Below are 57,671 nucleotides of genomic sequence, written 5' to 3'. Positions count from 1 at the left end.
AGCGGGAAAAGTGCCTCCCTGTATACTGGCTTAAAAATTCTCAATACCCCCCAGATTAATATCTCCACAGCAGAAGACCCGGTAGAGATCAACCTAACGGGTATTAACCAAGTTCAGATTCAACCGCATATCGGTCTCGACTTTTCTAAAACTCTTAGAGCATTTCTGCGCCAAGACCCAGATATTATTATGGTGGGTGAAATACGAGATCGTGAGACAGCAGAAATTGCCGTTAAGGCCGCTCAAACGGGCCATCTGGTATTAACCACGCTTCATACCAATTCCGCTTCCGAAGCCGTTTCTCGATTAAAAAATATGGGGATTGAATCTTATAATCTTTCTTCATCGCTGAGTCTGGTGATTGCACAACGCCTCGCTCGCCGTCTATGCCCTCACTGCAAACAACACCTCAATCCGTCAGCGTCTATAAGAAAACAGTTTGAACTACCAGACGACGCCACTCTCTACCAAGCTCACGAGCAGGGATGCAGTGAATGCACTAACGGTTATTCTGGCAGAGTAGGACTCTATGAGTTGATGGCATTCAACGAGACTTTACTTAATGCGGTCGGTGCTGAGAGAAGCAGTCAAGAAATTGAAAACCTTGCCAGAGAACAAGGCATGATGACTCTGAAACAAGCGGGTGTGGAAAAGCTGCTCTGCGGAATCACAAGCTACCAAGAACTTCAACGTGTGCTCTATTTATAACGTGGAGAAATGATGACGCTTAAACACCGACCTCAAATAAAAGCCTTTATCTGGAAAGGCATCAACCACTCTGGGTCAAGAGTTACGGGACGTAGTTTTGCCTATAGTGACTTCGAGGTAAGACGTGAACTCAAGCTGAATCATATAAACGAGATTCAAATAACCGTACGTCCATTATCCATGGTCGAACGCTTCACTCAGCAAGTAAAAGCGAAAGATATTACGATTGTGACCCGTCAAATCGCGACTATGCTCTCCACTGGCATGCCGATTATCTCAGTCCTTAAATTGGTCGCAACGAACCAGAACAAAGGAGAAATGAAATCGATACTCATGAAACTTTCCGCAACAATTGAAGTCGGCGTTCCTCTGTCTCAGGCACTGGGGATGACCAGCGTTCATTTTGATCCTATGTATCGCGATTTAGTGGTAACTGGAGAGCAGACCGGCAAACTCACTGACGTATTTGAGCGATTGGCCAGCCATAGAGAAAAATCCGATCAACTCAAATCCAATGTGGTTAAAGCATTAATATACCCAAGCATGGTAGTACTAACCGCTCTAATCGTCTGTTACTTAATGCTGACACTGGTTATCCCTCAGTTTGAATCTATATATGCTGGCTTCGGAGCCGACCTTCCTTGGTTAACTAAGCAGGTACTGCACATATCTTCGCTCAGCCAAGATTATCTCTGGGTGATCTTGCTACTCTTCTTTCTAATCTGTCTGGCTTTCAAGTCTGTTAATAAGCGCTCTACGCGCTTCACCTTACTATGGAATCAATGGCTACTCGCTACACCTATCCTTGGCAAAGTACTAGGACAAGCCGCCATCGCTAGATTTAGCCGCACAATGGCGACAAGCTTTAGCGCTGGCCTACCTATTCTTTTATGTTTGGAAACGGCGGCGCGAACAGCGGGAAATCTCTACTATCAAAAAGCACTGGAGCGTGTCACGACAAACACTGCATCGGGTATGCCGATGTATGTCGCGATGAGACAGTGTGAAGCATTTCCAGAAATGGTTTTACAAATGGTCATGATTGGTGAAGAAGCAGGAAAATTGGATGATATGCTCAACAAAATAGCGGATATATACGAGGCAAGCGTAGAAAGTAGTATTGACACCCTTGGCAAAACGCTAGAGCCACTTATCATCATTTTCCTTGGCTCGACAGTCGGAGGGCTAGTTGTGGCAATGTACCTACCAATCTTTAACTTAATGAATGTCTTAGGGTAGTATACTCAGGATATATGTGTGAAATTGGACAGTTGACTCCTATATGGACATTTTTGACTTCAATCCTTGGCTTTTCCCTACTTTGGCGACAGTGTTTGGTCTGATCATTGGTAGCTTTCTCAACGTGGTTATTCATCGCCTGCCGCTCATTATGGAACGGGAATGGCGTCATGAATGTGCTGAAAGCTTTCCTGAGTACAATATCGAGCCACCACAGGGGACTTACAATCTGAGCGTACCACGCTCGAGCTGCCCAAAGTGTCAAACGCCGATTCGTTTCGTTGATAATATTCCTATCGTCAGTTGGCTGATACTCAAAGGTCAATGTCATCAATGTCATGCGAAAATTAGTGCACGTTATCCATTGGTGGAGCTGCTCAGTGCTGCGCTCTCATTCTTGGTTGCCTATCAACTTGGCTTCAGCTATTTCACGATTGCCCTAATTTTCTTCACCTTTGTTCTGATTGCAGCCACATTCATTGATCTCGATACCATGCTGCTTCCCGATCAACTCACCCTACCTTTGACTTGGGCCGGTATCCTACTCTCTCTGCTCCACATTAGCCCTGTATCACTGCAAGATTCAATTATAGGCGCGATAGCTGGTTACCTATCTTTATGGTCTGTTTATTGGTTATTCAAATTGATAACTGGCAAAGAAGGCATGGGGTATGGTGACTTCAAACTTCTTGCGGCGCTGGGGGCTTGGCTGGGATGGCAATATCTGCCAATGGTTATACTGCTATCTTCTGGCGTAGGACTCATTTTTGGTTTAATCCAACTCCGACTGAAGCAACAAGGTATCGACAAAGCATTTCCATTTGGCCCGTACCTAGCTATCGCAGGCTGGATTTGTATGATGTGGGGAAATAACATTTTGGATTGGTATCTGAGCAATTTTCTAGGAATTTAATATGACACTCGTCATCGGGCTCACTGGCGGCATCGCGAGTGGAAAAACAACCGTCGCAAATATTTTCCACCAAGAATTTGGAATTGAAATTGTTGATGCAGATATCGTCGCTCGTCAGGTCGTAGAGCCAGGTAGTGATGGATTACAGCAGATTGCGCAACATTTTGGACCTGAAGTTATTCAATCAGATGGTGCGTTAAATCGTGCTAAGCTGAGAGAAATTATCTTTGCCGATCCCACTCACAAGGAGTGGCTTAACAACCTACTCCATCCAATGATCAGACATAAGATGCTAAACGATCTTGCAAATGTCCGCTCTGAATACGCACTGCTTGTCATTCCATTGATGGTAGAAAATAACCTGCAAACCTTAGCTGATAAGGTGATTGTGGTGGATGTCGACCCAGAAACTCAAATTCAGCGTACGGTTAAACGTGATCACGTAGACATCGAGCAAGCCAAAGCAATTCTTGCCTCTCAAGCGACACGCGAACAGCGACTCGCTATCGCCGATTACGTGATTAAAAATAATACAAAAAACCAAAAACTTTTGTATCAAATCACAGAATTACATAAAAAGTTTCTAGAAATATGTAGGGTAAATCTGTGAGAATAAAGGATGAAGAATCCAGAGCTGCCGATTAATGACAACGCATTATTTTGAACATCCACTGAACGAGAAAACCCGTATATATTTGAGGGTTGAGGCTTTACTCAACCAACTAAATATTGCCGCTCAGTTCAGCGATAATATGCAGCATCTGATCTTCTACCGTTCACTGTTTGACTTACTGGAAATCTTTGAACAGATTCAGTTGAAAAGTGAGTTGGCTAAAGACATCGAAAAGCAGCGCCTCGCTTACCGTTCTTGGTTAAATGTCGAAGGCGTCGATCAAGAGATGCTGCGAGAAGTTCTGAACGAAGTTGATAGCGTTCACAGTGAACTGATGGCCGCCGAGCGTTTTGGACAAAGTCTCAAAGAAGATCGCTTTCTTAGCGCCATACGCCAAAGGTTTAATCTTCCTGGCGGCTCATGCTGCTTTGATCTTCCGGCTCTCCATCATTGGCTACACCTACCACTTGAGCAGAAAAAAACTGATGCTCATCAGTGGTTGAGTACCCTTCAACCCCTAGCAAAAGCACTGAATCAGTGGCTAAAACTAACCCGAGAAGCTGGCCATTTTAGAACCATACATGCTAACTCTGGTTTCTACCAAAGTGACGCTGACGAAGCCAATATCTTACGCCTTGAAATACCAATGCATTTCGGCGTCTATCCTATGATTTCGGGCCATAAGAACCGTTTTGCGATTAAATTTATTGAATTCAAAACAGGCCAAGCTTCCATCGCGAACGTTGAATTTCAACTTGCCGTTTGTTGCTAAACACAATCACTAGTTAACGCGTTATACTACTTCAATACTATTTTTGGGTATTTAGAGAACCATCATGTCAAAAATTACTACCGTACCCTGCCCTCAATGTGGCACCGACGTTATTTGGGGAGAGCAAAGCCCTTACCGTCCATTTTGCAGTAAACAGTGCCAAATGATTGATTTTGGCGAGTGGGCTGACGAAGAAAATACGATTCCCGGCGCACCGGATATGTCAGATGCTGACGGTTGGTCGGAAGACCAATATTAAGTAGCGAGTAGCGAGTAGCGAGTAGCGAGTAGCGAGTAGCGAGTAGCGAAAATACTAAACATTGAAGAGCTGATGTGAAAACATCGGCTTTTTTCTTGCCTATCTTTCTATATTTTATAGCGATATGCGCAGGAGAATTTTACGAGAGCAAGAAGGAGGAACGGAGTTTACGCCAGTAAATGAGTACCGACGCCGACGCTATCGTGAAATGCCACCAGCATAGTGCCTAAAATAAAAAAACGGAGCCATATGGGCTCCGTTTAATATGAGAACGCTAGTTATAGCATTACTTCTTAGCAAGTTTCTCTTTGATACGAGCTGACTTACCAGAACGCTCACGTAGGTAGTACAGTTTGGCACGACGTACTGCACCGCGGCGTTTAACTTCAATGCTATCAACCATTGGAGAGTGTGTTTGGAACGTACGCTCTACACCTTCACCGTTAGAAATCTTACGTACTGTGAATGCAGAGTGTAGACCACGGTTACGGATTGCGATTACAACGCCTTCGAAAGCCTGTAGACGCTCACGCTCACCTTCTTTTACCTTAACTTGAACAACAACTGTGTCACCAGGTGCGTAGTTAGGTAGGTCTTTTTTCATTTGCTCTTCTTCAAGAGCTTTGATGATGTTACTCATTTTCAATATTCCTAGAATAAACTGATACTAAATTTAATAGGTTACTAAGTTCGAGATTCAGAAATGAACTCGGCTAGTAATTGTTCCTGTTCGTCAGTCAGAGCTAGGTTTTCCAGGAGCTCTGGTCTTCTTAACCAAGTGCGGCCTAACGACTGTTTTAGTCGCCAGCGACGAATATCCCTATGGTTTCCAGATTTGAGTACCGCTGGCACTTCTTTACCATCTAGAACCTCAGGCCGCGTATAGTGAGGGCAATCTAACAAACCATTTGCGAAAGAGTCTTCTTCCGCTGACGCAAAATCTCCAAGCACACCCGGAACAAACCGAGAGACTGAATCAATTAGCGTCATGGCTGGTATTTCACCACCCGTCATCACAAAATCACCAATCGACCATTCTTCGTCGACTTCAGATTGAATGACACGCTCATCTACCCCTTCGTAGCGACCACAAATCAGAAGCAAGTTCTCGTTTGTTGCCAGCTCTTCGACACCTTTTTGGTCAAGTTTTCGACCTTGAGGTGACAGGTAGATTACCTTCGTCTTACCTGGTGATGCCTGTTTGGCTGCGTGGATAGCATCGCGCAAAGGCTGAACCATCATAAGCATACCAGGACCACCACCATAAGGTCTGTCATCGACAGTGCGATGTTTGTCGTGCGTGAAATCACGAGGATTCCATGTCTCAATCGACAAAAGACCTTTTTTAACCGCTTGACCTGTTACTCCGTAATCAGTAACGCTGCGGAACATCTCAGGAAATAGGCTAATTACGCCAACCCACATTGTTCAATCGCTCCGTTACTTGGAGTTAGAATCCAGGATCCCAGTCAACTTCGATCCGTTGAGCTTCGCGATCAATATGTTTGATCACTTGCTCTTCAAGGAACGGAATTAGTCGTTCCTTTTGCCCAAAAGCATCTTTTAGATTTGCTTTAATCACCAAAACATCGTTGGAGCCAGTTTCTAGCATGTCAGAGACAATGCCTAGATCGTAACCTTTATCGGTTACTACTTGCATACCAATCAAATCACGCCAATAGAACTCGTCTGATGGCAATTCTGGTAATACAGCAGGGTCAATAGAGATTTCAAAGTTAGTCATCAGTTGCGCGTCTTCACGTACATCAAGACCTTCCAGCTTTACCACCAAACCTTTGTTATGGCGCTTCCAGCTTTCTACTTTGTACTCGACCCACTTTTCACCTTGCTTGATAAACCAAGGAGTGTAATCAAATATGCTTTCGGTATTGTCTGTGTAGGAAAAAACCTTGAGCCAACCACGAATGCCGTAAGTAGCACCAAACTTGCCTACAACAATCTTTTCGTCACTCATTGTTTCTTTACCTTTCATCGACATAAGCTAATTTCTACTTCTAAAAAGAATTAAGCCGCTTTTTGAGCGTCTTTAACTAGCTTAGCTACGCGGTCAGATAGAGATGCGCCTTGACCAACCCAGTGGTTAACGCGATCTAGGTCTAGACGTAGACCTTCTTCTTGACCTTGAGCTGTTGGGTTGAAGAAACCAACTTTCTCGATGAAACGGCCAGTTGCTGCATTGCGGCTGTCCGCTACTACGATTTGATAAAATGGACGCTTTTTAGCGCCGTGACGTGCCAAACGAATGGTTACCATGTCGTCCTCTTTGCTTTCTCAAAAATAAAATTAACCCCAGAAACCATTTATCTCTAAATAGTTTGGGGCTCGTGCCAAAATAAAGCTCCGGAATTTTACTCTTATTCCGGAGCAATGCAAGGTCTTTAGCTACTTTTTCACCAACATAAAACGAGTTCTAAGTTTGTGACACAGCTAACACCTTGAAATATTGTTGCTGACTAAGTTTAGCGACCAAATGGGTTGAAGCCACCGCCCCCCATTCCGCCCATGCCACCCATCATGCCTTGCATGTTACGCATCATGCCCTTCATGCCACCTTTTTGCATTTTCTTCATCATCTTCTGCATCTGGGTGAACTGTTTCAGCAAGCGGTTAACGTCTTGTACCTGAGTACCTGAACCCGCTGCGATGCGCTTTTTACGTGAGCCTTTAATCAATTCTGGGCGTTGACGCTCTTTCATCGTCATAGAGTTGATGATCGCTTCCATCTGTTTGAACATCTTGTCATCAACTTTATCTTTGATGTTGTCTGGTAAGTTGCTCATACCTGGCAACTTATCCATCATTCCCATCATACCGCCCATGTTTTGCATTTGACCTAACTGTTCACGGAAGTCTTCGAGATCAAAACCTTTTTTCTCTTTAAACTTCTTAGCGAGCTTTTCGGCCTTTTCTGTATCTACGTTGCGCTGCAGGTCTTCAATCAAAGACAGTACATCGCCCATACCCAAAATACGAGAAGCAACACGATCAGGATGGAACGGTTCTAGTGCATCGGTTTTTTCACCGACACCTAAGAATTTGATTGGCTTACCTGTAATATGACGAACAGAGAGGGCCGCACCGCCACGCGCATCACCATCAACTTTTGTCAGGATGACACCCGTCAGAGGCAATGCATCACCAAATGCTTTGGCCGTATTCGCCGCGTCTTGACCCGTCATGGCATCAACAACGAATAGGGTTTCTACAGGATTAATCGCAGAGTGGAGGTCTTTAATCTCCGCCATCATTAGCTCATCTACTGCCAATCGACCCGCAGTATCGACAACAAGAACGTCGTAGAACTTTTTCTTTGCGTGATCAATTGCAGCATTGGCAATGTCAATCGGCTTCTGGTCAGCAGAAGATGGGAAGAAATCAACACCAACATCAGCAGCAAGGGTTTCTAGCTGCTTAATTGCCGCTGGACGGTATACGTCGGCAGAAACAACCAAGACTTTCTTCTTGTCTCTTTCTGTCAGTAGCTTAGAAAGTTTACCTACCGATGTGGTTTTACCCGCACCCTGCAAACCTGCCATTAAGATAACAGCAGGTGGTTGAGCCGCTAAGTTTAGCGCTTCATTTGACTCACCCATGACACCTTCAAGTTCATTTTGAACAATCTTAATGAACTCTTGGCCAGGAGTGAGCGATTTCGACACTTCTACACCAACGGCTGCTTCTTTAACGCGTTTAATAAAATCACGTACAACAGGCAATGCAACGTCCGCTTCAAGAAGTGCCATTCGCACTTCGCGCAACGTATCTTTAATATTATCTTCGGTCAGGCGACCTTTACCGCTGATATTTTTCAGCGTTTTGGATAAGCGATCCGTTAAATTATCAAACATCTTAGTCTCTTTACCTAGACGGTTTGCAAGGAGCTTCGCCCTTTAAAATGGCGACAAATTACTATGAGTATACCTTAGCCAACCCATGCTTGACACTGCCTAGATGAGTTTTGACCTCTCAAGTCACGCAAATGAACGAGATAAGTCATAGCTCAAGCCGTTGATGCAGGGTATAATTTGTTAAAAATCCACCAGCTTATAGAGAATAATGGACAACCTAATCGCCGTTGTTGCTGCAATACTCTATCTATTAGCGATTGCAACTATAGTCCCGGGCCTTGTTCACCAAACAGGCATCCGTGTCAAAACTGTCTTTGTCAGTGCATTTGTTGCGTTGGCATTTCATGCTTGGCTGCTTAGCGATCTCATTTTAGGTAGTTCGGGGCAGAATCTTAGTATTCTAAATGTCGCCTCACTAATCAGTTTTATCGTATCGCTGGTGATGAGCGGAGCGATGCTCAAAACTCGCCTGTGGTTTTTATTGCCAGTCGTCTACAGCTTTGCTGCGATTAATCTTATTGCTGCCGCTTATCTACCAAGCACCTTCATTACTCATCTTGAACAAGATCCAAAGCTGCTGATACATATCTCGTTCGCTTTGTTCTCCTATTCAACCTTGACCATTGGTGCACTGTACGCTCTGCAATTAGCTTGGCTTGATCATAAATTAAAAGCGAAGAAAGCGTTGGCGATTAATCCAAATCTGCCACCTTTACTTATGGTGGAGAGACAGCTCTTTAATATCATTTTGATCGGAAACCTGTTACTCACCGGAACACTTCTAACCGGTTTTGTCTTCGTGCAGGATATGTTCGCACAAGGTAAAGCACACAAGGGCATTCTTTCCTTCATTGCTTGGATTGTTTACTCAGTGCTTCTATGGGGCCACTATCGTAAAGGTTGGCGTGGTCGTAAAGTTACATGGTTTGCCGTCGCTGGCGCAACCTTACTGACCCTTGCCTATTTTGGCAGTCGCTTTGTTCGCGAGATAATCTTGAACTAGTTGATTAAGAAAGGTGCATCTGATGCACCTTTCTTTTACAATGTTCAGTTCTTTTTTTGAAATTGACTTCACTGACAAATTAGGTCATAAATTAACCAAACATAACAAGGAAAAGATAAGCTTTGGACGACATATCAACGGGTATCTTATTTGCGCTACTCGCGTGTCTTATTGTTATTTCAGGATATTTTTCAGGTTCAGAGACAGGGATGATGTCTCTAAACCGCTACCGACTCAAACACCTTGCCAACCATGGTCATAAAGGTGCTAAACGCGTAGAAAAACTGCTTGATCGCCCTGATCGACTGATTGGTTTAATCTTAATCGGCAATAACCTAGTAAATATTCTTGCCTCAGCGATTGCCACTATTCTCGGTATGCGTTTATTTGGGGATTTAGGCGTCGCTATTGCGACCGGTGCCCTCACCCTAGTCATACTCGTCTTCGCAGAAGTGACCCCGAAAACCCTTGCTGCTCTGTATCCTGAAAAGGTTTCTTACGCTAGTAGTATCTTGCTCACGATTCTAATGAAGGTGCTGTCACCTCTTGTTTTACTGGTCAATTTTATCACCAATGGTTTTATCCGCTTACTTGGCATAAAGGCAAACCACGGTGCCGAAGACCCGCTGAGCTCTGAAGAATTAAGAACCGTTGTAAATGAAGCCGGCAGTTTAATCCCTCGCCGCCACCAAGACATGCTGATATCGATTCTCGACCTAGAGCATGTCACCGTTAACGACATTATGGTACCTCGCAATGAGATTACCGGTATTGATATCAACGATGACTGGAAATCTATCGTACGTCAGTTAACCCACTCTCCGCATGGTCGAGTTGTTCTATATCGCGATAAGATAGATGAAGTGGTGGGTATGTTACGTTTACGTGAGTCTTACCGCCTGATGTTGGAAAAAAATGAGTCGACGAAAGAGACACTTTTGCGTGCGGCGGATGAAGTCTACTTTATTCCAGAAAGTACGCCTCTCAATGTCCAATTACTCAAGTTCCAACGCAATAAAGAGCGCATCGGTTTAATTGTCGACGAATATGGCGATATTATCGGCTTGATTACCTTAGAAGACATTCTTGAAGAGATCGTAGGGGAATTTACCACCTCTATTGCACCAAGTCTGTCTGATGAGATCAGCCCACAAGGTGATGGTAGCTTCCTGATTGAGGGCAGCGCCAATATCCGAGATATCAATAAAGGACTGAAGTGGTCTCTACCAACTGATGGACCTAGAACCTTGAACGGCCTAATCCTTGAGCATTTAGAAGATATCCCAGAAAGTCACCTCAGCGTGCAAGTATCTGGACACCCGATGGAGATCGTCGAGTTGGAAGAGAACCGCATCAAGCAGGTAAAAGTCTTTCCAAAACTGAAGTCGAAATAAATCGATTTCATTGAACCACATTCAAGATCAAAAAAGCCTTGGACTGACCAAGGCTTTTTAATACTCAGAGGAAAACGTTAGTCTTCAGTAACACTGAATAAGTTTTCCATATTCAGACCTTGCTTGATAAGAATTTCTCTTAATCGACGTAGGCCTTCTACCTGAATTTGGCGCACTCGCTCGCGAGTTAGATTGATCTCACGTCCTACTTCTTCGAGCGTTGAAGGCTCATAGCCAAGTAGGCCAAAGCGACGGGCTAACACTTCTTTCTGCTTAGGGTTAAGTTCGTCTAACCAATGAATCAGAGAATCTCTAATATCGTCATCCTGCGTGGAGACCTCTGGATCTGAGTTATTGACATCCGGAATGATATCCAGCAAGGCTTTTTCGCCATCCCCACCGATCGGTGTATCAACCGAGCTTATACGCTCATTCAAACGCAGCATCTTACTGACATCATCAACTGGCTTATCGAGTTGTGTTGCAATCTCTTCAGCGGTTGGTTCGTGATCGAGTTTCTGTGATAGTTCACGCGCTGTGCGCAGATAGATGTTTAGCTCTTTAACAACATGGATAGGTAAACGGATAGTGCGAGTTTGATTCATCAAAGCACGTTCAATGGTTTGGCGGATCCACCAAGTCGCATAAGTAGAGAATCTAAATCCACGTTCTGGATCAAATTTCTCAACCGCTCGGATCAAACCAAGATTGCCCTCTTCGATAAGATCTAATAGAGCAAGGCCACGATTGCTGTAACGTCGGGAAATTTTTACAACTAGACGCAGATTACTTTCTATCATGCGTTTACGTGCGGCCTCATCGCCACGAAGAGCGCGCCTCGCGTATAGAACTTCTTCTTCTGCTGTGAGTAGTGGAGAAAAGCCAATTTCGCCTAAGTAAAGCTGTGTCGCATCCAAACTTTTGCTTGATGCATCAAACTCTTCTTTGACGTCCTCAGTTAAATCTAATTTGGTGGATTCGGTAGTTTGAAACGTATCCATCGTTTCGTCACTAACTTCGAATGGTTCGACTTTCGTTGCTGCATTGCTGATACTCATAGCGCCTCCCCCTGGCGAGCTAGCAAGACATTACTACGTCTAATGTCGCTATTTTACTCTAAACAGTAAATTTTATGGTAAGTAGCGTTTTGGATTGACTGACTTACCTTGATAGCGAATTTCAAAGTGCAAACGAACACTACTGGCTCCGGAGCTGCCCATTGTTGCAATCTTTTGGCCTGCTTTTACACTCTGTCCTTCGTGTACTAGCAACCGATCATTATGTGCATATGCACTGAGGTAATTGTCGTTATGTTTAATAATCACGAGATTACCGTAACCGCGTAGCGCATTGCCTGAATAAACGACGGTGCCACCTGCTGTTGATACGATAGATTGACCACGCTGTCCTGCGATATCAATACCTTTGTTCCCTTGATCTCCAGCAGAGAAGTTTTTGATTACTCTCCCTTTTGTTGGCCATAACCACTTGGAAATTTTGTTGTTGTTTGAAGTTGATTTACTGGCTGTATTGGTCACTTTTTGTTTGTCGTTAGAACCAACATACTCCTTTGATTTCGATTGATCAACCTTCTTAGGAGGATCTTTTTTAACCTGTGCTTGATTGTTTTTTGTACTACTTGGAGTAACCTTTTGATTCGAGTTTTTACTCGACACTGTACTCGTTTGTGGTTTCGACGGTACTGCTGCAACCGCGATTGCAGCTCCAGCACCTGTGCCACCATAGGCTGGAGCATTGTATGCAGGTTGCCATAGCTTAAGCTTCTGACCGGGGTAAATCGTGTAAGGCGCTTTTAATGAGTTGTAGCTAATTATCTCATTAACATCCTTATCAGTAACATAAGCAATGAAATATAGCGTGTCGCCTTTTTCTACCTGATAGTAACTGCCTCGATAACTGCCACGAGAAACAGAGCCATAGTCTTTTTGAAGACCAGATACTGGTGCAGGCGAATGAGCAGCACATCCAAATAACATACTGCTTAATCCAAGAATGAGAAGTAAGACGATACAACACTTCATTACTATGCAAGGTCACCCGCGACTAGAGGAACAAAACGCACCATCTCAATGATCTCTGAACTGAATTGATCATCTTGGCGAGTGATCTTTAACAGTTGCTGCTCTTCTGTTCCAACCGGGATAACCATAATACCTTTATTATTCAGTTGCTCTAGTAATGCAGAGGGCACCGATTCGGCTGCCGCTGTGACGATAATGGCATCAAACGGTCCCTTGGCTGGCCAGCCTTGCCAACCATCGCCATGCTTAGTCGATACATTATATATATCTAACTGTTTAAGGCGCCTTTTCGCTTCCCACTGCAATGCTTTAATACGTTCGATAGAGTAAACATGATCGACAAGCTGCGCTAACACCGCAGTCTGATAACCCGACCCCGTTCCTATCTCAAGAACACGACTGTCTCTGCTTAGCTCTAACATTTCTGTCATTTTAGCGACAATGTAGGGCTGTGAAATTGTCTGTCCCTGACCAATAGGCAACGCGTTATTATCATAGGCTTGGTGCATCATCGCTTGAGAGACAAATTGCTCTCTAGGAAGGCGATAAATAGCATCAAGTACCTTTTTATCTTGTATGCCACTCGCGACAAGAAAGTCGATTAATCTGTCAGCATGTGGATTGACCATTGTTACTTATCCTTTAACCAATTATCCATACTCGCAAGAGACTCATGGGCCGTAAGATCGACTTGAAGCGGAGTGATGGACACGTAACCGCGTTCAATGGCAAAAAAGTCGGTACCTTCACCCGCATCTTGTTCTTTGCCTGGAGGACCAAGCCAATAAATATCATGACCACGCGGATCTTTCTGCTTAATCATTGCTTCTGCGTGATGGCGCGCACCAAGTCGAGTCACCACAGTGCCTTTCAGCTGTTCAGGCTTCACATCAGGAACATTAACATTCAGTAAACGGTTCGTTGGGATCGGTGATCGAGCATGCTGAGCAACCATTTGACGCGCAATATTGGCGGCAGTTCCAAAATGATGTTTGCCAACTAAAGAGAAAGCAATGGCTTGAACACCAAGAAAATGACCTTCCATCGCTGCCGCAACCGTGCCTGAATAGAGCACATCATCACCAAGGTTCGCACCATGATTAATGCCCGTTAAAACAAGATCAGGCAGTTGATCTTTCATCAATTCGTTGAGAGCAAAATGAACACAATCCGTCGGCGTACCTTGCACAGAATAGACCTGTGGAGCTATTTGATTCACTCGCAAAGGCTGCTCTAACGTCAGAGAGTTGGAAGCTCCTGAACGGTTACGGTCAGGGGCAACAATCGTCACCTCTGCCATATCGCGTAGCGCATCTGCCAGAGTATGAATGCCTTCCGCATGCACGCCATCATCGTTACTGATCAATATTCTCAGACGTCTATCGCTCATTGGTATTGGCGCTCCACTTCGATCTCTTCAATGAGTTCTCGAATAATCGCTGTCGCGAAACAACCAGCGTCCAGAGAGAAGGTTAGCGTTACATTATCTCCCTCGACTTCCCAACTCAGATCTTGAGGCATCAAGCCAATTTCACGACGATCATGGCGCATTCTATTGCCACGAATCAATGCCATCAGATCGGGTTCCGCATCTAAATGAGGTTGCTCAAGCGTTAAAGCCTGATTCTTGGTAGGCAGTTCATTGTCACCGGCCAAAGCCGCTGTAAGCTGAACATCCCCTTGCATCAACTGGCTATTGACTTGATCTAAGCTGTCAAGTTCAACGGTTTGTAATGCGTTATCTTGTAGGATCAAATCACCATCGATAGCTTGCGTGAATAGACCTTTTTCAATCCGCTCAGAAACAATGCGGTTAAAAATCCATGAACGAGCCGCAGAAAGGTACAGACTGCGTTTGTTTTGGTTGCGCGTGCGAACATTTTCACGTCCCCAGCGTCTTGCCTCGCTAAGGTTGTTGCCTTGATTACCAAAACGCTGACTACCAAAATAATTTGGCACACCGACTTTACTCACCGCTTCTAGGCGCTGTAAAACATCAGCGACATCGGTGACTTCCGAGAGAGTGATAACAAATTGGTTCCCAACCAGATCGCCTGGACGTAACTTCTTGTTATGTCTATCTGTCGCCAATATCTCTATGTTCGGATATTGAGCAAGGAACGAAGAGAAGTCAGGCGTATCACCTTTAGGTAGATGAATGCTCAACCACTGCTCTGTAACAGCATGGCGATCTTTTAGACCAGCCCAACTGACATCCTTAGATTTTACACCACATACCTTTGCCAACTCGTTAGCGACAAAGCTGGTGTTTTCCCCGCTTTTACGGATGCGCACCATTAAATGCTCACCACTGCCAGTAAACTCAAAACCAAGATCTTCATTAACTTGGAAATGTTCTGGTTTGGCTTTTAGCTTACCTTTAGACGTTGGCTTACCATTTAAGTACGCCAATGAAGATAGAATATCAGACATAGTATTTTCCATACTGAACGAAGGATTGCTGTCGCATCCCCACGTTCAATAAGCTTTGTTATTCTTTAACAAGCAACACAACTGCTTCCGTTGCGATGCCTTCTTTTCGCCCAGTAAAACCAAGGCGTTCTGTGGTTGTTGCCTTGACATTAATATTAGTCAAATCGGTCTCAAGGTCTTGGGCTATAACTTGACACATAGCGTCGATATAAGGCGCCATTTTAGGGGCTTGGGCAATAATCGTAATATCCACATTACCTAAAATATAGCCTTGTTGACGTACTCTCCGGTACACATCACGCAGCAAATCTCGACTGTTGGCGCCTTTCCATTTGTCATCCGTATCTGGAAAGTGTCGACCAATGTCTCCAGCAGCAATCGCACCAAGCAATGCATCACATAAAGCATGTAAAGCCACATCACCATCGGAATGAGCAATCAACCCTTGTTCATAGGGGACCTCGACACCGCCAATAACAACGGGACCTTCTCCACCAAATTTATGTACATCAAAGCCGTGGCCAATTCGAATCATGAGTTATCCTTTATTTCTCGTCAGATAAAACTCGGCTAACGCTAAATCTTCCGGTTGAGTTATTTTTATATTGTCAGCTCGGCCATGAACCAAAGCTGGCTTCTCCCCAAGCCATTCAATAGCAGACGCTTCGTCAGTAATTGGGACACCTTGGTCTAGTGCTTGCGACAAAGCATATCTAAGCGGTTGAGTTTTAAAAAGTTGTGGTGTTAATGCATGCCACAATGCTTCCCTATCAACGGTGTGGTCGATATTTTGTTGAGCATTCGCTCGTTTCATCGTATCTCTGACTGGCGTAGCAAGAATGCCACCGAGTTGATTGGTAACCGCTACTTCAATCAGATTATCGATGTCATTTAGGTCAACACAAGGTCTCGCCGCATCGTGAACCATTGCCCACTGCGCTAACTGATTACTCTCGATGTAATCAAGGGCTGATAGCACAGAGTCCGCTCTTTCCTTGCCTCCAGAGACTCTTATCACCTCTGGATTATTCGCCAAACTGAGTTGAGGAAAATATGGGTCATCATCACTGATGGCGACAATAACTTTGCCGACTAATGTGTGAGTTAAGAGCTTCTCAACAGTATGCTCAAGAATGGTTTTTCCTGATATTTTAAGATACTGCTTTGGACGATCTGCCTGCATGCGACTGCCGACACCCGCAGCAGGAACCACCGCCACAATGGAGAGTGAAGAGGTTAACGTCATTTAATTATTCTCTCCAACGATACGATAGAAAGTCTCACCTTCTTTAATCATACCTAGCTCATGCCTAGCACGTTCTTCGATAGCATCTAGGCCTTGGCGTAAATCGTCTATTTCTGCGAACATTTCATTGTTTCTAGCTTGAAGATTGTTATTCACTTGATGCTGAACCTGCGTTTCAGCGTTCACTGCTTGAAAATCTGAAATACCGTTTTTGCCAAACCACAGTTCAAATTGTAGCCAGCCAAGAATCAAGCATAAGGTCAGTGCAAAAATTCGCATATGATTAATCAAAGAAGAGAAAGATCAAGACCACATATATACCACAATGTCGCTGCTGGCGCGAGATTGGGCTATGTGGTCTTAGTTAAGATCATGTTGAAAATGAATTCGTTAGTTCAGTGTCAAAAACGCAATAAGTCCGACACCAAGTAGCAAACGGTAAATGACAAATGGGGTCATTCCCATACGAGAAATTAATTTCAAGAAGAAGTGAATACAAATATATGCACTAATAAATGACGTAACGATTCCCGTCATCAGGAAGCCGAAATGAATGGGCTCACCACTAGTTACTAATTTGAGACCTAAGTAACCACCCGCAAGCAGAATAATTGGGATAGACATTAGAAATGAGAAACGCGCTGCCGCTTCTCTAGTAAATCCGAGATAAAGTGCGGCGGTAATTGTCGCACCTGAGCGAGAGGTTCCAGGGATCATTGCCAAAGCCTGGCTGATACCGATAAACAGAGCTTTCTTCCAATCGGCACTATATTCATCATCCACTAACTTGGCATTTTTATCGACAAACCACAGCAGCAAGCCAAAAACGATGGTTGTTGTCGCAATGACCCATGCGCTACGCAAGTAGATTTCAATAAAGTCCTTCATCAGTAGGCCAAAGACACAAGCCGGAATCGTCGCTAAAACTATCATCCACGCCAGTTTTGACTCTTTGCTTCGCTCTCCCTTAAAAATGGAGGCAAAGAAAGCAGAAAGAAGACTAACAACTTCATTGCGGAAGTAAATCACCACCGCGGCTAACGTACCAACATGGACGGCAACATCAAAAGCCAGGCCTTGATCTTCCCAACCTAAAATTGCCGAAGGTAGAATTAGATGCGCTGAACTCGAAATGGGCAAGAATTCCGTCAAACCCTGAATTAGAGCCAGAATAAAGGCTTCAAAGTAACTCATTAAAATCTCATCTTTTTTATTAGCTAAACCACATAGGAACAGGCTCTAGAACAACATCAAAATGGGATTGCTGCCAGATTTGTTCAATCGTTCGTCCATCTTGAGGCACAACCAGCTGTGGACAAAGCTCCACCAAAGGCTCGAGAACAAAAGCATATTTAAAAATATCGCTGCGTGGTAATTGCGGCTTTTCGCTGGAAACCTGTTCACCAAACAAAATAATGTCGAGGTCGACCGTTCTTGGCTCAAACTTACCCGCGTCCACCGCGCGCCCCCATTTCAGCTCAATATCTCTCAATTGACGTGAAAATTCTGTCAATGTAAGTGATGTTTTGATCTCTGCCACTAAGTTGTAGAAGGCATGGCTTTCAAAACCAACGGCTTCGCATTCGAAAATCGTCGAAAGACGAATATCCTGCCCGAGAGCGCTAAGCTCTTCAATCGCCGCTTGAATATGCTTGCGTCGATCGATATTCGATCCTATGCCAACATAAGCGGTTATCATGCAACGCCTCGTTCGATGATAACACCCACTCCTTTAGCTTGCGGTACAGCTCCTGGTTTGGTTAAACGAATCTTAATCCAAGGCACATTGAAACGCGTCATAATCAACTCAGCAATCTCTTCTGCAACACGCTCAACAAGAAGGAAACGTCCACCTTCAATATACGATAGAACGGCGGAACTCACCTGAGCATAATCGAGAGCATCAACAACATCATCGCTTTTACCTGCCGGACGATTGTCATGAGCCATTTCAATATCAAGCACTAACTTTTGCTTAATCTCTTGCTCCCAGTCGTATACACCGATCGTAGTAATTACTTCCAATTGCTCGATAAATACTTTGTCCATCTGTTACTTCCTTAGAGGTCGGATACCCAAATCAGGTAAAAAGTCGTACAATTTCTGCCTCAAACCTCGTACATGTGTAGTTTGAGAGCGTCAAGCGCGATATGATATCAGTTACTTGCTTGGCTAACACCTGTTTCGGACGAGTTCTCTACTATGACCCCACTAGCACTGGTTATGATCATTTCAGCCTATCTACTAGGCTCGATCTCGAGTGCGGTTTTAATTTGTCGTATTTTGAGATTGCCGGATCCACGAGGAGTGGGTTCGAACAATCCGGGCGCAACGAATGTTCTTCGAATCGGTGGCAAGAAAGCCGCGGTTGCTGTCTTACTCTGTGACATGCTGAAAGGCACCATACCCGTTTGGGGTGGTTACTTTTTAGGTATTGATCCCATTATGCTAGGCGTGATTGCCATAGCGGCTTGCTTAGGACATATGTACCCTATTTTCTTCCATTTTAAAGGCGGAAAAGGCGTAGCAACTGCACTGGGCGCGATCGCTCCTATTGGATTAGATCTGACCGCGATGATTATTGCTACGTGGATCGCTGTTGCTTTTTTGTTTCGATATTCTTCACTCGCGGCACTTGTCACTGTATTGCTCGCACCGTTCTACACTTGGATGATAAAGCCACAATATACTCTGCCAGTCGCCATGCTGTGCTGTCTGATCATTTTCAGACACCATCAGAATATAAAACGCCTATTGGAAGGTACTGAACCTAAAGTCGGTGAAAAGAAGAATGGATTAAATAAAGCCTCATAACGAGGCTTTATTTTTGGATGGCGAACAACTTTAAGCGTGAATTCTGTCTAGGAAATTTTTCAGCATTTCTGTGACAAATTCCGGCTGTTCAAGATTCGAGATATGCCCAGCCCTCGGGATCTGAATGAGTTCTGAACCACTAATGCAATCGTGCATAAGATAAGACTCTAACACTGGGCGAGGTTTATCCTCCTGCCCAACTGCAATCAGCACCGGCAGAGCAAACTTCTCAATATCTTCAATCTGATCTCGACGACCAAACACCATTCGCCCTACGCGTGCGACCTCTACAGCTTTCTCACCTTTCAATGCCAGCAGAGATTGAACGAACTGCTCCATCAATTGAGGGTTATCTTGCTGAACATTATTGGCAAAAAATAGCGGCGTGACGGCTTCGGCAATCGGTGCAGGCACCGCTTGTGCCTGACAGATGGCATCGAGCATCGCAAAATACTTTTTATGGGTAACTTCAGGCTCCAAGCCAACAAATGTATCCATAAGAACCAAGGCATTCACACGCTGCGGCGCGAGTGAGACAAGTTCAGTCCCCCACATTCCCCCAACCGATAAACCAACCAGTGAGAAAGTTTCAATATCTAGGTGATCCATCAACGCAAGAATTTGCTGAGCGTAGTCAGTGAGTGAGCGTGTTGAACTAGGAGCAAAGTCAGAACCACCATGTGCCCACAACTCAGGGACAATACAACGATAGTGTTGGCTCAATGCCTCAACCTGCGGAGCCCACATTTGGCTGTCCCACAAGTAGCTGTGACCAAAAACAATCACAGGTCCTTGACCTACATCCTGATAGGCCATTTCACAGCCATCAATGGCAAACTTATTCATCTTTTGTATTCCAGATATTATTTCCAAAGTGCAGCCTATCATTATTTGGGTAATGAAGAGCTCGGAGCTTAGATATAGCAAGGTCGCCCAATGAGGCGACCTTTTTTATGCATCGTTAGATTATGCAATAGACTCAAGTTGGTCGATCGGCCAACGTGGCACCGCTTGAACGGAAAGATCGGCGACTTCACCATTTTTTAGACGCTGCATACCTGCGTAAGCGATCATCGCGCCATTGTCGGTACAGAACTCGGTTCTAGGGTAGTAAACTTCGCCGCCGATTTTCTTCGCAAGCTGTTCTAAATCAGCACGTAATCTGCGGTTAGCACTAACTCCACCAGCAATTACGATACGCTTGAATCCTGTTTGTTCCAGTGCACGCTTACACTTGATAGTTAAGGTTGCACACACTGCCTCTTCAAACGCAAGGGCGATATCTGCACGCGTTTGCTCATCATCGCCATTCGCTGCAATGGTATTCGCGGTAAAAGTTTTTAAACCAGAAAAACTCATATCTAGACCCGGACGATCTGTCATTGGTCGTGGAAACTTGAAACGACCAGGCGTGCCTTTTTCGGCCAATTTCGATAGCAGTGGACCTCCAGGATAATCGAGCCCCATCAGTTTCGCGGTTTTGTCGAACGCTTCACCTGCTGCATCATCAATCGATTCACCCAGAATCTTGTATTCACCGATGCCTTTAACTTCAACCATCATAGAGTGTCCACCCGACACTAACACCGCAACAAACGGGAAAGGAGGTGGATTATCTTCCAGCATCGGAGCAAGTAGGTGGCCTTCCATATGATGCACAGGAACCGCCGGAACTCCCCAAGCATAAGCAAGGCTACGACCGATTGTTGCGCCGACTAACAACGCCCCCACAAGACCAGGGCCTGCCGTGTAAGCAACGCCGTCAATATCTTTTGGAGTCAGATTTGCCTCAGCCATAGCGGCCTTGATCAACGGAATTGTTTTCTTAACGTGATCACGAGAAGCCAGTTCAGGAACGACACCACCGTAATCGGCGTGAAGTTTTACCTGACTATAAAGCTGATGAGAAAGTAGCCCCTTCTCATCATCATAAATGGCAATTCCCGTTTCATCACAAGAGGTTTCGATACCAATAATGCGCATGGTTTACCCTGGATGTCTTTGTCTCAAATTCAAAATTGGCGCAATCTTACCGCGCCTTAGCTTCTCAAACAAATTTTGTGCAAACTCTACCCAACAAAATACTTTACAAAGCCAGTGTGATCGGATTAAAATTCCGCACCATTTTTGATCAAGCTGATTGTAGACCTAGCGACTAAGTTAGGTACTGTGAAGTCAGCATTAACGAATTAACCCCTGAGGTGAAAGGCATATGCCAGTAGTTAAAGTACGTGAAAACGAACCGTTCGACGTTGCACTACGTCGTTTCAAACGCTCTTGCGAAAAAGCAGGTATCCTTTCTGAAGTGCGTCGTCGTGAGCACTACGAAAAACCAACTACAGTTCGCAAACGCGCTAAAGCAGCAGCTCAAAAGCGTCACGCTAAGAAGCTTGCTCGCGAAAACGCTCGTCGCGTTCGCCTGTACTAATAACTAAGTCCTAAAGGATTCTAGTTATGGCTCTGATTGAAAAACTCAAAGAAGAGCAAAAATTAGCGATGAAAGCCAAGGACAAAGCGCGCCTTGGCACTATCCGTTTAGCTCTGTCAGCAATTAAGCAACGTGAAGTAGACGAACAGATTACTCTGAACGACGACGACATTCTTGCTGTTCTGACTAAAATGGTTAAACAACGTCGCGACTCTGTCGCTCAATTTGAAGCAGCTAATCGTCAAGATTTAGCTGATGCAGAGAAAGCTGAAATTACCGTACTTGAGGAATTTATGCCTCAACCACTCACTGACGATGAGGTAGCAGCATTGGTTGACAATGCGATTGCTGAATCAGGTGCTGCGGGCATGCAAGACATGGGTAAAGTAATGGGCGTTCTTAAACCTCAAATTCAAGGGCGTGCAGATATGGGTAAAGTAAGTGGTTTAGTTCGCGCTAAACTGGCTTAATCTCCCAAATCAATTGCAACAAGCCGTGCTATCCTTCGGAATGCGCGGCTTGTTTGTATCTACTCTTTCATTTTTTGTTAGTGCGTTTTTCTAAGGTTTTATGGCAGGACACATCCCTCGTAGTTTCATTGATGACCTCCTCGCTCGACTCGATATTGTCGACATTGTTGACGCTCGCGTAAAACTTAAGAAAAAAGGCAAAAACTACGGCGCTTGCTGCCCTTTCCACAACGAAAAAACGCCGTCTTTCAGCGTCTCTCAAGAAAAACAGTTCTATCATTGCTTTGGCTGTGGTGCACACGGTAACGCCATTGATTTTATGATGGAGTATGAACGCTTAGAGTTTGTCGAGGCGATTGAAGAGCTCGCCTCTTACCTCGGATTGGACGTTCCTAGAGAACAAAGACAAGGCGGTGGTTTTCAATCCAACCAACCGCGAGCCAATACGGAACAAAAGCGTAATCTATACGACATTATGGGCAGCATTGCTCAGTTTTATCGTGATCAGCTCAAACTGCCTAAAAGCAAAATAGCCATTGATTATCTGAAAGATCGTGGGTTGTCCGGCCAAATTGTACAGAAATTTGGTATTGGATATATAGCCGATGAATGGGACTTAGTACGCAAGAATTTTGGTCAAACACAGCAAACGCAAGATATGTTGGTTACTGGCGGTATGCTGATCGAAAACGATAATGGCAATCGCTACGACCGTTTTCGTGGACGTGTGATGTTTCCAATTCGAGATCGCCGTGGACGAGTGATTGGATTTGGTGGCCGTGTTATTGGCGACGGCACGCCTAAATACCTAAACTCTCCAGAGACGCCGATCTTCCATAAAGGCAAAGAGCTTTACGGCCTTTATGAAGTCATGCAAGCATACCGAGAGCCACCACAAATCTTAGTGGTTGAAGGCTATATGGATGTGGTTGCTTTGGCCCAGTATGGCGTGGATTACTCCGTCGCTTCGCTAGGTACATCGACAACAGGTGATCATATACAGCTGCTTTTCCGCCAAACAAATACCGTGGTGTGTTGTTATGATGGTGACAGAGCGGGTAAAGAAGCCGCGTGGCGCGCTCTTGAAAATGCGCTTCAGTATTTAAAAACCGGTAACACGCTTAAATTTTTGTTCCTACCTGATGGCGAAGACCCCGATAGCTTTGTCCGTGCACACGGTAAAGAAGCATTGGAACAAAAAATTGAGCAGGCTACTCCACTTTCAAGCTATCTATTTGATAACCTGATCGAAATCCATCAGTTAAACCTTGGGAGCCATGAAGGTAAGTCGGCGCTAAGGGCACACGCCAGTGCGCTTATTGACAAGATTCCAGATCCCTATTTTCAAGAGTTACTAGAAAAACTCTTAGATGAAAGAACAGGATTTGATAATAGGCTTCGCCAAGCTCGCAAAAAAAACACAGAGACTCGACCTCAGCCACATAAAGAGATCAAGCGCACACCAATGCGTGAAGTGATCGCTTTGCTTATTCAAAATCCGAACTATGCTGATATGGTACCGGATCTCTCAACTGTGAGAGAGTTAACAGTGCCTGGTCTAAGTTTATTTGTCGAAGTGCTTGAATATTGTCACCAGCACCCCAATATAACTACGGGCCAGCTACTTGAGCGCTGGCGAAATAGTAGCCATGAGGCATTGTTGTCACGTCTAGCTGGGTGGGAAATCCCCCTCGACGAAGACAACGAAAAAGATATATTTTTAGACTCGCTGGACAAAATTCTTGCCCAGTGTGTTGAAAAGCAAATTGAAAATCTGCAGGCCAAAGAAAGAAGCGTCGGTTTATCAACCGAAGAGAAACGGGAGCTACTAGCGTTAATGCTAGATTTAAAAGCGTAACCCTATTCAGATAGTCAGCAATCAATTAATTTGTTAAGATGTGTGGTTTGCAACTCGCATACTAATTCCTTCACCAGATACTAAGTTGGATACCGTCTATGGATCAAAATCCGCAGTCACAGCTAAAACAACTTGTCATTAAAGGCAAGGAACAAGGCTATCTGACCTACGCAGAAGTAAACGACCACCTGCCAGCAGAAATCGTCGATTCAGAGCAGGTCGAAGATATCATTCAAATGATCAACGACATGGGCATCCGAGTAGTAGAAACTGCTCCTGATGCTGATGATCTTGCACTGAATGATGACGATACAATTACCGATGAAGATGCTGCAGAAGCCGCAGCGGCTGCGCTATCTAGCGTAGAAAATGAGATCGGCCGTACTACAGACCCTGTTCGCATGTACATGCGTGAAATGGGTACTGTTGAACTATTGACTCGTGAAGGCGAGATCGATATTGCTAAGCGTATTGAAGATGGTATTAACCAAGTTCAAAATGCTGTGGCAGAGTATCCGGGCACTATCCCATACATCCTCGAGCAATTTGATAAAGTTCAAGCTGAAGAGCTACGTCTGACCGACCTAATTACCGGTTTCGTTGATCCAGATGCAGATGAAACAACAGCACCGACAGCGACGCACATCGGTTCTGAGCTTGCTGAATCTGATCTTGAAGATGAAGACGCAGATTCAGACGACGAAGATGTGGATGACGACGAAGCCGAAGAGGAAGAAGATACAGGTATTGATCCTGAACTTGCTCTAGAGAAGTTTACTTCGCTACGTAACACTTTCCAAAACTTCCAGCTAGCGTGCAATGAATACGGTGGTGAAAGTTCAAAAGCACAAGCCGCTCACGAGCTTGTGTTAGATGTGTTCAAAGAGTTCCGTCTAACTCCAAAACAGTTCGACTACCTAGTTGAAGAGCTACGCACTTCAATGGAACGTGTACGTACTCAAGAGCGTCTTATCATGAAGGCAGCGGTTGAGTATGGCAAAATGCCGAAGAAATCATTCATCACGCTATTCACGGGTAATGAATCAAGTGATGCATGGCTTGACGAGATCTTAGCGTCTGATAAACCATACGCCGAAAAAATTCGTCGCAGTGAAGAAGATATTCGCCGTTCAATTTCAAAACTGAAAATGATCGAAGAAGAAACTTCTCTGACAGTTCAAAGCATCAAAGATATCAGCCGTCGTATGTCTATCGGTGAAGCGAAAGCTCGTCGTGCGAAGAAAGAGATGGTTGAAGCGAACTTACGTCTGGTTATTTCTATCGCTAAGAAATACACCAACCGCGGCCTACAATTCTTAGATCTTATCCAAGAAGGTAACATCGGCCTGATGAAAGCAGTAGATAAGTTCGAATATCGTCGTGGTTACAAGTTCTCAACTTACGCCACTTGGTGGATTCGTCAGGCAATTACTCGCTCGATTGCAGACCAAGCTCGTACGATTCGTATTCCGGTTCACATGATTGAAACCATCAACAAACTGAACCGTATCTCTCGTCAAATGCTACAAGAGATGGGCCGTGAGCCTCTGCCAGAAGAGCTAGCAGAGCGCATGCAAATGCCTGAAGATAAGATTCGTAAAGTACTTAAAATCGCTAAAGAGCCAATCTCTATGGAGACACCAATCGGTGACGACGAAGATTCGCATCTAGGTGATTTTATCGAGGATACTACGCTAGAACTGCCTCTAGACTCTGCAACCGCAACCAGTCTAAAAGTAGCAACTAAAGATGTTCTAGCAGGTTTGACTCCGCGTGAAGCGAAAGTACTGCGTATGCGTTTTGGTATCGACATGAACACTGACCATACTTTAGAAGAAGTAGGTAAGCAGTTTGACGTAACTCGTGAACGTATCCGTCAGATCGAAGCAAAAGCACTGCGTAAACTTCGTCACCCTAGCCGCTCAGAAACTCTACGCAGCTTCCTAGACGAATAGTCGATAGCTTATTTTCTCGACAATTGATTAAAAGGTGGGCTAAAGCTCACCTTTTTTATATCTATTCGATTTAAGTGGATAAAAACTAAGCGCATTTATACCCGTTACTGGCTAGACAGCTAGATCCTCATCCCCTATAATCATTGCCCTATAAGGCCCCTTAGCTCAGTGGTTAGAGCAGTCGACTCATAATCGATTGGTCCCCAGTTCAAGTCTGGGAGGGGCCACCAAATTCCAGAAGGTTAGTAAGCGTAGTGTTTACTAACCTTTTTTTGAACCTGACGATTTTGGGTCAGGTAATGGGTCAGGTAAGCCCCAATCACGCACTCTTCTCTGCCTTCTTCCAATACTAATCCGAATACTACGCTGTTGCCAAATATGTCGTTCTGGCTGATAAAACTCTCTCATAGAGAACAAAGAGAGGTATTAAACTCGCAAACCAACCATAAGTAACTTAAATTGCACTTATAGATAATTTTTTATACAGTCACAACAAAAGTGAGTTATAGTGAACTTATATATTAAAACGAACCCAATAGTGACAAAAGTACAATAAAAGGCACTTATGAAAAAAGGTAAGATGGTAAAGGCACAACCTATGCCTGATTTGAATACCGAGTTCAGTATGGAAACGCTGGGGAGCGCCATTCGCTCAAAGCGCACCGATAGAGGCTGGCGTATTGATGATCTCGCTTCAAAAGCCAACTTATCTCGTAGAACAGTCATGAAAGTCGAAAAAGGCGATACCAGTGTAACCTTTGCCAATGTACTCGTCCTCATGGATATCTTGGGGCTATCATTACGCCTTATCGATTTAAACCTATTTGTTCGTCCACATAGCCATAGCCAAATAACCTCCCAAGCTGAAAACAGCGTGAGAAGCAATGAGGACGGTTGGTATGAGTAAGTTACAACAGTTAGACGTGTTTATCGGTACGAATACCAAAATTGGTCGTTTGATTCTTCCTGTCGGAACAGAAACAGAGTTTTCATTCATCTATGAATGATGAATGGAAACATACTGGTTTCCCAATTTCGCCACACATCCCTTTCGATGATAAGGCTTCGTCACGTAGTATTGAGAACTACCTCAGAAATCTCCTTCCTGAAGGAGAAGGCTTTGAGGAGATGATACAAAACACCACTATCTCCAAAAGCAATACATTCGGGCTGATTCGTAAGCTTGGTGCGGAAACATCTGGCGCATTGTCTTTTCGAGTTCCAGACTCAGAACCTGGGGAAACTAGTTTTAGAGCTGTACCTGATGATGAACTAATAGAACGACTAGAGCGAAATCTAGCGCCATTAGTGTATTGGGACGGTAAGGTTCGCCTTTCGGTTGCTGGTGTTCAAAACAAGTTAAACTTACTTAAGCGCGGTGATGAATGGGGGTTTGGTGAAGGCAAATTAAGTTCGAACTACATTCTGAAGTTTGAAAGCGGTAGAGCACCGTGTATTGCTGTTAATGAGTTCTTTTGCATGACATTAGCCAAGCTAGCAGGTTTGGACGTCGCTAATGTTGAGTTAACTCGCATTGGGAAGACTAGGACACTGATAATAGAGCGGTTCGATCGTGCCTATATCCAGGCTCGTGATGTCGTTCAACGAAGACATGTGATTGATGGCTGTCAGGCGACTGACTTACCTCCAGGTTACAAATACGAGCGTCAGAATGGGGATGAAGGTGATGGCGTATATATGCGTAATGGCGTTTCTTTCCCACGCCTACTGTGCGTCAAAACCATAGACACGGTCATCACTAACCTAAAGCTCACCCAATGGATGCTCTTTAATCTAGCAACGCTAAACTACGATGCCCATGGTAAAAATATTAGCTTCTTCGTCACCCCTAAAGGCATAGAACTAACCCCTTTTTATGACTTAGTAAACATAGAAGCTATCGCTCAAGAGGGAGCAAAACGCAACTCACCAAGCGGTAAATTGTCTGCTGATGAGGGTCGTGCCGCCAGCATCCCTCAATATTTTGCAATGTCGATTGGAGATTGGGAAAGTGAAGACTTTCAAAATCCGCCGAAAGGTAACTTCAAACGCCCTATCACTAGCTATGATTTAGCTGAATTCGGCGCTCTGCTGGGTTATTCAGGCACCAAAATAGCTTCCATAATGGTAGAAACCGTTGTTGCTATAAAAAATGCCCTGAAGGAAGCGATTGACCTTACCGAAGATCAAGGAATCGATGATGGAGAGCGTGAACACATAGAACTATGTGTCTCACTCATCCAAACAGAGTGCGAATACCTGCTAGCGCAAGCCGACAGCGTACCAGAAATGAGTGAGCTTCTTTAATGGCTAATACAGGGGGCTATAGCAAACAGTTTATAAATTATTTTTGGACAGAAGTCATTTAGAGCTAAAACAACCTATTTCTTTTTGACATAACGTTTACTAATCCAAAACTCAAACGGCAATACTGATTAGAAAGTAAGGTTCGGAACAGTCCCTTATCATATTATGAATCAATACGAATATAGCAATTGTCATTAGCGATAACTTGACCACTTAAGGGATATCTTTTATCTAGCCGTGTTTCTACCTAAATTCGAACTGACTAAACTAGACACCACTACTGCCATATAAAAAACACCAACAACCGACTCTAAATAGACTAACGTTTTCGCAATTGGAGTCACTGGACTGATATCTCCATAACCGAGAGTGGTTAAGGTCACGAAGCTAAAATAAGCGCTATTAGAAAAATTATCTTCCCAAGGAATTGCTTCTAACCCGCGAAATGCGAAAGGGTCTAGCTCAAGTAACAAAAGGTAAGCCACCGCCCACATTAAACCAAGCAATAAGAATAGGGCTACAGAACCAATAAGTTTGTTGGTGTCTATTTGGCCTGAAAACAAGATTTTTCTTACTAAAGATTGGAAAGTGCCATAGAAAAAGACAAAAGTCAGAGAAAGCATCAATATGCTCATCTCTTTGATATGAAAGAGGTGTTTCGCGGCAATAGCAGCTATCCAAACCACGGCTAAACCTCTTAAAAAATGCGTCCACTTTCGATCAAAGCGCAAACTTACAAAGCAAACAATAAAAATCACTACCATAATCCCCTGTATGACGTATTCGATCACATTGTCTTGTAGTAGTTGAACGAGGGCGGCGGCAATTAACAGCATGATTAAAGCTAACGTTAAGTAGATGAAGTTATTCTTCTCGCTAATATTTGACAACGCTTTATCGAGCTTCATGATTGACTCCTTTCCACAGTTATCATGGCGCACAAGTATGCTCTAGCCACAACAGTATCAAAAATGGTCATGTTTGATATGCATTTATTCGAACATTCTCGTTATAATCAGTAAGAGTTTATTGTACAACAGTGAAGGTGCTAGACGTGGATATCAAAGTGAAAGATTCATTGATTGGTGGCGTGATTAACGGCGTTATCAATGGTTATATTGCGAGCCACCATTTCAAAGGAATGGATAGCGTACCGATGTCGCTTAACGTGATCACAAATTCTGAAGTGACTGTGTGGGGACAAGCGGTATCTCTAACTTTTGGTTTAGGGATCATTTTGTCGTTGATCACATCCAAGCTATTTATTCATCAGCTCAACAAATCCCACCCACAACACATTAGTCAACTTCAGAGTGGTTTTTGGTCTCACCTTGTTCCTATTGCAGTCACCCATGCAGCAGCGCTATTTGGCTGGTTTGTGGCTATAGCTGTGATCTGGACTAAGTACGCTGGCGAAGTGATGGTTTCTTCTTCAAGTGCTGTTGCACTGGTTGGCCTATTTGCATTCATCATTACCATTGCCGTCGAAGTACGAACTAAGAAAAGTATCATTTATAAAAAGATAAATTTACTGGAACAACCTCAGTAAACGACAGTAGGAACAGAAAATGTCAGATAACAATGTCCAAACCAGTGCTGAACAAAGCGATAAAAAAATTAGCCAAGCTCGCTCTTTCACTTACTACATTTTTGCCTTAGTTGCTGCGCTATGGTTGTACACCTTATGGGCGGACAGAATGACGCCAATGACAGATCAAGCTAGAGTAAATGGCCAATTGATCCGCATTAGCCCAGAAGTCTCTGGCCCTATTTCACAAGTACTTATTACTAACAATAGTATTGTCAAGGCAGGAGATGAACTCGTCACGATCGATCCGCGTCCTTTTGAATTAGCCGTTAAGGCCGCCAAATTTGATTTGCAACAAGCAGCTCAGTCTTATGAAGCGGATTCAGCAGCAATCAGTGTCGCTCAAGCAAATGAAGTCGCAGCTCGTGTTAAGGTCAATAATGCTAAGAAGAATGTGGAACGTAATCGCGTACTTGCCAATAAAGGAACGATAAGTCAAGCGGTAATGGATAACATAATCGCCGAACTAGAGACGGCCCAAGCGGGGTTGGCTCAAGCGTCATCAGCACTAGAAAAAGCGAAACAAGAGTTTGGCCCGAGAGGAATTGATAACCCTGAAATCCAATCGGTATTAAACCGACAAGAGCAGGCTCTACTAAACCTCAATCACACCAAACTGACGGCACCTGCTAATGGTGTTATCACTAATATGGATGTTGCTGTTGGCGATTATGCTGCTGCTGGGCAACCACTTCTTACCTTTATCAATAACAACAACTTATGGCTGACGGCCATGGTGAGAGAGAATTCACTGGCTCATCTAAAGCCTGGCGATAAAGTCAAAATTGTTTTTGATGCAAACCCTGGCGAGGTCTATGAAGGAAAAATATCTTCAATCGGTTGGGGAAGTAGTGGTAATGGTAGCCTTGCCCAAGATGCCAGTAATGGCCTTATGACGTCACCAACAAGCAGTTCAAAAGCGCAGCGTTTCCCCGTCAATATCGAGTTCACGTCGTTGCCTGCCGATCTAAATCTGAGATACGGTGGTCGAGCTGTGGTGGGTTTCTACCCTGATGAAAGCTACCTAGGTGAGAGACTACAAGATTTGTGGATCTGGGCATGGAGTTATATCAGCTATGTATCATAGTGCCGCTAACCCAATTATAAGAGTTGCGGTATTCCCTATCCTTTTGCTGTTTTGGCAATACGTATATGGGACGGATTTGCCTTTACTCGCTCCAGCGATGTGTGCGGTTTTTCTCACTACAACTCATGAACCACCGCCTGTAATTATGGTGTTTGTTATGGGGGGCATTTTATTCATTACTGCTTGGTTTCAGGCACTAATGAGTGAACTATTGATTGATTACGTACATGTATACTATCTGTTCTTGTTTGGAATTTTTTACTGGTGCATGGAGCGTACCAAGAAAAATCCGCAAGATGTATTTGCTATATTGCTGATTGTCTCAACCGCAATGATTGCCGTTTTTACGCAGCAGAAAGGGATTAGCGTTGAGCAAATCCCTATGGCTCTGCTAAAAAATATTTTTATCGCTGGCTTCACCGCCTATTTGGCCTACCTGCTATTTCCACGAGGCGAGCCACTCGCGATAAACATGCCACCTGTCAGTTCGACAACGAAATATTTGCTTGATTGGCAAACCTTGCTCAAAGCGATCATTGTCATGACCATGATGGTGTGTACGATACAATTGGACTTAGAGCAAAGTACGATTATTACCATCATCGTCGCGTTAATGATTAAAGATCCTGATCCTAGTATTGGTAAAGATTATGGTTTAAGAAGGTTGCTGACAACATACGCGAGCGTGCTGTATGCGATTCCTCCTCTAATAATGAGTTTGCTGCAAGTCAATTTGGTAGGAATTGTGGGTGTTGCTGTAGTCAGTGCTTTATTTATGGGGATTCATGCCGTTACAAAGAAAGCTAGCTATAACTCAATTCAACTGATGTATTCCAGTTATGTGGTTTTAGTATTCTATGGGATTACTTCAACAAGTATCAGTGCGATTTCAGATGACCTCGTGCGTTTTACTTCAGTTTTTGCCGCGGTATTAATCGGTATCATGAGTTTGATCATCTTATACCCTAGAACTAGAACTAGAACTAGAACTTAATTTCACAACAACCAAGCCTAGGTCTAACTCGGCTTGGTTGTCTTATTTTGGAATAAGTTGTACTGCGTGCAAGTAGCATCAATATGATGTAAATGAGTGAGCGTACTAACAAGGAATAGGGCAAAAGTGTTTCAGAGCTTACGTTCATTACCCCATTGGTTCTTACAAACCGACTTATGAAAGATAATGGGTAACACATTTTTCACCAGAGAGTTCTGCACTGACAGGGCTTTTTATTTATGAATGAAATGAGCAAACTTTAGTTTTTGATGATTTGAGCGAGAACAGTGTTCTCGCAGTAGCATTCTTCTCTGGCAGCTAGACTTAATAGGTTAACTTTTATGTTCTGAGAACACCCTTCTATACGATTAAACTGCTTGAATCCTCACCCACCACGGCGCATCCATCAAATGCCAAATAATTCCATCATTTTTCCGAGCCATAACTCCTCCCAATAAGCATCAAAATGCATTAAAGCACAATTACCAGACCTAATACATAGAGTTAAATCATGTATTTAGTGGGAGAACAAACAGCTAGAACATAGTTCTAGCAAGAGCATTTTTTATTTATTAATTAAATGACCAAACTTTAGTTTTTGATGACGTGAGCGAGAACAGTGTTCTCGCAGTAGCGTTTGAAAGCTATCAGCCTTTGCCTGAGATACCCAAACACTAGTCGGATAATACCTAACTCTGTCTTTCGTCATTCGGAGAACATCGTTCTCCGTTCAACTGATGAAGATTTAAGAAGAAATTAGCCCCCTGAGATAGACAAAAGCAGGAACAAGGTTCCTGCAAGAGCATTTTTTATGACCCTGTAAATAATTCTGTGTAACTGTCAGGGTTACATGTATTCAGTGAGTCGGTCTTCGAACATAATCATAAAGCGATTTAGAGCTTGTCGCCAGTTTCTAATCGGCATCGTCCACTTCTTGGAAGCATCTCGGATAGCCAGGTAGATCACCTTCCTAGCTGATTCATCCGTTGGAAAGAGCTTGCGCTTCTTAATCGCTTTTCTAATAACGCTGTTGAGAGATTCAATGACGTTAGTCGTGTAAATGGCTCGGCGAATATCCTCTGGGTAGTTAAACAGGGTGTTGAGGTTGTCCCAATGCGCCGTCCAAGAGCGACTGATTTGAGGATATTTACTATCCCATCGGTCAGAGAAGTGCTCTAGAGCAAGCAGAGCCTCATCTTCGGTGGCTGATTGGTAGATTTTCTTCAGGTCAGTCGTCACCGCTTTGTAGTCTTTCCAAGGGACGTACTTGACCGAGTTTCGCACCATGTGGACGATACAGAGCTGTATTTGCGTCTCTGGGAACGCAGTGTTGATAGCGTCAGGAAAGCCCTTGAGTCCGTCAACGCAAGCGATAAGGATGTCTTTTACCCCACGGTTTTGAAGCTCAGTCAGCACGTTGAGCCAGAACTTGGCACCTTCCGTTTCAGAGAGCCACATACCGAGCAGTTCTTTTTGGCCTTCCATGTTGACCCCTAACGCAAGATAGACCGCTTTGTTGATGACTTGCTTGTCTTGGCGCACCTTAACCACGATGCAATCGAGATAGACGATAGGGTAAATTTCGTCGAGAGGTCGCGACTGCCATTCAATCACTTGCTCAAGCACCGAGTCGGTTACTTTTGATATCAGCGTTGGCGAAACATCAGCATCATACATTTCCTTGAACGTTGCGACGATTTCACGTGTGGTCATGCCTTTCGCGTACAGGCTCAATATCTTGTCGTCCATGGATTGGAATCGAGTTTGGTGCTTGCGGACGAGTTGAGGTTCAAAGCTAGCTTCACGGTCGCGAGGGACGTCGATATCGACCTCTCCATCATCGGTGATGATTGACTTGGCCGAGTAGCCATTGCGGGAGTTGGAGCTGGTTCTGGATTGGTGTTTTTGATATCCAAGGTGCTCATCGAGTTCAGCGTTTAACGCTGTTTCAACGGTCACCTTGGTTAACATTTTTCGGAAGTCATCCAGGTCAGATTCTGTCTTAATTGACTTCGCCGCTTCACGAGCAAAAGCTTCGAGTGCTTTCTTATCCATATTGTCTATCCTTAGCCTTTAAGGCTTAAGTTTAGACAGTTACACAGAATTCAGGACACTCTCTTTTTTATTCGTGTAATTAATCATGCAAACAATGACTTACTTTATATTTACGAAGGTTAAGCGAGAACACTGTTCTCGCAGTAACAAGTTGCATCTATTTTTGTTCTTCTAGCCATTCCTCAATGTCCTTTCTCTGCCACCCAACAACTCTAGAACTAAGCGTAACAACAGGTGGCATTTTTCCGTCCCGACGCCAACGCCACAAAGTACTTACGCTTACCCCGATCTCTTTCGCTAACTGCTCTTGTCTTACAAACATTTTATTACCTTTATTTCTCTATTATTTAGTTGCATCTTAGATTCTCATCGCCCAACTCATAATATAGAATAAGCAACAAACCATATTGACATGATAACGAATGGACTTAGATCAAAAGCGCAATGCATTGAGAGTACAGCTAGAAACAGCAATTAATGACTTAAAAAGCCAGTCAGAATCTCAAGGTTGTAAAATTGCTCAGCGACGTCGTTCTGGCTATTTATACGCTGTTGATGCCGCTCGGAACATTGTTCTGGAAACGTGGTTTACCAAGTTACTCAGACAACATGGAACCATACTCAAAAAGTACAGCAGTTCTAATGCTATCCATCTTGCCGAGATCATCGAAAGTTACGGTGGATTAAATAAAACAATCAAACTTATCGAAGAGGTATTAGCCTTGCGGGGAGTAGGGCTGCATACTCAACAACGTATCGATTATATGGATCAAGTACTGTGGGGGTTAAAAGATTTACGTTCACTCACGCCACAGCACCAAGAGGAAGCGATACGCTGGAACAGTGTTCTTCCGTATTGCGCTTTATGCTGGCGTCTACGCAGCCGATCTCACTACTACTGCGAAAAACACCATCCCATCAAGTCCACTAAACTTTATAAACAGCAAAAATACGCAGCTATCACTGCATTGAAATATCTGCCCAACCAGAACAGTGCAGCTTACGAAAAGTACCTAGCACAACCTAACAAACAGAAAAATCTGGGACGACAACTGTATGATCTGGTCGGCGGCTATGCGCCGCATCCACGAGTATTTCTACGCCACTGTAAAGATAGCGCGAAGGCAGGAGACTGGCTCTCGCTATCAAAGAACATTGTTCAGACATGTAAAGTAAACTACCCAGCGAGCTATAAAAAAATAAATCAGATCAAGTCAGATGATTTTGGTCAATGGTCATCATGGTGTATCGCGATAGTGAGATGTTTAGATCTTAAAGAACCAAACGCGTGGAGTGATAAAGAGTGCCTAACGCTTTTCAATGAGTTGAATACTTGGACCACACTGATTGGGATCTTGCATCGCTTCGAATGTGTAGAACGAATCAATAGCATTGAAACTAAGCGTGGCCCAGACGTTGGATATGGAGCCAATCTAGAACAACACCAGTTGATCAAAGAGCTGTTAAAACAACAACTAGCCACGAATAGAAAAACTAACTTAAGCGATATCGCCAGAACGCTTGGGCTTAGCAGACAACGCGTACACCAGATCATAAAAAAAAATCAATTGCTCTCCTAAACAGCAAAGTAACTGTGCAAAAAACAATCGAATTTATTTTGCATTTTTAATTATTAAATCAAATAAAAATCATAAATATAATTACGAATAATTTAATTATTAAATTTAGCCAAGATAATTATGGCAATAAAATAGTTTTTACTTGTTGACTTTTTCATGTTATAACTATTATAACTGTTATAATTATTATAAAGTTATAATTCTAATATAACGTTAATCTATTAAAATTTGGATTCTTAAACGGAATATTCTAATTTTTAGGTCTAAATTTTAGTGCCATCATTGGCACATTCGCTGCCCACCGTGGCATTTCCTCTGCCATCCTTGACAGTTTCGCTGCCAATCTTGGCAAAACAATGTGCCAAGCAATTTTGGTTTAAAAAACTTAAGCAAACATACAGTGCATTATTTTAATAAATAAAAAGTAACACTTTGTGTTTATTATTTTCTATATATTAGATTCAAAGTAAAGAAAACATTTAATTTAAACCACACCCCAGATCAAGAGTATATTTTTGATAATATCTCAGTGGTATTGGGGAATTTTCAGAAAGTTCTTCTAATCGAACAAAGGCTGCCACTGTTCGGCAACACCTTCTATTGATTAGCCTCATTACAAAACTCTCACTGCACACATAAACCTATTGATGGCAGCATATTCAGAGCCTTCGCCTTAGAGATTCATACATACCGTTACCCACTTCACTGATAAGTCAGTATCTTTTCTGCTTTTATGCATCCTTTGGTATAGTCATGAAATGCATTTGTACTGAGCTGGCTAATCGCATGGAATCGACAATCAATAAATCAAAGCTATCTGAAACCGACATCATCACGAAATTCATTCTTCCTGCTATCAAAGGTGCGGGATGGGATGATATGTCGCAGATTCGCCAAGAAGTAAAACTACGTGATGGTAAAGTCATTGTTCGTGGTCAGGCAGCGGCGAGGAAAAAGGTAAAATCTGCAGACATCGTCCTTTACCATAAACCGAGCATGCCTCTAGCCGTTGTCGAAGCAAAAGCGAATAAGCATGAAATCGGCAAAGGTATGCAACAAGGTCTAGATTACGCCAGCTTACTTGAAGTCCCTTTTGTCTTTGCCTCAAATGGCGACGGTTTTATCTTCCACGACAAAACCAACCCAGCTCAACTCGAAACTGAAATTCGACTTGAAGACTTCCCGACACCTCAGCAACTATGGGACAAGTACTGCGTTTGGAAAGGCTACAAAACCGAGCACCTTCCAGTTATTACTCAAGATTACCATGATGATGGTAGCGGTAAGTCTCCGCGCTACTATCAGCTACAGGCGATAAACAAAACTGTGGAGGCGGTCGCAGCAGGACAAAACCGTGTACTCTTGGTTATGGCAACAGGTACGGGCAAAACTTACACTGCATTCCAGATTATTTGGCGACTGTGGAAGTCCCGAGCCAAAAAACGCATCCTATTTCTAGCAGACAGAAACGTTCTGGTCGATCAAACTAAGAGGAACGATTTCCAGCCGTTTGGCCCCGCTATGACTAAAGTCACTGGTCGAACAGTCGATCCCGCTTACGAAATCCACCTAGCTCTGTATCAAGCTCTGACTGGCCCAGAAGAGCACCAAAAAGCATACAAACAGGTCGATCCTGATTTCTTTGATCTTATTGTCGTTGACGAGTGCCATCGTGGCAGTGCCGCTGAGGACAGCGCATGGCGCGAGATTCTTGAGTATTTCGGTTCAGCGACTCAAATAGGGCTAACCGCGACACCGAAAGAAACCGATATCGTGTCTAACACCGAGTACTTTGGCGATGCCATTTATACCTACTCTCTAAAGCAAGGTATTGAAGACGGTTTCTTAGCCCCTTACAAAGTTGTGCGTGTAGATATCGATGTAGATTTACAAGGTTGGCGACCAACCAAAGGACAAGTCGATAAACATGGTGAAGTCATCGAAGACAGGATCTATAACCAGAAAGACTTCGACAGAACTATGGTCATTGATGAGCGAACAGAACTGGTTGCACAGACCATCACCAGCTACCTCAAGCGCACCGACCCGATGGCGAAGACCATTGTTTTCTGCAATGACATTGACCACGCAGAGCGTATGCGTCGAGCACTAATCAACTGCAACCCTGAGCAAGTTGCTAAGAATGAAAAATACGTAATGAAAATTACAGGTGATGATGAAATCGGCAAAGCTCAGCTTGATAACTTCATCAACCCCAAAAAGGCTTACCCTGTTATCGCGACCACCTCAGAACTCATGACAACAGGTGTCGATGCAAAAACTTGCAAACTGGTTGTTCTTGACCAGGGCATTCAGTCGATGACCAAGTTTAAGCAGATCATCGGTCGTGGTACTCGTATTGATGATCGTTACGGAAAGCTATGGTTTACCATTCTCGACTTTAAAAAAGCGACTGAACTGTTCGCTGATGAGCGCTTTGATGGTGTCCCCGAGCGAGTTAAAGAGACAAAACCAGAAGACTTCGAAACCGATGAAGGACTCGATGAGATCATCGATGGTGAGGATGAGCTTGAACAAGATGATCCATTTGAAGGGGAAGATATCGACCCTGAAAGCATCCAAGAACCAGAAGCTTCATACGACTCTAGTTCATCTCCTTCAGGTGCTAGCAATGCCGAAGATGATTGGCAGGATGAACATCGAGTTAGAAAGTTCCATATCAACGGTGTAACGGTGAAAGCCATTGCCGAACGTGTTCAATACTACGATGCCGACGGTAAACTCGTAACCGAATCGTTCAAAGACTATACCCGCAAGACGATGGCAAAACAGTTCACCTCGATGGACGACTTTGTTAAGCGCTGGCAAGATGCCGATAAAAAGCAAGCAATCATTGATGAACTGGCAGAGGAAGGCATCATCTGGGAAGCGTTAGAGCTGGAAGTCGGCAAAGATCTCGACCCATTCGACATGATTTGTCATGTTGTGTATGACCAACCAGCACTCACCAGAAAAGAACGGGCTGATAACGTCAAAAAGCGCAACTACTTCACTAAGTACGGTGAAACGGCTCAGCAGGTGTTGAACAACTTATTAGACAAGTACGCAGACGAAGGCGTTCAAGAGATTGAAAATATTCATGTACTCAAAGTTAAGCCTTTTGACGAGATGGGACGTCCTGCTGAAATCGTCAAAAAGTGCTTTGGCGGAAAAGAGCAGTATTTAGAAGCGATTTCTGAGTTGGAAGCTGAGATTTATCAATCAGCCTAATCACCATAACCCCACATTGCTACTCGGCTACCTTCAGGTAGCCGTTAACTGTATTCGCCTTTAGGTTCAAAAGTCCGCACGCTGACGAATATGCTCATGGGCAGATGAGGAAATATCGTTACCTTTGAACTGACGATTCAAGTTTTTAGCTGCAACCAAAGTCGAGCCAGAGCCAAAAAACGGATCAACAACTAGCTCCCCTTCTCTGCTACTTTGAGCGACCAGAACTTCCAAGAGACTTACTGGCTTTTCAGTTGGATACCCTCTATAGACTCGTTTATGGGTCAGTATGTCAGGTATGCTCAAATCATTGAGCTTCCTCTTACCCTTTTCAAAAAACAGTATGTATTCGTGTCGAGCACGGTAGTGGTAGCCCATACCAATGCTCACTTTGTCCCATACAATAGGTTTCCAGAATTTGAAGCCGATTTTTTCTGCTATCGGCTTAATAACAAACATCGTTTCTTGGTCACAGAAAAGGTAAAAGTGCGAGTGGTTCTTAAGCACACGATAGACCTCACTGAGTAACGCTTCGAATCTATCGTTAGGAAAAATATCAAACCATTGATTACTTGACGCCTTGCTAACCTTAAGCCGAGTTGTTGTGCCAATTTTTCGGTGTTTTTCTAAAGACTCATAGGGAGGGTCGGTGATTAATAGATCAACGCTCGCAGCATCGAGCGTTGACAGCCATGTAACAGCATCATCTTGAAATAAGTTCATCAGAGTTCTATTCAACAAGACTACTGCATGCTTTCCCATTCATATAGGCTTGAGATTGCACTCCTTTATCCAGGCGACGACAATCTATACAGTAGCTTTGATATCCTTCAGGGTTTCGAGCGGTCACTCTAGCAGGTGTTTTACCAAAGGACGATGGATATGGATGAAAAACGTGCTCTCCTCCATTTGCATCAGAACAATGAGGACAAGACTTAAATTTTTGGCCTGTATGGGGATCTCTTTTGTGTATCATCCCTACGTTCAAACGTTTGTTACAACAACGGCATGCCATGCAAAGCTCCTCTTTAGCATCATAGACAACTTATGATACTCACTGCTTATAAATCAAACAGTGAGGAAAGCAACAAAGTTCATCTTAGCTTGTCACCTTCTAATCCTTACAAATGAGCATTCTTTTGGTTTCCTCGATAGAGATGAGACCCCAATCTAAATTCTCATTCATTACGATTAGTCGTGTATCAGGCAAAACGCTCATTGCTTCATCTATAGCCAACTTTAATGAGTCGAAGTCGAGACTCATTGCTCGGAGATCTGTCCTCTCTTTCCCGACAACATCATACCAATGCCCCTTGTACATCCTGCGCCCCTCTTAATAACGATAATTTATTAGTAAAAGTCAGAAAAAATAATTCTACGTCAAACGCATCCGTCTTTAACGGCTCTTATCTTCATCCAGCCAACTGGATATCTCTGCTAACCCTGCAAGCGAATCCTCATTCAAGCATCTATGGTTAACGTATTTTGGAACCACGACATCCAACCCCAATGCAACAAAATCTGGGTGCTCCGAAATGACTTTTACGTACTGTTCAAGCCGACTCTCTGGAGTAGAGTCCCTTTGTAAATGCTTCTTAAGAGCTTCTCTGAACTTACGAATTTCGTCAGGGGAAGCATCTTCTATGTCTTCATATTCAGAACACTGAAGTTCTTCGTAAAGAACATCGGCCAGTTGCTTGTGGCTCCAGCCTAAAGCATCCAACATGGTTCGAATTTGCTGTTGTTTTTGGGCTGTCCCCATTTGTCCCTACCCTACTAGTTACTATGCAATTGTCTCAGCGGAGACAATCATTCATATAAACAAAAAGGAAAATATTATGTCTAAAAACAAAGCACCAATGACCACAGAAGCCGCTGCTCGTATTCAATCACATGAAGCGAAGAATAATGGCGGAAAAGTCGAAAAAGGCTCCTTTACAGGCCGCGCTCAACGCGCTGCTGACCACAACCAAAAACAAGGTAAGTAAGGAGTAACCATCATGGCAAAACCAAGTTCTGCACCAAAGACTGCGCCAAAAGGTAATCCAAACTACCCAAGCACAACTGGCAAGCCTTCAGGCAAAGGTCGTGGCAACACACCTAAACGCTAAGCATATTAGATATAAATGAGGCAGTCTAGCTGCCTCATTTTTCTATTATGAACAACTTCTTGCATTCAGCTTGAAGTTACTCAAAAACAAGTTTTGATCAGATTTGTAATCGGAATACGGCACAGACTTTTCCGTTTGTGCAAGAGCGCATAAACACGTTTCTCGCTTATTCGCATACCTACTTATCGACACCATGTTTTTTGATGAATTAACGCAGGTATCAACGATGGCATACTCTACTTCGAGTGGGTAACGCTCTTCATCTAAAGCTGAGTTAACCTTGTATCCGCCGATAGCCCCGACGAGCAAAGCGGTACTCGCGGATATAAGTTTACGTTTGCTGAACTTGAAACCTTTAAAGTTCTTCTTACACTCTTTACACGCAATGTTTTCGGCAAATTCGATATCATTATCGGTCTGACAATGGGGGCATTCTATTTTCATGAAACCTAGACAACCTACTGTTTAATTTATTCATTTAATATTCATTTGATTATTATTTATTGAGCCACAAATAACCACCATTTTGCATATGCACTAATTCACGTTTTTCATGTCAATTCTGCTATAATCTCCCCCAGTTTTTTCAGTCAGTTAGTAGTAGAACTCCATGTCAATCAGTTCAGTTATCAAGTCTATTCAAGACATCATGCGTAAAGATGCGGGTGTTGATGGTGACGCGCAGCGTCTAGGCCAAATGTCGTGGCTTTTATTCCTTAAAGTGTTTGATGCTCAAGAGGAAGAGCTAGAGTTCGAGTTAGATGATTACCGCGAACCCATCCCAGCCAAGTACCTATGGCGCAACTGGGCGGCAGATAACCAAGGCATTACAGGTGATGAGCTGCTGGAGTTCATCAATGATGACCTATTCCCGACGTTAAAAAACCTAACCGCACCGAAAGACACCAACCCACGCGGTTTTGTGGTGAAAGAAGCTTTTAGTGATGCTTTCAACTACATGAAAAATGGCACACTGCTGCGCCAAGTGATTAACAAGCTCAACGAAATCGACTTTACTGACTCTAAAGAACGTCACCTGTTTGGTGATATCTACGAACAAATCCTACGCGACCTACAAAGCGCAGGTAATGCAGGTGAGTTCTATACCCCTCGCGCAGTGACTCGCTTTATCGTCAATCGTCTTGATCCTAAACTGGGTGAGCAGATTATGGATCCCGCCTGCGGCACGGGTGGATTCCTGGCTTGCTCGTTCGATCACGTTAAAGAGAACTACGTGACAAGCGCAGCCGACCACCAAACGCTGCAAAAGCAAATCCATGGTGTAGAGAAGAAACAACTGCCACATTTGCTGTGTATCACCAATATGATGCTCCACGGCATCGAAGTCCCTGTGCAGATCAAGCACGGCAACACGCTTAACAAGCCGCTTTCAAACTGGGACAGCAATATCAATGTGATTGCGACTAACCCACCGTTTGGCGGCACAGAAGAAGACGGGATTGAAAAGAACTTCCCTGCCGAAATGCAAACCCGCGAAACCGCCGATTTGTTCTTACAGCTTATTGTCGAAGTATTGGATAAAGATGGTCGCGCTGGTGTGGTGTTACCTGATGGCACCTTGTTTGGTGAAGGCGTAAAAACCAAAATCAAAAAGATGCTGACGGAAGAGTGTAACCTGCACACGATTGTTCGCTTACCTAATGGCGTGTTCAACCCATACACGGGCATTAAGACCAACATTCTGTTCTTTACCAAAGGCCAGCCGACCAAACAAGTGTGGTTCTATGAGCACCCTTACCCAGAAGGCGTGAAGAACTACAGCAAAACCAAACCGATGAAGTTTGAGGAGTTCCAGCAAGAGATCGATTGGTGGGGTAACGAGGACGATGGATTCGCTAGCCGCATCGAGACCAAGCAAGCTTGGAAAGTGTCGATTGAAGATATTATCGAGCGCAATTTCAACCTTGATATTAAAAACCCGTATCAGGACGAAGTAGTCAGCCATGATCCTGAAGAGTTACTGGCGAGCTATCAGCAACAACAGCAAGAAATTAAGGCACTACGTGACCAACTGAAAGGCATTCTCGGTGATGCGCTTAGCTCTACCATTCAAGGTAAAAAGCAAGGTGGAGAGCAATAATGGCAGTCGAAAACCTAATTACCGAACATATTGATATTTGGACTTCCGCAGTGAAGATCAGATCGACCTCTGGTCGCGGTAGCAGCAAGAAACTAGAGCTTTACGGTGTTAAGAAGCTGCGTGAGCTGATTTTAGAGTTAGCGGTGCGTGGAAAGCTTGTTCCTCAAGATCCTAATGATGAGCCAGCTTCATTGTTGCTTGAGCGTATTGCTGCTGAAAAAGCGCAGTTGGTGAAAGAAAAGAAGATTAAGAAACAAAAAGCTCTTCCTGAAGTTACTGAACAAGAAGCTCCATTTAATGTTCCAAAGGGTTGGGAATGGACGAGGCTAGGCAACTTAAGTAGTGATATTCACTATGGGTATACAGCTTCAGCAAAACCCAATTCGGAAGGAGTCAGACTGCTTAGAATTACTGACATTCAGAATGATAAGGTGAACTGGGGGACAGTCCCAGCTTGTGATATTACTGAAGAAAAAGCTAAATCTTACTTACTTGAAAATGATGATATTTTAATTGCTAGGACAGGTGGGACTATAGGCAAGTCATATCTTGTTGAAAATATCGACTTACAAGCCGTCTTTGCATCATATTTGATACGTGTAAAAAGAGTTCAAGCAGTCTATGCACCGTTTACTAAGGTATTTTTAGGAAGCCAGTTATACTGGAAGCAACTGATTGAAAACTCTGCTGGAACAGGACAACCTAATGTAAACGCGACGGCGTTAAAGCAGTTGTTATTTATCGTACCACCATTCAATCAGCAGAAACGCATCGTCGCCAAAGTCGATGAGCTAATGGCGCTTTGCGACCAGCTTGAGCAGCAAACTGAAGCCAGTATTGAAGCGCATCAAGTGCTGGTAACAACATTGTTGGACACACTCACCAACTCTGCCGATGCTGACGAGTTGATGCAAAACTGGGCGCGAATCAGTGAGCATTTCGATACCTTATTCACTACTGAAGAGAGTATCGACCAGCTTAAGCAAACCATCCTACAGCTTGCCGTGATGGGTAAGCTAGTTCCACAAGATCCAAGCGATGAACCTGCTGCTGAGTTACTGAAAAGAATAGCGGAAGAAAAAGCACAGTTAGTTAAAGAGAAGAAGATCAAGAAGCAAAAAGCGCTGCCACCGATTGCTGAAGATGAAAAGCCGTTTGAACTGCCTAGTGGGTGGGAGTGGTGTCACTTGAACTCATTAATTAGTGAAATGGATGCTGGTTGGAGTCCAGCTTGTCCACCAGAGGCATCTCCAAACCACGAAACTTGGGGTGTACTTAAAACAACTGCCGTTCAGAGTATGGAGTATAGAGAATATGAAAATAAAGTTCTCAGCCCCTCCAAGGAACCTCGACCTCAATATGAGGTAAAGAATGGAGATATTTTGATTACTAGAGCAGGCCCCAAAAACAGAGTAGGAGTATCTTGCTTGGTTCAAACCACAAGGCCTAAGCTTATGATCTCAGATAAAATTATTCGCTTTCACCTAATAGAACTTGGGATGTCTAACAACTTCGTTTCGCTGTGTCTAAACGCGGGGGCTACTTCAGAGTATCTGGAATCAGCTAAATCTGGCATGGCAGAAAGTCAAATGAACATATCTCAAGACAAGTTGAAAATGGCACCAATCCCACTCCCCCCTATTAGAGAACAAACTCTGATTGTGAAGAAAGTAGAGGAGCTAATTGATCTATGCGATAAGCTCAAATTTTCTTTAGAAAAAGGAAAGCATGCACATTTCCAATTTACTGATAGTGTGATTGAACAAGCGGTGTAACTATGAGCCTGTACAATATCTCCAATAAAAACCTCACCGCACTGACACCGACCACTTTTGCAGCCGAAGGGCTGCAAGAACGGCACGATTTACAAGAAGCGCTGAAAAGCTGTATTGATGCCATCGCACCTGATTGTTTGGTGATATCAGAAGAGTTTTCTGACTGGGAAGATAGCCGTCGCCGTATAGACCTGTTAGCCATCGACAAGAATGCCAACTTAGTCGTTATCGAGCTTAAGCGGGATGAAATAGGTGCGCATATGGAGCTGCAAGCGCTACGCTATGCCGCAATGATCTCTACCATGACGTTCGACAAAGCGTGTGACTACTATGCCCAGTACTTGAAGAAAGAAGGTCAAGAGATTGATGCCCGCGAAGCCATTCTGGAGTTTGTCGATCTCGATGAAAACAGCTTGGATGACTTTGGTAACGATGTTCGAATCGTTTTAGCCTCAGCAGACTTCGGTAAAGAACTCACCACTTCTGTCTTATGGCTGCGTGATAAAGGTATCGATATCAGTTGTGTACGCCTCACGCCCTACCGCTACAAAGAAGATGTACTGATCAATGCCGAACAGATCATCCCTGTACCCGAGGTAGAAGAGTACCAAGTGAAGTTCCGCGAGAAGCGTGCCGAGCAGCGCACAAGCGTTCAAAAAGGCGAAAAAGATTACTCGGAGTACCGCTATAGCGGTCATACCTATAAAAAGCGTCACCTCGCGCTAGCGTTAGTCACGGACTGGATCGAGAAGCATCAGCCACAAAGCCTGAATGATGTACTCAACGCATTTAACGAACCAGTAAGACGACGCATTGCCATCCTAGCGGATAATATCCCTCAAGGTAGAATTCGCCGCTTCCACAGCGATGAGGACGCGCTGATTACGCTGCCTAACGACGAGGTGATAGCCATCACCAACCAGTGGAGCCTAAGCAATATCACTCGATTGATTCACTTTGCAGAGCAAAGTGGCATGGTTGTAGAGAAAGCAGACTGATTCAACTACCCAAAGTCGCAAGTAACAAGCTTTGAGTAGAACATCGTTCTCCTCGAAGCATTTTTTATTTATTTAATCAAATACTAAATCTTTAGGTTTTGATGATTTGAGCGAGAACAGTGTTCTCGCAGTATCAATAGCCAGCTCACCAATCCCCTGTTACGCAACTCGTTACTCAGAGAACATTGTTCTCTGTTATGAGAACCAGCTTAACTTTAAGTTGGCGTTGTCACTGACTATTACTCGCTTACATTCATCTACTTTTATTTTGGATACTGTTTGCTCGCTAATTGATACACGACCATAAGCAAATGTCCGTCCCTCACTCCCAACTGACCACACCTTTTGGTGTCACAATTGATATCATTAACCAATTTGGTGTCAGAAAATGGATGTTTTTTGATACTACCAATATGTTTACATCTCGCTAAATTTGACTACTTAAGTCAAGAATTTAGGCAAACCACCTTTGCCTAAAGAAAATCTAGAAAATAAACTTAACCCCATAGATAATAACCATGACTCTAAAGTTATTTCCATATAACTAAAAACAAATTAATTATAAAAACACTTTGACATTAAAATCCAACATGAAAAACTAAACTTTATTTATTTAATTTTTCATGTTATAACTATTATAACCGTTATAACTATTATAAAGTTATAATTCTAATATAAGGTTAGCTTTTACAAAAATGAAGGTTAAACTCAAATAAGTCTAAATTATTGCAAAAATTCTTCTGCCACTACTGGCACTTTCAACGCCAGTAGTGGCACATTGATTGCCAGTCTTGGCAAATTCTCTTGCCACGAGCTTTGATGACGGAATTTCTAAGGCTTTCATCATTTGTCTGATAAAAGTCCACTGGCTTTAGAGTTGTGCAAAAAAAGAACAGCATTAGAATACGTTGAATGTCTCATTTTTTCTTGACTTATAGCGGTTGCAGCCATATAAGCCTGGCACTCGGCATTCTTTCTTTTCTTTAATATCTTTTCTTTTCAAACGAACTTTTGGAACATTGTTCTTTTCATCTAAATTAATAGAATTTGCTCTGCGTAATGCTTCTTCATCTGAAATTTCATTGTAGAACACTTTAAAATCATTGACCTTAGTTTCACGTTCTTCTCTTACGGATAGATAACTCATCTCACGATTACGTTTAGAATAAACTAGAACTTTAGACATATCGACAACCCTCTTGATATATATGGATAAATTCAATGACCATTATATTTATCAAGTAATATTCTCTTTGTAAAGGACCTTTTGATACTATTTAAAAATCACTTTAACATTTAATTATTAAATAAAAACCGTTTGATTTTTTAATTATTAAATTAGAGAAACAATAATTAGTTTAACTCCTACCAAAAATGAAAATGATCGGACTCTAGGCTATTAGTGTTGCGATTCTCCTCCTCAAAGAATCATATTTATCATCATAGATTCCGAGTTAGGATCCTAACCGAGAATAAAGAACAGTTTCTGACTATTGGTGACGCTATTCCCCCTCCTCAAAGAACCATATTCATCCCCATAAGTTCCGAGTTAGGTTCCTAACCGAGAATAGAGAACAGATTCTGACTATTGGTGACGCTATCCCCCCTTAACGCAACCATATTCATATCCATAAATTCCGAGTTAGGATCCTAACCGAGAATGAACATCGCATCTGACGATTAGTGCTGCCATTTCCTCACCTCAAAGCAACCAAAATCATCCCCATAAGTTCCGAGTTAGGATCCTAACCGAGAATAGAGAACAGATTCTGACTATTGGTGACGCTATTCCCCCTCCTCAAAGAACCATATTCATCATAGATTCAGAGTTAAGATCCTAACTCTGACAAATAAGTCAGGAATCACTAGGGTATCAGCGACTACCGATGCTTTAACTTCAATCACAAGTGGACAAAAATATATGTCATACTTACTTTTTGTGACTACTTATGAGCATTGACGTGAAGATTGAGACTGCATTAGAACGACTGCATAAGTTTGATAGAAAAGGCATACATGTTTATCGAAAGAGTGATCTCAGGAGATTATTTTTTGATGATTCACTTACAGCATTCCAGCAAAGCTTGCTGCGTTTAGTAAAAGCAGGAGTACTAGAGAGGGTGTGCAATGGTGTTTATGTATTCTCATACAGCCGTCATAGAGGTGGTTATACTATTGAATATATTGCTAAATGCTTGCGACGGGGAGAGTATAATTACATCTCTCTAGAATCGGCACTCTCAGAATACAGTGTCATTTCTCAAGTAATGACCGACAGAATTACTATCATGACAACGGGGCGTAAAGGGGAGTTTAGAACCTCCTACGGCGTTATCGAGTTCACACATACGAAACGTGATGATATTGACATTATCAGCAATACCATATCTTCAGATCGGCCTCTTCGGATTGCGAAGAAAGAAACAGCACTTCGTGATCTAAAAAGAGTTGGAAGAAACACACACTTAATTGTGACGGATCACGATTAGGCAGTTTGCATTAGATAATAGACATTGACTTACACTCGCACAGCTCACTTCCACCACTGTTGGCGAAAAATTCGAACAAGTCTACTTGACCTGTCTACTACTCTACAGTTCATACTATCCCAATACTAAGAACACTTGGGTCAAATCGCACATGTATTTGATTTCTGAACTGGCGGCGAAGGCGGGTATCTCTCGCACCACCTTACTCTATTACGAGAAGTTAGGGCTGATTAACGGTCAGCGTCTTGACAATGGATATCGCTATTACAGCGAAAACGATTTGCAGCGACTGTTATTGATTCAGCAACTTCAAAGCGCAGGACTCTCATTGAAAGAGTGCGAACAATGCTTGGACGCGAAGCTAAGTAGAAGCTTATTGGAAAATCGGCTGACGCAACTCAACCATGAAATTGATAAAAAAATCCACGCTCGTGAGTTGCTACTGGCGTTACTTGGGGAACGTCCACAAAGAGAGTTACACCATTCCCTGAGTCAAAGTGCGCCTAGCGCTTACTTAAACTGGTTAAGTACGCAGGGTTACAGTGAAAAAGAAGCGCTCCGATTAAAGTGGCTATCAAAAGATATGAACGAACACGAGAGTTACATGAAAGACTTTATGACGGTCTTTGCAACATTAGAAAGATGGGGGCCAGGGAGTCACAAGGACTCTTTAAAAGCGATTTCATTAATGTCTCCTCAGACAATGACCGATATTTTAGACATTGGTTGCGGCACTGGCACCTCAACATTACTGCTAGCCGATAACAGTACCGCGCACATTACCGCCGTGGATAATGAGCCTATTGCCATCGAACAGCTCAATAAAAAAATCCAAAATGCACAGTTACATGAGCGGATTTCTCCTGTTTGTGCCTCCATGACGGAACTGCCATTTCAGGCAAAGAGTTTTGATGCCATTTGGGCGGAAGGCTGCGTCTACATTATGGGAATGGAGAACGCACTAAAACAATGGAAGCCTCTGTTGAAAGACAATGGCTTCTTGATGGTGAGTGATTTGGTTTGGCTCACTGACTCTCCCGACGAAGAGACAAAACAGTTTTGGCTGGCAGACTACCCAGATATTCAATCGATACCTAAACGGCTCGCACTGCTCAAAAAGCATGGCTACGAAATGATCGAACACTTCTCATTAGGCGTCGATGCATGGCAAAACTACTGGCAACCTCTGCAAGACCGAGTTGAGGAATTACAAGCTGCTATGCCTGCGTCCCAAGTGTTATTAGACATTAACAAAGAGATTTCGATTTACGAGCGCAGTGCTGCAAAAGATTTTACCTATCAGTACTTTATTTTAAAAATTGCAAACTAGAGATAGATATATGAAATACGCTTTGTACAAACAAGAACAATCTCAAGAAATCATTACACTGTTCAATAACACATTTTCGGATTCAGAGGGTAAAGAAGAAGGTGCATTAATTGCGAAACTCGTGGAAGACTTTCTCACTTTACCAACCAAAGATGAGGATCTTTATGTGTTTATTGCTCAAGATGAAAGTGAACGCATTGTCGGTAGCATCATTTTCTCTCGCCTATCGTTTCCAAATGGTGAAAACATATTCCTTTTAGCCCCCGTGGCCGTTGCAACAGAGTGTCATGGGCAAGGTGTAGGTCAAGGATTGATCAAATTTGGGTTAGCGACACTGAAAGAAAAAGGCGTCACCGTTGCCATTACTTACGGGGATATCCACTTTTACTCAAAAACAGGATTCGCTCCAATCAGTCAGGACGTAATTCAAGCTCCGCTAGACTTGTCCTACCCTGAAGGTTGGATTGCACAATCTTTAGTCGGTGAAGTAATCCCAAACGTTGTGGGCAAACCAACATGCTTACCCGCTATCGACAATCCATATTATTGGTAGTTAATTGGCGTGAAAATTCCTTCGTTTCTGAATTTAGATGGCTATGCTTAAACGCTATTTTCTAAGCGGCGCTCTTACCATGCTCACCTAGTCACAACGGACATACCGTGTATGTTCTAAGCAATTATTCTTTGATAACCTTTAGAAACCACTGACAAATTTGAGGGCTATGATGAAAGTAAGAAAAGCCGTTTTAGATGACTTACCCTACCTTGTTAACTTCACTGCTGAAGAAGCAAGAGAGGCTGAGGGGAGTATTAAGATCCCAGAAACACTTGAAAAGGGCATTCTGGTCGCGCTTCGTGAGCCTTCAATTGCTACCTATTGGGTTTTAGTTGATGAGAACAACACTCCCGTAGGGAGTGTCTCTGCGGTTCGCGAGTGGAGCGACTGGAACGCTGGTTATTACTGGTGGATTCAAAGCATGTTCTTATCAAAATCCCAGCGAGGCAAGGGTCGTATGTCATTGCTTTTGGATGCGGTAAAAAATGAAATGAAAGAACAAAAAGGCTTAGAGCTACGCCTATATGTTCACAAAGACAACCGCACGGCTATTAAAGCTTATCAAAATGCTCATTTTTCAAAGTCCGATTATGAAATCATGACGTCAAGCAATTAAGTGAATATAACATATCCACTTTTTCTTTCAGAACAGCGTTGTATACACTAGGGTTTTACTATTTCGTTCTGAGAGGGAGACTAATGAAAGCTCGCATTGGGGTTGCAGAACTGTCACGAAAAATCGACGCCTTATCATCAAAAGGATTTATCCAGTTCGGGGAAAAAGGCAGTACTTGCTGTCCTATTGCTGTATTTACTGACTTTGAGATTATTCTCGGCAAAGAATTAGAGAATACACTGCAAGAAGGCTATCTTGCATGATACCCACCACTCGTTGCTGCGGCGCATGCCGCTTACATAACACATCTTAACTTTTAACAATAAAAATAAATAATTTCAAATGGTTAATAGCAACTAAGATTTAGACACTAAAAGTTAGTGTCTAAATCTTAGTGCCGAAAAATCAAACAAAGCGGCCAATCATTGTCCTCCATAGAAGTTTCACTTTAAGCTACTGATGTTAAAGCGCTTAGCGTATGTGCTCACTTCTCTAATCTAAAAAATCCCTGTACCATGGGGCAGTCAATCAACTTTAAGGCCATGATAGTTTGAAGTTTTACGTTGTTTCCGATCTGCATCTCGACATTCACGGAATACGCCGTGATTTCTGGTATAGCTTCGATAACGAAGCCACTTTAGTCGTTGCAGGTGACACAGCGAACGGCCTCTCATGCATGGCGTATGTAACAAATGTACTTTGTCGCCACTTTAAGACTGTGATAATGATTGCAGGAAACCATGAATGGTATAGCAATAAGAGTAAATCCTACCGCCATAGAAGTACGCCCGTTGGGTGCAAATCTAGTGCAAACTCTGACGTTCTCAAAGATTCTAGGAGTTCCGTACTATCCAAGCTTAAGGCTCATAGTGATACAACTGAAAACCTGTTCTTTTTGAATAATGAGTCAATAAATTTAGATGGATGTAGTATTTATGGAGGAACTCTTTGGTTTCCTATCCACACATACTCGTCTGCGCTGATTGATGTGTACTCAGAACTGATGAATGATACAAAGTACATCAGCCATCAAATGATTGAAGAGCAGCACAAAGCATTCATTAACAACTTTCCAGAGAAAGTTGATATAGCAATATCTCACCACCTTCCATCTAAAGAAGCTTTTGCTTTCGAGCAAAATGCCAGCAGCGATTATGCTCCGTATTATCATGCAGGGTTGAGTAATGAGTTGATCTCAAGAGCTAGGTATTGGGTGGCAGGGCATCAACATGATGCTGTAGAGAAAGTGATCGCTGACGGTAGTACCACATTCATTTCTAACCCCAAGGGTTCTGTCAGCTTATTAACTAGTGGATTACTTACTAATAAAGCTTATTACCTATAAGAGCTAGACAGCAAGAAACTTCGGCATCTGAAAGTCCGTTAGGGCTTTCTCGCTGCGATAATTGATCACCTTGCCAAGCAACCAATCAGAAATGATGCATAGATTCATCACCTCCCTTCACAATCCCAACACTATCATTCGCACAAATACACACACAACACTTTTACACGCATAAAAGTGTTATTTAATACATTTTTATGCGCATTTAAATGTTAATGCTTGCATTTTATTGCGCATTTTTATGTAATAAACAATCGACCAGATAAGCACTTTAACTGAGGTGGCTAGATGAAACGAACACTACTTGAAAACCTACTCACCTGGAAAGACAAGCCGACAAGGAAGCCTTTGCTGATTGACGGTGCTAGACAAACTGGTAAAACATTCCTATTGCAGGAACTATTAGGAAGTACATTCGAAAATGTCCTAAGAATCGATTTTCTAGAAAGCCCTGAGTTAATGGAAGCCTTTTCAGGCTCTCTAAACCCTGATGACATCATCACCAACATTGAACTCTTAACAGGAGAAATCTTCGAACCATCGACAGATCTCCTTATTTTAGATGAAATTGGTGAATGTCCAAGAGCGGTCACCTCTCTTAAGTACTTTGCAGAAAAGGCTCCCAAAGCTTATGTTGCGGCCAGTGGTTCAAATATCGGATTGCTCACGTCCTTTCCCGTTGGAAAAGTTGAGCAGCACAACTTAAGGCCACTGACTTTCAGGGAATTCTTGTGGGCATCTGAAGAAAAAGCACTGCAAAAAGCGTTTGACCAAAAGCTGAACTCTTCAGCGGCTCATACAAAATTAATCGAACTACTGACCGATTATTATTTTGTTGGCGGCATGCCTGAAGCCGTAAACTCATGGTTCGAAAACTCAGGACTCAGTATTATTGAACGCATTGAAGCCGTATCTGAAGTCCATAGGAACTTAATTGAGGGCTACATGCGTGATTTCGGAAAGTACTCTGGAAAAGTGGACGCACAGCTAATCGAATCTGTATTTCGAAGCATTCCCGCTCAACTATCTTCGGTATTCGACGACTCCGTTAAACGGTTTAAATTCAAGGGAGTTCACGAGCGCAAGTCTCGCTATACTGAATATGAAAGTGCAATCACATGGCTTCACAAGTGTCGGCTTGCTTTAAAAAATCATCCTATTGAAGGGCAGCCTCGTTCTCCTTTAGCTGCTTATCAAAAGGAAAATACGGTTAAACTATTTCTCTTTGATGTCGGGCTATTGAACCATATGCTCGGCACTGGTTACCGTGAAATCAAACAGCAAGGCTATGAATACAAGGGATATGTCGCCGAAAACTATGTTCAACAGGAAATCGCTGCGCTAGGTATTGAACCAAGCTTCTCTTGGGGAGACGCAAGAGCAGAGATAGAGTTCATTATCGCTGATGACCTAGGTCGAATCGTACCTATAGAAGTAAAAAGCGGTAAGCGAACCCGTGCGAAATCATTGCAATCCTACATCGAGAAATGCAAGCCCCACAAGACAATCAAACTTACAGGTACTCAAGGCTCTCCAGCAACAGAGAAAGAGCACATCGTGATGCCGCTTTACTACACCGAATACTTACTTGATCACCTGAATGATCTAGACAAGAACTAGGTAGTAACAAAATTAACAGAAAGCCCCAATGGGGCTTTCAAAAACAATCTTTATTTAAGATTAGCTCTTAGCGACTGAGTACTTTTAATGTCTGGGAAAGGTAACGTTTCAGCGGAAGGTACAACTGACAACGCTGGTGGAACATATCCAATCAACTCTTTCAATTTACTGCTCCAGGTTTCAAGCCCACCTAACTTATCGTCAAAATAGTCATAGCGATCATAGTGACGTGTACTTACATCTTGTAAGGCGTGATTTTGAATACGATCCCTGACTTCTTTGCTGATTCGGCATGCCCCCATCAAAGTTTTACACGTTCGACGCAAATCCTTAGGCACAAACTTATCGAACCCCACGGCATCGCGATAACGAGTCACTGCACGACAAATTGAGCTAGTCCTCATGGGTTCTTCTGCATCTTTAGGATTTGGAAAAACATATCGTCCACCACCAGAAAGCTCATATTGTTTCTGAAGTATTTCAAAAGCCAATCCGTTCAACGGTACGATATGATCTTTTTTGTTCTTGGAACGTTCTTTGGTAATGCAGACAAATCTTTCTTCCCAATCAACATTCCACCATTCAAGTGTAATCACCTCATACGGTCGTTGCCCCCCTAGATAGATGCACAGTTGAAGTAAGTGCCTCAAATCTTGTCCGATGGGTACAAGATCATAGTTTTCACGAAGATCTTTTAGCAGACGCCGTAACTCTCGCCATTCTAAGAACCTTTCACCAATGCGCTCTCCGTCTTTTTGCTTAGGAATTGGTGCTACTGGATTGTATTTTATGCCAAATTTCGACTCTAAAGAGAAATAGCGAGGATCGTTATCAAAGCGCATCCCATGGTTAAACGCCGCCATCACATAGCTACGTACTCGGTTACTTTGGGTGATAGCTCCGCGCTGGATCATCTTACTAATAACGTATTTAATATCATCAGTCGTTACATCACACGCTTTGGTGTTTCTGTCTATATATGGATAGAATTCTCGTACCAGCGCATTTCGCACGTCTTCATACGTTCTCTTTCCATCTATTTTCATGCGCTCCGTATAGCTATGAAATAGCTCATCAATGGTTCCTAAGCTTTTACTCTCTGCATCAATTTTTTTCTGCTCGCTCTCTTGTTGTTCAAGATGCAATTTAGGATCTTTTCCGCCGAGCAACAGTTGTGAGAAGACCTGGGCTTTCTCGCGAGCTTCTGTAAGAGTCATACTGCCAGCACGTGTACTGAATAAACCGATTGAGATAAATTTTTCTTTCTGTTGCTGGTAGTAGCGAAACACGAACTGCTTTTTCCCACTAGTGAAAATTTTAACTCCCAAACGCCCTGTACCTCGTTGACCTGATTGATCCCAGAGATAATAGGAATTTTTACTACTGGTCGCGGATTGAATTTTAGTAACAGTTAACATTCTGATTTTCTCTTGTCTTTTTTGGCGAAGTTAACTTTCTAGGCCAATAGACATAACCTAAAAGCAGCCAAAAATGATATTGACAGATTTCCTGCCTAAGCAAAGCTAGGTCAGGTAATGGGTCAGACAAGAGAAAAGTGACATGAAAATCAATGCAAACTAACGCAACAAAGACAAACAGATAAACATTTGAATTTAATAGAAATTACCAAGCATTGCATACTCGTAAAAATGAACTTGGTAGGACTCATAATCGATTGGTCCCCAGTTCAAGTCTGGGAGGGGCCACCAAATTCTAGAAGGTTAGTAAGCCTAGTGTTTACTAACCTTTTTTTGTACCTGACGATTTTGGGTCAGGTAAGCCCCGATCACGCACTCTTCTCTGTTTTCTCCGAATACTACGCTGTTGCCAAATGTGTCCTTCTGGCTGATAAAACTCTCTCATAGAGAACAAAGAGAGGTATAAAACTCGCAAACCAACCATAAGTAACTTAAATTGCACTTATAGATAATTTCTTATACAGCCAATACAAAAGTGAGTTATAGTGAACTTATATATTAAGACGAACCCAATAGTGACAAAAGTACATTAAAAGGCACTTATGAAAAAAGGTAAGATGGTAAAGGCACAACCTATGCCTGATTTGAATACCGAGTTCAGTATGGAAACGCTGGGGAGCGCCATTCGCTCAAAGCGTACCGATAGAGGCTGGCGTATTGATGATCTCGCTTCAAAAGCCAACTTATCTCGTAGAACCGTCATGAAGGTAGAAAAAGGCGATACCAGTGTCACCTTTGCCAATGTACTCGTCCTCATGGACATCTTAGAGCTATCGCTACGCCTTATCGATTTAAACCTATTTGTTCGTCCACATAGCCAAATAACCTCCCAAGCTGAAAACTGCGTGAGAAGCAGTGAGGACGGTTGGTATGAGTAAGTTACAACAGTTAGACGTGTTTATCGGTACGAATACCAAAATTGGTCGTTTGATTCTTCCTGTCGGAACAGAGACAGAATTCTCATTCATCTATGAAGATGAATGGAAACACACTGGTTTCCCGATTTCGCCACACATCCCTTTCGATGTTCAGGCTTCGCCACGTAGTATCGAGAACTACCTCAGAAATCTCCTTCCTGAAGGAGAAGCCTTTGAGGAGATGATACAAAACACCACTATCTCCAAAAACAACACGTTCGGGCTGATTCGTAAGCTTGGTGCGGAAACATCTGGCGCACTATCTTTTCGAGTTCCAAGCTCGGAACTTGGGGGAACCAGTTTTAGATCTGTTCCTGATGATGAACTAATAGAACGACTAGAGCGAAATCTAGCGCCATTAGTGTATTGGGACGGTAAGGTTCGCCTTTCGGTTGCTGGTGTTCAAAACAAGTTAAACTTACTTAAGCGCGGTGATGAATGGGGGTTTGGTGAAGGCAAATTAAGTTCGAACTACATTCTGAAGTTTGAAAGCGGTAGAGCACCGTGTATTGCTGTTAATGAGTTCTTTTGCATGACATTAGCCAAGCTAGCAGGTTTGGACGTCGCTAATGTTGAGTTAACTCGCATTGGGAAGACTAGGACACTGATCATAGAGCGGTTCGATCGTGCCTATATCGAGGCTCGTGATGTCGTTCAACGAAGACATGTGATTGATGGCTGTCAGGCAACTGACTTACCTCCAGGTTACAAATACGAGCGTCAGAATGGGGATGAAGGCGATGGCGTATATATGCGTGATGGCGTTTCTTTCCCACGCCTACTGAGCGTCAAAACCATAGACACGGTCATCACTAACCTAAAGCTCACTCAATGGATGTTCTTTAATCTAGCAACGCTAAACTACGATGCTCATGGTAAAAATATTAGCTTCTTCGTCACCCCTAAAGGCCTTGAACTGACCCCTTTTTATGATTTAGTCAACATAGAAGCTATCGCTCAAGAGGGAGCAAAACGCAACTCACAAAGCGGTAAATTGTCTGCTGATGAGGGGCGTGCCGCCAGTATCCCTCAATATTTTGCAATGTCGATTGGGGATTGGGAAAGCGAAGACTTTCAAAATCCGCCGAAAGGTAACTTCAAACGTCCTATCACCAGCTATGATCTAGCTGAATTCGGCGCTCTGCTGGGTTATTCAGGCCCCAAAATGGCTTCCATAATGGTAGAAACCGTTAGTGTTATAAAAAATGCCCTGAAGAAAGCGATTGATCTTACCGAAGCTCAAGGAATCGATGACGGAGAGCGTGAACACATAGAACTATGTGTCTCACTAATCCAAACAGAGTGTGAATACTTGCTAGCGCAAGCCGACAGCGTGCCAGAAATGAGTGAGCTTCTTTAATGGATAATACAGGGGCTTTTGAATACTAAAAGGACAGGCACTGAGGGATCCCCACAAAATCATATAGTCGCCTCTTGAGCTTTAGCGAGTTTTATAAGGAAGCTTTCTATACCTTTC

At 43.2% G+C, this 57,671-nt stretch carries 58 protein-coding genes, 1 tRNA gene and 1 pseudogene (1 of these 60 running past the window's edge); 34 read left to right on the top strand and 26 right to left on the bottom strand.

Annotated elements, in window-relative coordinates; all coding sequences use genetic code 11:
* The 6 genes from pilB to yacG all read left to right on the top strand — a co-directional run.
* Positions 1-708, top strand: the 3' end of a protein-coding gene (gene pilB / locus ACQEXT_RS16410) for a type IV-A pilus assembly ATPase PilB (RefSeq protein ID WP_426952959.1). It extends 984 nt beyond the left edge of the window; the window shows 708 of its 1,692 coding nt (coding positions 985-1,692); its start codon lies off the left edge, out of view; its stop codon occupies positions 706-708.
* A 9-nt stretch (positions 709-717) separates the two neighbouring features.
* A complete protein-coding gene (locus ACQEXT_RS16405) occupies positions 718-1,947 on the top strand; it encodes a type II secretion system F family protein (RefSeq protein WP_426952958.1) in 1,230 nt (409 codons plus the stop codon).
* Positions 1,948-1,990: 43 nt separating this feature from the next.
* Entirely contained in the window at positions 1,991-2,860 is an 870-nt protein-coding gene (locus ACQEXT_RS16400) for a prepilin peptidase (RefSeq protein ID WP_426952957.1), read from the top strand.
* A gap of 1 nt (position 2,861) precedes the next feature.
* Positions 2,862-3,470, top strand: coding sequence for a dephospho-CoA kinase (gene coaE / locus ACQEXT_RS16395; RefSeq protein WP_426952956.1), 609 nt, complete (start codon positions 2,862-2,864; stop codon positions 3,468-3,470).
* Between the two features lie 34 nt (positions 3,471-3,504).
* A complete protein-coding gene (zapD, locus tag ACQEXT_RS16390; protein WP_331416923.1) occupies positions 3,505-4,245 on the top strand; it encodes a cell division protein ZapD in 741 nt (246 codons plus the stop codon).
* Between the two features lie 64 nt (positions 4,246-4,309).
* Positions 4,310-4,504, top strand: a complete 195-nt coding sequence (gene yacG, locus ACQEXT_RS16385; protein ID WP_269377476.1) for a DNA gyrase inhibitor YacG — start codon at positions 4,310-4,312, stop codon at positions 4,502-4,504.
* 286 nt (positions 4,505-4,790) lie between these two features.
* Here yacG and rplS read toward each other — a convergent pair whose 3' ends face one another.
* The 5 genes from rplS to ffh form a co-directional block, all read right to left on the bottom strand.
* Positions 4,791-5,144 (bottom strand): 50S ribosomal protein L19, encoded by a 354-nt coding sequence (gene rplS / locus ACQEXT_RS16380; protein ID WP_138971390.1) that lies wholly within the window; start codon positions 5,142-5,144, stop codon positions 4,791-4,793.
* A 44-nt stretch (positions 5,145-5,188) separates the two neighbouring features.
* Positions 5,189-5,929 carry a tRNA (guanosine(37)-N1)-methyltransferase TrmD gene (trmD, locus tag ACQEXT_RS16375; protein ID WP_138971391.1) on the bottom strand — a complete coding sequence of 247 codons (741 nt, stop codon included), beginning with the start codon at positions 5,927-5,929 and terminating at the stop codon, positions 5,189-5,191.
* A gap of 25 nt (positions 5,930-5,954) precedes the next feature.
* The gene (gene rimM / locus ACQEXT_RS16370) at positions 5,955-6,503 is read right to left on the bottom strand and encodes a ribosome maturation factor RimM (protein WP_138971392.1); all 549 of its coding nucleotides are present in this window, start codon (positions 6,501-6,503) and stop codon (positions 5,955-5,957) included.
* A gap of 26 nt (positions 6,504-6,529) precedes the next feature.
* On the bottom strand, positions 6,530-6,778 hold the full coding sequence (gene rpsP / locus ACQEXT_RS16365; protein WP_004410028.1) for a 30S ribosomal protein S16: 249 nt from the start codon (positions 6,776-6,778) through the stop codon (positions 6,530-6,532).
* A gap of 206 nt (positions 6,779-6,984) precedes the next feature.
* Positions 6,985-8,373, bottom strand: a complete 1,389-nt coding sequence (ffh, locus tag ACQEXT_RS16360; protein ID WP_269377480.1) for a signal recognition particle protein — start codon at positions 8,371-8,373, stop codon at positions 6,985-6,987.
* 208 nt (positions 8,374-8,581) lie between these two features.
* Here ffh and ACQEXT_RS16355 point away from each other — a divergent pair, with 208 nt between their 5' ends.
* Both ACQEXT_RS16355 and ACQEXT_RS16350 read left to right on the top strand, forming a co-directional pair.
* Entirely contained in the window at positions 8,582-9,376 is a 795-nt protein-coding gene (locus tag ACQEXT_RS16355) for a cytochrome C assembly family protein (protein WP_138971394.1), read from the top strand.
* Positions 9,377-9,498: 122 nt separating this feature from the next.
* Positions 9,499-10,770 (top strand): HlyC/CorC family transporter, encoded by a 1,272-nt coding sequence (locus ACQEXT_RS16350; RefSeq protein WP_138971395.1) that lies wholly within the window; start codon positions 9,499-9,501, stop codon positions 10,768-10,770.
* A 77-nt stretch (positions 10,771-10,847) separates the two neighbouring features.
* On the opposite strand, the gene rpoS is transcribed toward ACQEXT_RS16350, so the two are convergent.
* The 11 genes from rpoS to folB form a co-directional block, all read right to left on the bottom strand.
* Positions 10,848-11,828, bottom strand: a complete 981-nt coding sequence (gene rpoS / locus ACQEXT_RS16345; protein ID WP_331416929.1) for an RNA polymerase sigma factor RpoS — start codon at positions 11,826-11,828, stop codon at positions 10,848-10,850.
* A gap of 72 nt (positions 11,829-11,900) precedes the next feature.
* Positions 11,901-12,812, bottom strand: a complete 912-nt coding sequence (gene nlpD, locus ACQEXT_RS16340) for a murein hydrolase activator NlpD (protein WP_426952955.1) — start codon at positions 12,810-12,812, stop codon at positions 11,901-11,903.
* A gap of 2 nt (positions 12,813-12,814) precedes the next feature.
* A complete protein-coding gene (locus ACQEXT_RS16335) occupies positions 12,815-13,441 on the bottom strand; it encodes a protein-L-isoaspartate(D-aspartate) O-methyltransferase (protein WP_138971397.1) in 627 nt (208 codons plus the stop codon).
* Between the two features lie 2 nt (positions 13,442-13,443).
* On the bottom strand, positions 13,444-14,202 hold the full coding sequence (gene surE, locus ACQEXT_RS16330) for a 5'/3'-nucleotidase SurE (RefSeq protein WP_331416932.1): 759 nt from the start codon (positions 14,200-14,202) through the stop codon (positions 13,444-13,446).
* The gene (gene truD / locus ACQEXT_RS16325) at positions 14,199-15,245 is read right to left on the bottom strand and encodes a tRNA pseudouridine(13) synthase TruD (protein ID WP_426952954.1); all 1,047 of its coding nucleotides are present in this window, start codon (positions 15,243-15,245) and stop codon (positions 14,199-14,201) included. The genes surE and truD overlap by 4 nt, the downstream gene beginning before the upstream one ends.
* Positions 15,246-15,303: 58 nt before the next feature.
* Positions 15,304-15,780, bottom strand: coding sequence for a 2-C-methyl-D-erythritol 2,4-cyclodiphosphate synthase (gene ispF / locus ACQEXT_RS16320; protein ID WP_331416935.1), 477 nt, complete (start codon positions 15,778-15,780; stop codon positions 15,304-15,306).
* 3 nt (positions 15,781-15,783) lie between these two features.
* Complete coding sequence (gene ispD, locus ACQEXT_RS16315; protein WP_426952953.1) at positions 15,784-16,491, bottom strand: 2-C-methyl-D-erythritol 4-phosphate cytidylyltransferase; 708 nt, start codon at positions 16,489-16,491, stop codon at positions 15,784-15,786.
* A complete protein-coding gene (gene ftsB, locus ACQEXT_RS16310) occupies positions 16,492-16,770 on the bottom strand; it encodes a cell division protein FtsB (RefSeq protein WP_138971402.1) in 279 nt (92 codons plus the stop codon). It lies immediately after the preceding gene.
* Positions 16,771-16,881: 111 nt separating this feature from the next.
* Positions 16,882-17,685 carry an undecaprenyl-diphosphate phosphatase gene (locus tag ACQEXT_RS16305; RefSeq protein ID WP_138971403.1) on the bottom strand — a complete coding sequence of 268 codons (804 nt, stop codon included), beginning with the start codon at positions 17,683-17,685 and terminating at the stop codon, positions 16,882-16,884.
* 19 nt (positions 17,686-17,704) lie between these two features.
* On the bottom strand, positions 17,705-18,190 hold the full coding sequence (gene folK, locus ACQEXT_RS16300) for a 2-amino-4-hydroxy-6-hydroxymethyldihydropteridine diphosphokinase (RefSeq protein WP_426952952.1): 486 nt from the start codon (positions 18,188-18,190) through the stop codon (positions 17,705-17,707).
* Positions 18,187-18,540 carry a bifunctional dihydroneopterin aldolase/7,8-dihydroneopterin epimerase gene (gene folB, locus ACQEXT_RS16295; RefSeq protein WP_138971405.1) on the bottom strand — a complete coding sequence of 118 codons (354 nt, stop codon included), beginning with the start codon at positions 18,538-18,540 and terminating at the stop codon, positions 18,187-18,189. The genes folK and folB overlap by 4 nt, the downstream gene beginning before the upstream one ends.
* A 153-nt stretch (positions 18,541-18,693) precedes the next feature.
* Here folB and plsY point away from each other — a divergent pair, with 153 nt between their 5' ends.
* Positions 18,694-19,305 (top strand): glycerol-3-phosphate 1-O-acyltransferase PlsY, encoded by a 612-nt coding sequence (plsY, locus tag ACQEXT_RS16290; protein WP_426952951.1) that lies wholly within the window; start codon positions 18,694-18,696, stop codon positions 19,303-19,305.
* A gap of 30 nt (positions 19,306-19,335) precedes the next feature.
* Here the strand turns inward: plsY and ACQEXT_RS16285 are convergent, their stop codons facing one another.
* A complete protein-coding gene (locus tag ACQEXT_RS16285) occupies positions 19,336-20,151 on the bottom strand; it encodes an alpha/beta fold hydrolase (RefSeq protein WP_426952950.1) in 816 nt (271 codons plus the stop codon).
* Positions 20,152-20,271: 120 nt separating this feature from the next.
* Positions 20,272-21,288 carry a tRNA (adenosine(37)-N6)-threonylcarbamoyltransferase complex transferase subunit TsaD gene (gene tsaD / locus ACQEXT_RS16280; protein WP_138971408.1) on the bottom strand — a complete coding sequence of 339 codons (1,017 nt, stop codon included), beginning with the start codon at positions 21,286-21,288 and terminating at the stop codon, positions 20,272-20,274.
* A 229-nt stretch (positions 21,289-21,517) separates the two neighbouring features.
* Here tsaD and rpsU point away from each other — a divergent pair, with 229 nt between their 5' ends.
* From rpsU to ACQEXT_RS16245, 7 genes and pseudogenes are all read left to right on the top strand, one after another.
* A complete protein-coding gene (gene rpsU, locus ACQEXT_RS16275; RefSeq protein WP_001145625.1) occupies positions 21,518-21,733 on the top strand; it encodes a 30S ribosomal protein S21 in 216 nt (71 codons plus the stop codon).
* A gap of 26 nt (positions 21,734-21,759) precedes the next feature.
* A complete protein-coding gene (locus ACQEXT_RS16270; protein ID WP_426952949.1) occupies positions 21,760-22,203 on the top strand; it encodes a GatB/YqeY domain-containing protein in 444 nt (147 codons plus the stop codon).
* Between the two features lie 100 nt (positions 22,204-22,303).
* Positions 22,304-24,061, top strand: a complete 1,758-nt coding sequence (dnaG, locus tag ACQEXT_RS16265; protein WP_331416942.1) for a DNA primase — start codon at positions 22,304-22,306, stop codon at positions 24,059-24,061.
* 98 nt (positions 24,062-24,159) lie between these two features.
* Positions 24,160-26,016 (top strand): RNA polymerase sigma factor RpoD, encoded by a 1,857-nt coding sequence (gene rpoD, locus ACQEXT_RS16260; protein WP_426952948.1) that lies wholly within the window; start codon positions 24,160-24,162, stop codon positions 26,014-26,016.
* Between the two features lie 154 nt (positions 26,017-26,170).
* Positions 26,171-26,246: transfer RNA gene (locus tag ACQEXT_RS16255), tRNA-Ile, on the top strand.
* A 335-nt stretch (positions 26,247-26,581) separates the two neighbouring features.
* Positions 26,582-26,923: a helix-turn-helix domain-containing protein gene (locus ACQEXT_RS16250; protein WP_042771272.1), complete on the top strand. Its 342-nt coding sequence runs from the start codon at positions 26,582-26,584 to the stop codon at positions 26,921-26,923.
* Positions 26,916-28,323, top strand: a pseudogene (locus ACQEXT_RS16245) (HipA domain-containing protein). The gene ACQEXT_RS16250 and the pseudogene ACQEXT_RS16245 overlap by 8 nt, the downstream one beginning before the upstream one ends.
* A gap of 227 nt (positions 28,324-28,550) precedes the next feature.
* Here ACQEXT_RS16245 and ACQEXT_RS16240 read toward each other — a convergent pair.
* Entirely contained in the window at positions 28,551-29,231 is a 681-nt protein-coding gene (locus ACQEXT_RS16240; protein WP_025573513.1) for a potassium channel family protein, read from the bottom strand.
* A gap of 146 nt (positions 29,232-29,377) precedes the next feature.
* Between ACQEXT_RS16240 and ACQEXT_RS16235 the strand changes: the two genes are divergently transcribed.
* Genes ACQEXT_RS16235 through ACQEXT_RS16225 form a run of 3 tightly spaced genes read left to right on the top strand, consistent with a single transcriptional unit; the run spans position 29,378 to position 31,992 of the window.
* A complete protein-coding gene (locus tag ACQEXT_RS16235) occupies positions 29,378-29,872 on the top strand; it encodes a hypothetical protein (RefSeq protein ID WP_017041459.1) in 495 nt (164 codons plus the stop codon).
* A gap of 19 nt (positions 29,873-29,891) precedes the next feature.
* Positions 29,892-30,998: an HlyD family secretion protein gene (locus ACQEXT_RS16230; RefSeq protein WP_086597685.1), complete on the top strand. Its 1,107-nt coding sequence runs from the start codon at positions 29,892-29,894 to the stop codon at positions 30,996-30,998.
* Positions 30,988-31,992, top strand: coding sequence for a DUF2955 domain-containing protein (locus tag ACQEXT_RS16225; protein ID WP_042771271.1), 1,005 nt, complete (start codon positions 30,988-30,990; stop codon positions 31,990-31,992). The genes ACQEXT_RS16230 and ACQEXT_RS16225 overlap by 11 nt, the downstream gene beginning before the upstream one ends.
* Before the next feature lie 846 nt (positions 31,993-32,838).
* On the opposite strand, the gene ACQEXT_RS16220 is transcribed toward ACQEXT_RS16225, so the two are convergent.
* Both ACQEXT_RS16220 and ACQEXT_RS16215 read right to left on the bottom strand, forming a co-directional pair.
* Positions 32,839-34,047 (bottom strand): IS256 family transposase, encoded by a 1,209-nt coding sequence (locus tag ACQEXT_RS16220; protein WP_025789586.1) that lies wholly within the window; start codon positions 34,045-34,047, stop codon positions 32,839-32,841.
* 157 nt (positions 34,048-34,204) lie between these two features.
* Positions 34,205-34,369 carry a helix-turn-helix transcriptional regulator gene (locus tag ACQEXT_RS16215; RefSeq protein WP_025500610.1) on the bottom strand — a complete coding sequence of 55 codons (165 nt, stop codon included), beginning with the start codon at positions 34,367-34,369 and terminating at the stop codon, positions 34,205-34,207.
* A 100-nt stretch (positions 34,370-34,469) separates the two neighbouring features.
* On the opposite strand from ACQEXT_RS16215, the gene ACQEXT_RS16210 reads away from it, so the two are divergent.
* On the top strand, positions 34,470-35,627 hold the full coding sequence (locus tag ACQEXT_RS16210; RefSeq protein WP_042771269.1) for a MarR family transcriptional regulator: 1,158 nt from the start codon (positions 34,470-34,472) through the stop codon (positions 35,625-35,627).
* A 786-nt stretch (positions 35,628-36,413) separates the two neighbouring features.
* The gene (gene hsdR, locus ACQEXT_RS16205; RefSeq protein WP_042770422.1) at positions 36,414-38,858 is read left to right on the top strand and encodes an EcoAI/FtnUII family type I restriction enzme subunit R; all 2,445 of its coding nucleotides are present in this window, start codon (positions 36,414-36,416) and stop codon (positions 38,856-38,858) included.
* A gap of 66 nt (positions 38,859-38,924) precedes the next feature.
* Here hsdR and ACQEXT_RS16200 read toward each other — a convergent pair whose 3' ends face one another.
* Together ACQEXT_RS16200 and ACQEXT_RS16195 are read right to left on the bottom strand one after the other, a co-directional pair.
* Positions 38,925-39,581 carry a DNA-methyltransferase gene (locus ACQEXT_RS16200; RefSeq protein WP_042770423.1) on the bottom strand — a complete coding sequence of 219 codons (657 nt, stop codon included), beginning with the start codon at positions 39,579-39,581 and terminating at the stop codon, positions 38,925-38,927.
* A gap of 673 nt (positions 39,582-40,254) precedes the next feature.
* Positions 40,255-40,620: a hypothetical protein gene (locus tag ACQEXT_RS16195; protein ID WP_042770390.1), complete on the bottom strand. Its 366-nt coding sequence runs from the start codon at positions 40,618-40,620 to the stop codon at positions 40,255-40,257.
* Positions 40,621-40,696: 76 nt separating this feature from the next.
* Here ACQEXT_RS16195 and ACQEXT_RS16190 point away from each other — a divergent pair, with 76 nt between their 5' ends.
* Positions 40,697-40,846: a hypothetical protein gene (locus ACQEXT_RS16190; protein WP_082309569.1), complete on the top strand. Its 150-nt coding sequence runs from the start codon at positions 40,697-40,699 to the stop codon at positions 40,844-40,846.
* A gap of 168 nt (positions 40,847-41,014) precedes the next feature.
* Here ACQEXT_RS16190 and ACQEXT_RS16185 read toward each other — a convergent pair whose 3' ends face one another.
* Positions 41,015-41,413 (bottom strand): hypothetical protein, encoded by a 399-nt coding sequence (locus ACQEXT_RS16185; RefSeq protein ID WP_042770391.1) that lies wholly within the window; start codon positions 41,411-41,413, stop codon positions 41,015-41,017.
* A gap of 166 nt (positions 41,414-41,579) precedes the next feature.
* On the opposite strand from ACQEXT_RS16185, the gene ACQEXT_RS16180 reads away from it, so the two are divergent.
* The 3 genes from ACQEXT_RS16180 to ACQEXT_RS16170 are packed head-to-tail and all read left to right on the top strand — an operon-like array spanning position 41,580 to position 45,843.
* Complete coding sequence (locus tag ACQEXT_RS16180; protein WP_042770392.1) at positions 41,580-43,070, top strand: N-6 DNA methylase; 1,491 nt, start codon at positions 41,580-41,582, stop codon at positions 43,068-43,070.
* Positions 43,070-44,845: a restriction endonuclease subunit S gene (locus ACQEXT_RS16175; protein WP_042770393.1), complete on the top strand. Its 1,776-nt coding sequence runs from the start codon at positions 43,070-43,072 to the stop codon at positions 44,843-44,845. Before ACQEXT_RS16180 ends, ACQEXT_RS16175 begins: the two co-directional genes overlap by 1 nt.
* 2 nt (positions 44,846-44,847) lie before the next feature.
* Positions 44,848-45,843, top strand: a complete 996-nt coding sequence (locus tag ACQEXT_RS16170) for a membrane protein (RefSeq protein WP_042770394.1) — start codon at positions 44,848-44,850, stop codon at positions 45,841-45,843.
* Between the two features lie 898 nt (positions 45,844-46,741).
* Here ACQEXT_RS16170 and ACQEXT_RS16165 read toward each other — a convergent pair.
* A complete protein-coding gene (locus ACQEXT_RS16165; protein ID WP_042770395.1) occupies positions 46,742-47,029 on the bottom strand; it encodes a hypothetical protein in 288 nt (95 codons plus the stop codon).
* Positions 47,030-47,804: 775 nt separating this feature from the next.
* Between ACQEXT_RS16165 and abiEi the strand changes: the two genes are divergently transcribed.
* The 7 genes from abiEi (at position 47,805) to ACQEXT_RS16130 (ending at position 53,799) form a co-directional block, all read left to right on the top strand.
* On the top strand, positions 47,805-48,332 hold the full coding sequence (abiEi, locus tag ACQEXT_RS16160) for a type IV toxin-antitoxin system AbiEi family antitoxin (RefSeq protein ID WP_258520838.1): 528 nt from the start codon (positions 47,805-47,807) through the stop codon (positions 48,330-48,332).
* Positions 48,333-48,483: 151 nt separating this feature from the next.
* Entirely contained in the window at positions 48,484-49,662 is a 1,179-nt protein-coding gene (locus ACQEXT_RS16155; RefSeq protein WP_042770397.1) for a methyltransferase domain-containing protein, read from the top strand.
* Between the two features lie 10 nt (positions 49,663-49,672).
* Positions 49,673-50,215 carry a GNAT family N-acetyltransferase gene (locus ACQEXT_RS16150; protein ID WP_042770398.1) on the top strand — a complete coding sequence of 181 codons (543 nt, stop codon included), beginning with the start codon at positions 49,673-49,675 and terminating at the stop codon, positions 50,213-50,215.
* 169 nt (positions 50,216-50,384) lie between these two features.
* On the top strand, positions 50,385-50,834 hold the full coding sequence (locus tag ACQEXT_RS16145) for a GNAT family N-acetyltransferase (RefSeq protein WP_042770399.1): 450 nt from the start codon (positions 50,385-50,387) through the stop codon (positions 50,832-50,834).
* A gap of 83 nt (positions 50,835-50,917) precedes the next feature.
* A complete protein-coding gene (locus ACQEXT_RS16140; RefSeq protein ID WP_232105195.1) occupies positions 50,918-51,097 on the top strand; it encodes a hypothetical protein in 180 nt (59 codons plus the stop codon).
* A 287-nt stretch (positions 51,098-51,384) separates the two neighbouring features.
* A complete protein-coding gene (locus ACQEXT_RS16135; RefSeq protein ID WP_042770400.1) occupies positions 51,385-52,179 on the top strand; it encodes a metallophosphoesterase in 795 nt (264 codons plus the stop codon).
* A gap of 288 nt (positions 52,180-52,467) precedes the next feature.
* Complete coding sequence (locus tag ACQEXT_RS16130) at positions 52,468-53,799, top strand: ATP-binding protein (protein ID WP_426952947.1); 1,332 nt, start codon at positions 52,468-52,470, stop codon at positions 53,797-53,799.
* A 50-nt stretch (positions 53,800-53,849) separates the two neighbouring features.
* On the opposite strand, the gene ACQEXT_RS16125 is transcribed toward ACQEXT_RS16130, so the two are convergent.
* On the bottom strand, positions 53,850-55,217 hold the full coding sequence (locus ACQEXT_RS16125; protein ID WP_042770402.1) for a tyrosine-type recombinase/integrase: 1,368 nt from the start codon (positions 55,215-55,217) through the stop codon (positions 53,850-53,852).
* 602 nt (positions 55,218-55,819) lie between these two features.
* Here ACQEXT_RS16125 and ACQEXT_RS16120 point away from each other — a divergent pair.
* Both ACQEXT_RS16120 and ACQEXT_RS16115 read left to right on the top strand, forming a co-directional pair.
* Positions 55,820-56,155 (top strand): helix-turn-helix domain-containing protein, encoded by a 336-nt coding sequence (locus ACQEXT_RS16120; protein ID WP_426952946.1) that lies wholly within the window; start codon positions 55,820-55,822, stop codon positions 56,153-56,155.
* Positions 56,148-57,554 carry a HipA domain-containing protein gene (locus tag ACQEXT_RS16115; protein ID WP_426952945.1) on the top strand — a complete coding sequence of 469 codons (1,407 nt, stop codon included), beginning with the start codon at positions 56,148-56,150 and terminating at the stop codon, positions 57,552-57,554. Before ACQEXT_RS16120 ends, ACQEXT_RS16115 begins: the two co-directional genes overlap by 8 nt.
* Positions 57,555-57,671: the final 117 nt, after the last annotated feature.

The sequence above is a fragment of the Vibrio sp. TRT 29B02 genome (assembly GCF_050113655.1).
Taxonomy (GTDB): domain Bacteria; phylum Pseudomonadota; class Gammaproteobacteria; order Enterobacterales; family Vibrionaceae; genus Vibrio.
Note: the sequence above shows the minus strand (reverse complement) of the source record. Positions and strands in the feature narration are given on the sequence as shown.

Bases quoted from the DNA above. Each gene is read 5' to 3' on its own strand.
- ACQEXT_RS16405 (WP_426952958.1), top strand. From the start codon at position 718: ATGATGACGCTTAAACACCGACCTCAAATAAAAGCCTTTATCTGGAAA.
- ACQEXT_RS16400 (WP_426952957.1), top strand. From the start codon at position 1,991: ATGGACATTTTTGACTTCAATCCTTGGCTTTTCCCTACTTTGGCGACA.
- coaE (WP_426952956.1), top strand. From the start codon at position 2,862: ATGACACTCGTCATCGGGCTCACTGGCGGCATCGCGAGTGGAAAAACA.
- zapD (WP_331416923.1), top strand. From the start codon at position 3,505: ATGACAACGCATTATTTTGAACATCCACTGAACGAGAAAACCCGTATA.
- yacG (WP_269377476.1), top strand. From the start codon at position 4,310: ATGTCAAAAATTACTACCGTACCCTGCCCTCAATGTGGCACCGACGTT.
- rplS (WP_138971390.1), bottom strand. From the start codon at position 5,144: ATGAGTAACATCATCAAAGCTCTTGAAGAAGAGCAAATGAAAAAAGAC.
- trmD (WP_138971391.1), bottom strand. From the start codon at position 5,929: ATGTGGGTTGGCGTAATTAGCCTATTTCCTGAGATGTTCCGCAGCGTT.
- rimM (WP_138971392.1), bottom strand. From the start codon at position 6,503: ATGTCGATGAAAGGTAAAGAAACAATGAGTGACGAAAAGATTGTTGTA.
- rpsP (WP_004410028.1), bottom strand. From the start codon at position 6,778: ATGGTAACCATTCGTTTGGCACGTCACGGCGCTAAAAAGCGTCCATTT.
- ffh (WP_269377480.1), bottom strand. From the start codon at position 8,373: ATGTTTGATAATTTAACGGATCGCTTATCCAAAACGCTGAAAAATATC.
- ACQEXT_RS16355 (WP_138971394.1), top strand. From the start codon at position 8,582: ATGGACAACCTAATCGCCGTTGTTGCTGCAATACTCTATCTATTAGCG.
- rpoS (WP_331416929.1), bottom strand. From the start codon at position 11,828: ATGAGTATCAGCAATGCAGCAACGAAAGTCGAACCATTCGAAGTTAGT.
- nlpD (WP_426952955.1), bottom strand. From the start codon at position 12,812: ATGAAGTGTTGTATCGTCTTACTTCTCATTCTTGGATTAAGCAGTATG.
- ACQEXT_RS16335 (WP_138971397.1), bottom strand. From the start codon at position 13,441: ATGGTCAATCCACATGCTGACAGATTAATCGACTTTCTTGTCGCGAGT.
- surE (WP_331416932.1), bottom strand. From the start codon at position 14,202: ATGAGCGATAGACGTCTGAGAATATTGATCAGTAACGATGATGGCGTG.
- truD (WP_426952954.1), bottom strand. From the start codon at position 15,245: ATGTCTGATATTCTATCTTCATTGGCGTACTTAAATGGTAAGCCAACG.
- ispF (WP_331416935.1), bottom strand. From the start codon at position 15,780: ATGATTCGAATTGGCCACGGCTTTGATGTACATAAATTTGGTGGAGAA.
- ispD (WP_426952953.1), bottom strand. From the start codon at position 16,491: ATGACGTTAACCTCTTCACTCTCCATTGTGGCGGTGGTTCCTGCTGCG.
- ftsB (WP_138971402.1), bottom strand. From the start codon at position 16,770: ATGCGAATTTTTGCACTGACCTTATGCTTGATTCTTGGCTGGCTACAA.
- ACQEXT_RS16305 (WP_138971403.1), bottom strand. From the start codon at position 17,685: ATGAGTTACTTTGAAGCCTTTATTCTGGCTCTAATTCAGGGTTTGACG.
- folK (WP_426952952.1), bottom strand. From the start codon at position 18,190: ATGATAACCGCTTATGTTGGCATAGGATCGAATATCGATCGACGCAAG.
- folB (WP_138971405.1), bottom strand. From the start codon at position 18,540: ATGGACAAAGTATTTATCGAGCAATTGGAAGTAATTACTACGATCGGT.
- plsY (WP_426952951.1), top strand. From the start codon at position 18,694: ATGACCCCACTAGCACTGGTTATGATCATTTCAGCCTATCTACTAGGC.
- ACQEXT_RS16285 (WP_426952950.1), bottom strand. From the start codon at position 20,151: ATGAATAAGTTTGCCATTGATGGCTGTGAAATGGCCTATCAGGATGTA.
- tsaD (WP_138971408.1), bottom strand. From the start codon at position 21,288: ATGCGCATTATTGGTATCGAAACCTCTTGTGATGAAACGGGAATTGCC.
- rpsU (WP_001145625.1), top strand. From the start codon at position 21,518: ATGCCAGTAGTTAAAGTACGTGAAAACGAACCGTTCGACGTTGCACTA.
- ACQEXT_RS16270 (WP_426952949.1), top strand. From the start codon at position 21,760: ATGGCTCTGATTGAAAAACTCAAAGAAGAGCAAAAATTAGCGATGAAA.
- dnaG (WP_331416942.1), top strand. From the start codon at position 22,304: ATGGCAGGACACATCCCTCGTAGTTTCATTGATGACCTCCTCGCTCGA.
- rpoD (WP_426952948.1), top strand. From the start codon at position 24,160: ATGGATCAAAATCCGCAGTCACAGCTAAAACAACTTGTCATTAAAGGC.
- ACQEXT_RS16250 (WP_042771272.1), top strand. From the start codon at position 26,582: ATGAAAAAAGGTAAGATGGTAAAGGCACAACCTATGCCTGATTTGAAT.
- ACQEXT_RS16240 (WP_025573513.1), bottom strand. From the start codon at position 29,231: ATGAAGCTCGATAAAGCGTTGTCAAATATTAGCGAGAAGAATAACTTC.
- ACQEXT_RS16230 (WP_086597685.1), top strand. From the start codon at position 29,892: ATGTCAGATAACAATGTCCAAACCAGTGCTGAACAAAGCGATAAAAAA.
- ACQEXT_RS16225 (WP_042771271.1), top strand. From the start codon at position 30,988: ATGTATCATAGTGCCGCTAACCCAATTATAAGAGTTGCGGTATTCCCT.
- ACQEXT_RS16220 (WP_025789586.1), bottom strand. From the start codon at position 34,047: ATGGATAAGAAAGCACTCGAAGCTTTTGCTCGTGAAGCGGCGAAGTCA.
- ACQEXT_RS16215 (WP_025500610.1), bottom strand. From the start codon at position 34,369: ATGTTTGTAAGACAAGAGCAGTTAGCGAAAGAGATCGGGGTAAGCGTA.
- ACQEXT_RS16210 (WP_042771269.1), top strand. From the start codon at position 34,470: ATGGACTTAGATCAAAAGCGCAATGCATTGAGAGTACAGCTAGAAACA.
- hsdR (WP_042770422.1), top strand. From the start codon at position 36,414: ATGGAATCGACAATCAATAAATCAAAGCTATCTGAAACCGACATCATC.
- ACQEXT_RS16200 (WP_042770423.1), bottom strand. From the start codon at position 39,581: ATGAACTTATTTCAAGATGATGCTGTTACATGGCTGTCAACGCTCGAT.
- ACQEXT_RS16195 (WP_042770390.1), bottom strand. From the start codon at position 40,620: ATGGGGACAGCCCAAAAACAACAGCAAATTCGAACCATGTTGGATGCT.
- ACQEXT_RS16190 (WP_082309569.1), top strand. From the start codon at position 40,697: ATGTCTAAAAACAAAGCACCAATGACCACAGAAGCCGCTGCTCGTATT.
- ACQEXT_RS16185 (WP_042770391.1), bottom strand. From the start codon at position 41,413: ATGAAAATAGAATGCCCCCATTGTCAGACCGATAATGATATCGAATTT.
- ACQEXT_RS16180 (WP_042770392.1), top strand. From the start codon at position 41,580: ATGTCAATCAGTTCAGTTATCAAGTCTATTCAAGACATCATGCGTAAA.
- ACQEXT_RS16175 (WP_042770393.1), top strand. From the start codon at position 43,070: ATGGCAGTCGAAAACCTAATTACCGAACATATTGATATTTGGACTTCC.
- ACQEXT_RS16170 (WP_042770394.1), top strand. From the start codon at position 44,848: ATGAGCCTGTACAATATCTCCAATAAAAACCTCACCGCACTGACACCG.
- ACQEXT_RS16165 (WP_042770395.1), bottom strand. From the start codon at position 47,029: ATGTCTAAAGTTCTAGTTTATTCTAAACGTAATCGTGAGATGAGTTAT.
- ACQEXT_RS16155 (WP_042770397.1), top strand. From the start codon at position 48,484: ATGTATTTGATTTCTGAACTGGCGGCGAAGGCGGGTATCTCTCGCACC.
- ACQEXT_RS16150 (WP_042770398.1), top strand. From the start codon at position 49,673: ATGAAATACGCTTTGTACAAACAAGAACAATCTCAAGAAATCATTACA.
- ACQEXT_RS16145 (WP_042770399.1), top strand. From the start codon at position 50,385: ATGATGAAAGTAAGAAAAGCCGTTTTAGATGACTTACCCTACCTTGTT.
- ACQEXT_RS16140 (WP_232105195.1), top strand. From the start codon at position 50,918: ATGAAAGCTCGCATTGGGGTTGCAGAACTGTCACGAAAAATCGACGCC.
- ACQEXT_RS16130 (WP_426952947.1), top strand. From the start codon at position 52,468: ATGAAACGAACACTACTTGAAAACCTACTCACCTGGAAAGACAAGCCG.
- ACQEXT_RS16125 (WP_042770402.1), bottom strand. From the start codon at position 55,217: ATGTTAACTGTTACTAAAATTCAATCCGCGACCAGTAGTAAAAATTCC.
- ACQEXT_RS16120 (WP_426952946.1), top strand. From the start codon at position 55,820: ATGAAAAAAGGTAAGATGGTAAAGGCACAACCTATGCCTGATTTGAAT.
- ACQEXT_RS16115 (WP_426952945.1), top strand. From the start codon at position 56,148: ATGAGTAAGTTACAACAGTTAGACGTGTTTATCGGTACGAATACCAAA.